This window comes from Pseudomonas sp. zfem001 (assembly GCF_032621725.1).
GTDB lineage: Bacteria > Pseudomonadota > Gammaproteobacteria > Pseudomonadales > Pseudomonadaceae > Aquipseudomonas > Aquipseudomonas sediminis.
In genome coordinates this window covers 572,067-626,938 of sequence record NZ_JAVYJI010000002.1, presented here as the reverse complement: position 1 = coordinate 626,938, position 54,872 = coordinate 572,067, and the positions used below count along the sequence as shown (strand labels likewise).

Below are 54,872 nucleotides of genomic sequence, written 5' to 3'. Positions count from 1 at the left end.
ATCTGACCGATCACCACCTTGTTGCGGCTGGGTACCTGGTCGACCTGCAGCACGGCACTTAGATAGCTGTCCGAACTGGCATGCAGCCAGTTATCGAGTGTGCCGTCGTGCTGGGTTTCGCGCAGTTCGCTACGCGGATAGCGCGCATCGGGCGTGGTCGAACCGGTAACCGGCACCCAGAAGGTCACGCTACCGTCTGCATTGCGCCGAAAGTAACGGCTCTCATAACCGTTATTCAGCCGTTCGGTGGTGATGGTGGTCGGTGCCGGTTCGGTGGGAATCGACAGATTCCAGGTGGTGAGATCGAGCACGGGATTCTCTGCTTGTCGGTTGAGGGCCCTTGTTCGTCCCTGCGATAGAGCAGAGGTTCAACCGCCCCGGCCCTTGCGCCAGAGCGGTTCATTGCGCTCAGGCGGCCGGGCGTTGCTGGCGCTGGTAGAGGAATTCCAGCACGGCGGTGCGGTAAGCGTGGTACTGCGGGTCATTGGCCAGCGCCAGACGGTCACGCGGGCGCGGCAGGTCGACGGCGAGAATTTCGCCGACGGTAGCGGCCGGGCCGTTGGTCATCATCACGATGCGATCGGACAGCAGCACGGCCTCGTCAACGTCATGCGTGACCATCACCACGGTGCTTTGGGTCTGCCCGACGATGCGCAGCAGTTCGTCCTGCAGGTGTGCGCGGGTCAGCGCATCGAGGGCACCGAACGGTTCGTCCATCAGCAGCACTTTGGGCTCCATGGCCAGGGCTCGGGCGATGCCGACGCGCTGCTTCATGCCACCGGATATCTCGTTGGGATGCTTGTGCATGGCATGGTTGAGGCCGACCATGTTCAGCGCCTGCTCGGTGCGGGCCTTGAGCTGGGCCTTGTTTTCACGTGCACCGAAGACCTTTTCCACGGCCAGGTGGACGTTACCGAAGCATGTCATCCAGGGCAGCAGGCTGTGGTTCTGGAACACCACGGCGCGCTCCGGGCCAGGGCCGTCGATCTCGCGGCCATTGCAGATCAGCCCGCCTGCGTTGGCGTCGAGCAGGCCGGCGATCAGGTTGAGTACGGTGGATTTGCCGCAGCCGGAATGGCCGATCAGTGCCACGAACTCGCCGCGAGCGATGCTCAGGTTGACGTCTGCCAGTGCCTGGAAGCGGCCTTTCTTGGTGTCGAAGTGCTTGCTGACAGAAGTCAGCTCCACGAATTTGTCCATCGGAGTTCTCCCGTTCTGGCGCTGTGCTCCGAATTCAATCAGATGCACTTTCATTTAAAACAAAGACTTGGCGTCTACTGTTGAACTGACTTGTAGGTTACGTAGCCCGATTGCATCCGGCTACGCGTTGGCCGAACGCGCCGCTTCAGCTTGCGTAGTCAAAGCGCTTGGCGATCAGCAGCAGTATCTGCTCCAGCGCCAGACCCACCAGGCCGACGATGATGATGGCGATGAGAATGTGCTCGACGTTGAGGTTGTTCCATTCGTCCCACACCCAGAAGCCCAGGCCGATACCGCCGGTGAGCATCTCCGCGGCGACGATCACCAGCCAGGCCACGCCGATGGCCAGGCGGATGCCGGTCATCAGATGCGGCAGCACGGCGGGGAAGAGGATGCGCGTCAGCACCTTGAATTCCGACAGCTTCAGCACGCGGGCCACGTTCAGGTAATCCTGCGGCACGCTGGCCACGCCGGCGGCGGTGTTGAGGATGATCGGCCAGATCGAGCTGATGAAGATCACCCAGATCGATGCCGGGCCAGCTGCCTCGAACACCAGCAGACCGATCGGCAGCCAGGCCAGCGGCGAAACCGGGCGCAGCAGACTGATGATCGGCGCGAGCATGCCGGCGAGAAAGGTGAAGCGGCCGATGGCAAAACCCAGGGGAATGCCCACCAGCGCGGCGAGGCCGAAGCCGACCCCGACGCGGCCGAGCGAGTTGAGGATGTTCCAGCCGATGCCCATGTCATTGGGGCCGTTGTCGTAGAAAGGATCAGCGAACAGCACCAGGGCGGCTTGCCAGGTGCTCAAGGGGCCTGGCAGGCCTTCACTGTACTGCGCCAGCAGCGACCAGAAGCAGATGAAGGCGATGATGCCCAACAGCGGGGCGATGCCTGCCTTGAACAGGCTGCCCAGTGCGGCGGCGCTGGGCAGCAAGGCTTGCGCAGAGAAGCGCGGTTTGGCGATCGGCGGCAACGGGGTTTTCAGGGGCGCATTCATGCTCACCTCCGGTCAGGCTTTGATGGCGAAGGAGTCGGCGTAGGCGGCCGGATTGCTGCCGTCCCAGACCACGCCGTCGATCAACGTGCTGCTGCGCAGCGGGCTGCTCGGCACAGGCAGATTCAGCGCGCCAGCGGCCTCGGCGTAGAGCGCGGTCTGGTTGACCTGCGCGGCCACGGCTGCGTAATCCGGCGCATCCTTGAGCAGGCCCCAGCGCTTGAACTGGGTGAGGAACCACATGCCATCGGAGTGATAGGGGAAGTTGACGCTGCCATCCTTGCAGAAGGCCATGGCGTGTTCGTCCTTCCAGCTGTTACCGAGGCCGTCCTCGTACTGGGCGAGAAAGCGCGGCTCGATCACCTGCACCGGCGCGTTGACGTACGCCTTGCCGGAAATCAGCTTGGCGGTGCTCTTGCGGTTCTCCTCGCTGGCCTCGATGAAGCGGCTGGCATCGAGAATCGCCATGATCAGTGCACGGGCGGCATTGGGATACTGCTCGATGAAAGCGCGGGTGGTTCCGAGCACCTTCTCCGGGTGGTCCGGCCAGATCTGCTGCGTGGTGGTGGCGGTGAAACCGATCTTGTCGAAGATCGCCCGCGCGCCCCAGGGCTCGCCGACGCAGAAACCGTCCATGTTGCCGACGCGCATGTTGGCGACCATCTGCGGCGGCGGCACGACGATGGTCTTCACGTCGCTCATCGGGTTGATGCCGACGCTGGCCAGCCAGTAGTACAGCCACATGGCGTGGGTGCCGGTGGGGAAGGTCTGGGCGAAGGTCAGCGGGTTACCGCCTTTCTTCACGTGTTCGGCCAATTGCGCGCCATTGGTCACGCCGGCTTCGCGCAGTTGCTTGGACAGAGTGATGGCCTGGCCATTCTGGTTCAGCCCCATCAGCACCGCCATGTCCCGCTGCGGCCCGGCCAGGCCGAGCTGGGCGCCGTACATCATGCCGTAGAGCACGTGGGCGGCATCCAGTTCGCCGGTATTGAGCTTGTCGCGCACGCCGGCCCAGGAGGCCTCCTTGCTCGGGTTGATGGTCAGACCGTACTTCTCGCCAAAGCCCTGGGTGGCGGCGACCACCACTGAAGCGCAATCGGTCAGGGGAATGAAGCCTACGTTAAGCGCGGCTTTCTCCGGCGCATCGGAGCCGGCCGCCCAGGCTGCGCTGCGCAGCGAAGCCGGCGCTGACAGGCCGAGTGCGGCGATGCCGCTCACGGCGCCGGCAAGAGTGATGGATTGCTTAAGGAAGTTACGGCGGGTGGTGGCCAGGGGCTTGTTCGAATCACGATCGGTCATGGATCTAATCCTTGTCAGGCGCATAAACAAAAAACGGCGTACGCCAGGCCACCTCGATGAGAGGAAGGTGACCTGACGGACGCCGTTGTCCGTGATCCTCGGCCCGCCACCGTTGGCGTGCTACACAGGATGATTGACAGGGACATAGCAAAGGGCTTGCCAGCTTTCGTGGACGACGGCCGAGCACGGGTGTTCGGTGCCTGACAGGCGCAATAAAGATGCTGGCTTGTCAATTCTTAACTAATAAAAATCAATAAGTTAAATATGATTTATGAAATGGTTTATCAAAAATGGGGGCCAACCCACGCTCGGCTCGCCCTGCATGTTTCTGAGCCATTGCCGTGCATGAGCGGGCACCGCTGAGCCTTTTTGGGTCGTCAGGAGGCTGGTTGAACGCGCGCCTCCTCGACGAAGTCGCGCAGCCAACGCAACACTTCTACGGCTTCCCAGCGAGCCGGATCGAACAGCGCATAGGCCAGCCCCTGGTAACCGACCACATCCAATTGCCGATGGTAGCCAGCGCGCTGCAGCAGCGCCTCGATCTCGGCGAAGCAGGTATTGAAGTGCTGACGATTGAAGGGGGTGCGGCTCTCGGTGACGATGCCCTCGAGCTGCAGTTCCTCGACCATCTCGCGTACCCGCTCCAGCGGCATTCGGTTCACTCGGTGTTTCAGCTGCAGTACGTCCAGCATGATGGCGCTCCTGTGCAATCGATCATTTACCTGTGATGCCAAGCCTAATTCAAAAGTACTGTACAAATAAACAGTATTGGTGAATAGTAAGACCACTGCAGACCTATCCGCCCACAAAACGGGCGCCTTGCGAGAGGAGAATTGGCAATGCAACAGATGCTGATGACGATTGTGCTATCGGTCTTCCTGTACGGCTGCGCTCAGCCCCAGGTCGAGCGACCCCAAGCCAACGGTGCCTATCTGGTGATCGAGGGCGAACAGGCCTGGGCCGTACTGGTCTCCGATGGCCAGCGAGTCGAGGAGGAGGGCACGGTGCTCGACGTGATTCGACTGCCCAGCCATCACTCCAACATAGCCGCCAGTTACGTGATCGAAACGCCCAACTGCGGCAAGCTGCAGTGGCTGACCGAACGCCATGGCGCTGCAGAAGGTGAAACCACACTGTTGCCGGCCGCTTTCAACGAGCAACTGAGCAAGCCCGGCTGCGTGCTCGCGCAAGGCCTGAGCCGAGCCTGGACGGCCCTGGACTACTCGGGCTAATCCGTAGGGTGCGCCGCGCGTACCGCCATACGCCGGCGGATTGACTGGCTAGACGCGCAAAGAAAAAAGCGCCGCGACCTTAACGGAAGCGGCGCTTTTCATTTATGGGCTAGCGAGTGCTTACAGCAGGTGCTGCTTGTCCATCTCGATGGCGGCATCGAGGGTTTCCAGCAGCGCCTTGCGCACCTTCAGCTTGGTGTTCTTGTGCGCGGTCATGTTGATCTTCTTCATCTGCTGCGCCACCGCCTGAGCGGTAGCCTGCAATTGCTCGGCCGGTACCACCTTGTCCAGGAAGCCGGCATCTACCGCGCCAGCCGGGTCGAACATCTCGCCATTGATCACCGAACGGTGGAACGCAGACTTGCGCAGACGATCACGAGCCAGCTCGATGCCGACGTGGTGCATGGTCATGCCGATCTGCACTTCGTTCAGGCCGATATTGAACGGGCCTTCCACGCCGATACGGTAATCGGCCGACAGCAGGATGAACGCACCTTTGGCCACGGCATGACCCGGGCAGGCGACGATGATCGGGTAGGGGTGGGCGAGCATGCGTCGCGCCAGGGTAGAGCCAGCAGCCACCAGGTTGATTGCATTCTGCGGGCCCGAGGTCATCACCTTCAGGTCATAGCCGCCGGAAAGAATGCCCGGCTGGCCGGTGATGATGACGATGGCGCGATCCTGTTCGGCGCGGTCGAGGGCGGCATTGAACGCTGCGATCACGTCAGGCGAGATGGCATTGACCTTGCCATTGCTCAGGGTGAGGGTGGCGATGCCGTCGTCGAGTTGGTAGCTGATCAGGTCGCTCATGGCGGTTTTCCTTGTTAGAGCCTTGGGGGGCGAATGTGGGCAGAAGGTACTCAGCCGCAGCGCTCTGGTAAAGCGCTGCGGCTGACTGGCTGGTCAGTGCTTTTGCCTATCGCGGCGATGCCGGATGGCAATTGGTCGAACGCAAAGCCAGGCCCTTAAGGTGAGCAGCGAACCGAAGGAGCTGCCCATGAACACCCTCTATTCCATCCTTTATATGCTTGCCGTGATCGGCCTGCTGCTGGCCTCGGTCGTGCTCAGCGAAAGCCTCTACCTGCGCAGCCCATCCGGCGTGCTGCTGCTATTCGGCTTGGGCTTGTTCATGTCCCTGGGTTTTCTGCTGTTCGGCCACATTCGCTTCGACGAGAAGCCCGGCAAGAAACACGAGGAAAACCCGCTGCGCTCTTAAGCGCATGAATCCTTTAAAAAAAATTTGCCATCGGGAAAACATTCGACTACATTAGCGCACCTCGACGGGCTGCACAGCCAATCGAGATCCGGTGAAGTGTCCGAGCGGTTGAAGGAGCACGCCTGGAAAGTGTGTATACGGGAAACCGTATCAAGAGTTCGAATCTCTTCTTCACCGCCACTTTCGCAATACCTAAAGCCCTGAGAACTGAGAAGTTTTCGGGGCTTTTTGCTTTTCAGCTTTCGGCAGGTGTCGAAGAAGTGTCGAAAAGCGGATTCAAGGTCAAAGCATCCTGCAGGTGGTCCGGCGACAGGTGCGCATAGCGCATGGTCATTGCCAGCGACGTATGCCCCAGGATTTTCTGCAGCGTCAGGATGTTCCCGCCCCGCATAACGAAGTGACTGGCGAAGGTGTGCCGCAGCACGTGCGTGGCCTGGCCGGCCGGGAGCTTGATCGATGTCTTATCCAGTACGCGGCTAAAGGTCAGCATGCAATTGGTGAACAGGCCGTGACGCTTGAAGTAGATCTGCAGGGCCTTTTCCAGCTCTCTATCGATAGGAATCGACCGCGTACGCTTCGACTTGGTGTTGGCAAAGGTCACCATGCCGTTACGCACCCGCTCAGGTGTCAGCGCCTGGGCTTCTCCCCACCTGGCACCCGTACTCAGACAGACGCGAGCGATCAGGCCGATTCCCGGGCTGGTCGTGCGATCATCCAGGGCCTCGAGCAGTTCGGCTATCTGGCAGGTCGAGAGGAAGGAAATAGGGCGTTCCTGCAGGCGTAGCGGGCGGACGTTGACCAGCGGGTTCGGGTAGTCGATATCGCCCAGGCGGTGCAGCTCGTTGAACAGGGCTTTCAGGTAGCCGAGCCGGTTGTTCATGGTCTTGCCTTGAATGCCTGCCTTGAGCAGCTCGCTGCGTGTTTCGCAGAAGGCATTGCCGGTGAGCTTGACCGCAACGGGGTCGCCCAGGTCTTTAGCCAGGTTCTGCAGGGTGCGGAGGATCGCGGCACCGTCAGCCAGAGCATGGCCGTGCAGTTCGTGATAGCGGGTGCAGAGTTCGGAGAGGCGGCGACGGTCTTTCGGCTTGGGCGTCCAGGCTGGCGAGTCGATGCAATTGGCCCTGCAGGTCGCTTCAAAGCGCTGGGCTTCACCCTTGGTCTTGAAGGTTTTGCGGAAGCGCCGGCCCTTGATGGGTTCAACGTCGACTTTCCAGCGACCATCACTCAGTTGCTCAATTGCCATGGTGTCGGCCCTGGCCAAGCGCGTGAGCGTCAGCGTGTTTGTCTTGTTTGTGTATTTGGCAAACAAACATCAGACAGCACGCCCCCAACGAACATGGCGTTCCTCAAGGATGCCCTTGATGTGCTTATACAGCCCGTCTTCGTCCATGCCTTTGGCGGCATAGTGGTCGCGGATCACCGGCCAGCACTCCCAATCCTTGAGCCGATAGAAAGCCTTTCTAGCGCCCACTCGCTCCCGTGCCAGCAGGCTGACGAAGTTTCCCAGGAACAGTTCCACGTTCTTGCCGGAGAAGCCCCGCGAGGTCTTGTATTGGCGCTTGTACTCGGTTTCGTCCACCAGGGAATCCACCGGCAGATCCACGCGCACATCGTCACGGATCAGCGTCCAGATGGGCTCAAAGTAGCCAGGGCGAGCCAGCAGCTTGAATTGACGCAGGCCATAGCGCCACAGGCCGTCTAGGTGCGGGGCAAAGGCGGCGTAGCTGTTGGTTTCTATGGTTTCGCCGCTGTGCAGGTCGAACGAGCCGGAGGCGAATTGCTGGATCACTGAGTGGTGGTAACGCAGCTCTACGCGCCACACGTCCTGTTCCGGGTTGTAGTTATCGGGGTCGCCTTCGTCGAAGCTGTCGCGACGCTTCCAGACGTTTTCCCAATAGTCGAGCTTGTCGATGGAGCGGGCCTGTTCGGTCTTGTTGTAGATACCGAGCTGGACGCCTCCAGCGGAGCCGAACAGGTAGGACTGGCCTTTGCCGTAGGTGGCAGACTCCAGCGTCCACTGAATTTCCTTGATGCCGGAGATATCACGGGCGGCGCGTGCGCGGCAGTGCATGCGGGCGACCAGATCGGCGGGCGGTTGCCAGCCCTGCAGGTCTAGCGCGAGGTGGACGGCGCATTGGTTGCGCTCGATGTTGGTCAGCACGTGGTCGGCGTAGTAGTCCAGGCGTTCCTGCAGGCGCTCGGGGCAGAACTGGTCGATGGCATGCGGAGATACCTCGATTTTCAGGTGGGGGCCGATGTTCTCGATTTTGGCGTTGAAGTTCTTCACCAGCAGGATGATCCCCAGGTCAGCATTCTGCAGCTTGTACTGGTAGCCAGAATCCTTGCTGACGCGACCGGAGTGCCAACGCTGGCCAGCGAAATCGACGATGGTACCGGGCTTCTCGAAGAGGCTCATGATTTCCGGGCGGATCAGCCCGCGATACAACTGGCGGACGGTATCGACGCTGCAGGCGAGGATTCGGACGTTGGAAAGGTCAGTTATCCGAGCGGTCATGCTGTCGAAAAACAGCCTACCGGTCGGGGTTTTATTGAACTCACGATCAACACGGAGTTGGTCTTTAACTGCCATTTTCTAATGCTCCAAATAGTGCCGAATCGACACGTTTAACCTTGGTTTATCTGACGTGCTACAGGGACGTCAGCGCCCGCGCGGCGGCGCACACGCGCGCTCGTGCCTCGCACGCAACTACACCGCCGCGCGTGGCGTGGCGTTGCCTTTGGCGAGCGCGGATCACCACAGATAGCGGCCTTTCTGGTGCGGTACGACGGTTACCCGCGTCCCGGTGGAGGGCTGTTGAGGCTGCGTTGGGTCGCCGTAAAGGACAGGCGGTTGCCCTGGGAGCATCTGGCCTTCGGGTGGGGCAGTCATGCGGTCAGGTTTGGCCGGATCAAAGGCACCTTCATTGACGTAGGCCATGCAGGATTCGAAGGACACCACGGCGCGGGTGCCTTGCTGGGTATTGCAGCGGCAGCCATGGACGCGCCCCTTGATGTAGCCCACGACAAGGCGGTCGCGGTTGCGGTCGACGAAGTAAGGATCGGCCGAGTACACGCAAGACAGCTTGGGGTAGGTGACTGGCCGGGTGATTTCGTCGTAGATCGGCGCCGAGCTGGGTACATCCGGCACCCGTGGCACACGCAGGGCGAGGTATTCCGCCTCGCTCATCGGCGCCGCTGCACCCTGGCCTTGGGGCACGCCGTTGTATTGCTGGGCTGGTGTGCTAGCCGTCTGTTGCGCAACCGGCTCGGGTTCTGCCTGAGCGGGTGCAATGCGTCGCTCATACAGCCCATAGCCGAAGTAGCCGATAGCAAGCACGCAGCCGATCAGCACGAACAGCGCTCGGGGCGGCTTGAATTTCATGTGATGTTCGGAGCCTTCAGCGACTGACTGGTATACGCCGAAGTACTTCTTATCGAGTAGAACGCGGGTGGCCTGGCCGTCGCTGAAGTCGTTTTTCTTCTCGACGTCCATGTTCACGCGCTCGAACTCCCAGCGCTTGATGACCTTGCCTTTGTGGCCTCGCACGTAGTGGATATGCGAGTTGCAGAGCTTGCGGAAGTGGGTGTCGAGCAGGCCGGGATTTTGGGTAATGCAGTGCAGCTCATGGCCCCGATGGCGCATGGTTTCCAGGGCGCTGGCGTAGGCGGGGACAGCCGAACCGGCAGGGCGGACGCGGAAGAAGGTCTGCGCTTCGTCGATGACGATCATGGCGTTCTGCGGTAGCTCGTGCCATTTCTGCGGATCGTCGAATTCCTGCCAGACGGCCTCGAGCACTTCGGCATTGGGATCGAAGCCGCGGATGTTGTGGTAGTAGACCGGGCGGCCTTCTTTCGCGGCTTTGGCGTCTACTTCCTTGATGGTGTTTAAGGTCTTGCCGTTGCCCTGCAGACCCGTGCGCAGAACGAACATCAGCTACTCGCCTTGTTCAGCAGAGCGAGGCCGGTGATGGTGCCGGTGACGCGATCCATACCGGCCAGCAGCAAGCGGGCGATGACGGCGGCGATGATGATGTTGATTGCCACATCGAACTTGGCCAGCCCGAGCACGGCGGCGACTTCATGCGGGACGGCATTGAATAGCCCACGCACGTAGTCTTTGACCGTGTCGACCAGTTGGCCGATGCCAACATAGGCGACGTAGGCGAAGCCGAGCGAGGCGAGTACACGAAACGCAAGTCCGGCGACGATGGAGCCTAGGAACGTGGCAAGCAGGGGGAAAAGTAAGGGCATATCAGCCTCCTTTGATTCCGCGACCAATGAATACGGCGAAGAAGATCGAGGCCAGCGCGACAATCAGCGGACCTATGGATTCGGCAAAGTGGCAGAGCGGCTGCCATTCGAAGCTGTAAGAGCGCCCCATGATGTTGATGCTGCGAGGAGCGGGGCAGTTGCTGGGCAGCCAACGGCCTTGGCTCAGCGCCTCAGTGAAGAGGGAGCTGACACCGACCTGCTTTTCGTCCAACTGGTAGCCTGGGCCGCTCACACTGGCTTCGACTTGGCTCTGTACTTCGCTGTCGAATTTCCATTGGCAGACCTGATCCTTTTGCTTGCGCAGGATCGCGCATTGGATGGCATCGCCTTCGCAGCGCAGCTCGGTCGCGCAGGATTCACCACCAACGGTCGAGGGCTTGGGTTCGCCTTCTTCACCATCCTTGCCACCACCACCGCCACCACCGCCGGTGTTGCCGTCACCGTCGCCAGTGCCCGGCTTGGGTTTGGGCTTGGTGCCGTCATCGGTACCGCCTGGACCAGCTCCGCCTGATACCGGTACGCAGGCAAAGCCATCGTTGCCGTTGTTAACGGGATAGGTGCCAGCCTTGCAGGTGGGTGGGCCATAACCGGCAGGCACACAGACCTTCTTCAGTTCGTCGCCCTTGCCAACATAGCCAGGCGTTTCACCTGGCTTGCAGTCGCTGTCCTCTGGCGGGGCATCCGGATCGGGCTGGCAGACCTTTTTCCCGTTCACCGTACCGGAGAAGCCGGTGGGGCAATCAGGGTCTTCCTGATTGAATTTAGGGACGCAGATCCTCTCGCCACCCATATTGCCTACGGAGCCGCCGGGGCATTCCGGGTCCTCTGGTGGTTGATTGGGTACGCAGACGTGCTCTAGATGATCACCCTTACCAACCGCACCGTAAGTGGTACCAGGTGGGCAGCGCGCCTCCCCCGAGCAGAAGGGGCGGTAACCGTTGTAGTAGCCCTTGAAGTCGGGGCTGTCCGGGGTGCACTCATCCGCAGCGGGCGGCATGCAGATACGGAAGCCTTGAGCATTGGACAGCACGCCGTCACCGTCGCAGACGCAGTCCTTGAGGGACGGCGACCAGTTGCTACCAGTGGGGCACTGGTCATCCTCAGGCCACTTGCAGGACTCGGTTTCGAAATCCCAATACTGACCCTCAGGGCACAGTGGCGGCGCTTCGCAGCGCATGGTGAGGTGATTGGGAACCTGGGGGGCTTCGCACTCCAAAGCACAGGAACCATCAGGCTGGCGAACTGAGTCGCCGGGACACTGCGGTTCGGGTGTTTCGCATCCGCCAGTTTGCGGATTGTAAACATTAGGCTCAGTGCAGGTAGAACCGCGCCTATTAATCGAGCCAAAGCCAGTATAGCCCCCATCGCTTTTGCGATAAGTGCGATAAGACCAAGTAGTTTCAGTTTTGGTATGAACATCAAAACGAGCAGAAGGACTACGGGCCTCAAGAAAGGACAGCGCAGCGGCGGCACTTGGATACTGCGGAGTTGTAGCGCTGCCAATAACCCAGTAGTAGTCCTCAGCATGGACAAGCCCGGAATATAAAATGACCAGTAGCGGTAAAAGCAAATAGGTATAAAAACGCGCCTGGCACATCTCAAATCCGCCCAAAGAACAGAGCCCAGAACGCCATAACGATGATGATGGTGGTCAGCATGTTGGCGTCCATGAAAAGCCCTTATGTGAAAAAGCCCGATAACGAGTTACCGGGCTGGTTGGTTGCAGCCGGCCTTACAGCGCGCGGCGGATGTATTTGAAGGCCGCGATGGCGATGATCACCGCGAGGACGAGGCCGGCCAGGGTGGTGCCGTCGACCTGGGCGGTATCCAGAGCATCGGTCACGCCAGTCGGCAGGGCTGCATGGGCTTGCTGTACGGCCAGCAGGCCAACAGCGGCGGAAGCACCGAGCGAGCGGCGCAGGACTTTCAGGTTTTGCATGGGTGTGTCTCCTACAGGTTGAGTGCCTTTTTCAGCACGAGAGCGCCGAAGACGATGGCGAACAGCACCAGGGCGTGTTCGCGGATCTGTGCATGGTCTTCAGCGGTTAGCCCGGTCGGGCTTATCTCACTGAGCGCGACGGTGGAGAGGGTGCCGACACAAACCGGGGTCTGGCCTGCGCTCTCCCATACGCCGTCGCACACAATGAAATTCATGGCGCCCCCTTACTCCGCCAGGCTGGGATCACGAATGACCTCAGCCATGGCGATGCAGTCGGGGCAGATGACGAGGTCGGGCGCCTTATTCAGATCGGGCAGCAGGTCGGGCTGGGGGGCGGACTGGTTGTAGAGCTGGCCCATGGGCTGCCCGCAGCAGTCACACAGCACGCGATCAACGATCAGCACGGCGGCGCCCTCCCGTTAGGCCTTGGCCGCGTCCGGCTGGGTGCCGGTCGGTTTGCCTTGTTGTTGGGCGGCGAGCTTGCGGGCCTCGCTGGAGGGATCTGCAGCACCGCGAGTGGCCTGGCCTTTCGGGTTCACGGCTTCGATGTGCAGGGCTAGGTTCTTGCCCTTGTTCTGGCCGCCGCGTGCCACGTCGAAGGTGATACGCACCAGTTCCAGCGGGGCGAACTGGGCGCCGGCTGCGAATACTTCGTCGGCGGCGTCTTCAGCGATGGCCATGCCGATGATGGACAGGCCGTGTTCGGTCTTGCCGTCCGGTTCGTCGCCGTAGAAGACCTTGGCGTATTTGGTGTCATCCACCTGGGTCATCTGAGTGCCGAGAAATGCAACTTCCATAGTCGAACGTGCCATTTGTGTTACCTCGCTTAGTTGCGCGTTATTGCGCGGTTTTGCCTTTCAGCAGGCCGAGCGATCCCGCACGGGCAAACTTTCGTTTTTGCCCGAGGGTGGCTCTCGACTTGCCGGGGTTTCAGTTGCCGCTTGTGCAGCCTGTTAGTTCGTTAACACCAAGGGCTTTGCCCTTGTAATCCCACTCTTGCCGCCGAGGGCTCGGGAGCGCGGGGCGGTGGAGCTGCCCCACACTCACGAGCGGAGGCTATTTAGGGTGGTGGGTGTTCAAGGGTTCGCTCTGCCCGTGCTTCCGTTCGCCGGATCGGTGAAGCGTGATCCGACGATCCGGGAGCGCGGCCCTTGACCTGTTCAGCATCGGCGGCGTTGGCCGGATCGCCAGGGGGGCGCTGTTTGGCTAAAGCATCCAGGCGATCCAGATACTTGCAATAAAGGATGATCAGGGGCAGGAAAAGCACAGCCACCATGCCCACGGCGCAAGCGGCCAGAACGAAGAGATACATGACCTGCAGTAGCAGGATTACCAAGCCCTCTAGGACGGCCTCTAGCGCGTTGATCCATTCAGTGATCATGCAGTCACCCCACCAGTTCGAACGGTTCGCGCAGGGGCACGAAGGGCGTGGGTTTGCCGGTGTCGCTCACAACGTGCCAGTACTGCGGCGGACGGTTGCCGGGCTTGTGTCTCTCGCAGGTATAGGCCTGCGTAACGTGGTTGCGACCATTGACCAAGGACCATCGCGCGGGGCGGCAGTCGGTGCATTGTGTGTATGGGTAGGTAGGCGCCTTGGGCGGTATCCAGTTGCGGTTTAGCCAGCACACAGAGCAGTCGCAGTTCTCGGCGTGGGGTTGGCGCAGGTACTGGCTCAGGCTTTTCATTGGCGGCCTCCAGCGCTTGGCGCTTTTCGAAGTCGGCGCCCTGGCCGTGGGCGAAATCGTTGCAGCTATTGCAGCCGCAGAAGTCGCCACCACATTCGCAGCGCCATTCGCCACCATGAGCAGACTCGCAGTACGGGCGAACCTGCAGACAGTCCTGGCAGAGCATCAGCGGTGCCGATTGCGCTAGGTGAATAGTCATGCCGTCCACTCCTGTTCCAGCAGCCAGGTACGGAGCAGGGCGCTGTTGACCATGCGGCGCTTGCCTAGCTTTACGGTGGGGAGAACGCCTTTCATTGCCCAGGCACGCGCGGTGCCGTAGGTCAGGCCGTTACGGTCGGCCCAGGACTCGACGGTTTCCACGTCCTGTTGCGGGCCTATCAGCTTCGAAGGTTCCAGCTCTTCCAGTTCCATGCTCGTTCCGTCACTATTCGTTTCAATGCCAGTTATTCAGCATTGCGTTATCCAAAATGGATCGTGTCGAAACGGATAATGCCATTGTTGATCCATATTGGATATATCAACTATAGATCAAGTTGCTATGATTAAAGAGCGCGTTATAACTATTTTGAAAAGCTCAGGGATTCGGCTCCCCGAGCTGGAGGAGCGCACTGGTATCAGTCGCTACACTTGGAACAACCTCAAGAACACCGCCAGAAAGCGCGAAATCAAGGCGGAGGAGATCGAAGCTATCGTTAAGCTCTTTCCTCAATATGCCTTGTGGGTCGTTAGCGGTGGGATAGCGCCAGAGGCAGGACAAACAAGCCCCGAATACGATCAGGCTAATTCAAACTTGCCCAATCAAAACGCGGGATAGCGATTACAACGGAAGTAGCTAGGCGCTGGTATGCCCATTAATATGAAAGGGAATAAGTGTGTCGTACGTTAAATCTATCGCCCGTTTTCTTCAGAAGTGGATTGTTGAAATTGCTGTTGCGATTGTAGCAGTGGCCGCAGTAGTGGTTTTGCATCAATATTTTTCACAATTTGATGGTGCCAAAAGTTCCAGTCAGGAAGTCTGGGGTCAGTTTGGGGACTTTGTTGGTGGCACGCTAAATCCAATATTGGGATTTGTCTCTGTTCTGGTGTTGGTCGCTACACTTAATCTTCAAAGGGTAGAGTTAAAGGAATCTAGGGAGGTTTTCAAAGAGGGGAATTATCTTCTTGAAATGCAGTTAAGGGCGATTCATCTGCAGTCGCTAGAAAACACTTTTTTTAAGATGCTAGACGAGTTTGAAAGAAATGAGGTTACGCTAGCGTGTAAGGAACGTGAGTGTGAGTTGGGGCTGTTTAGTGCTGTATATTGTTACGTCACAAAAGGAGATAAAGGGATAACTGAAAGAGGTTATGACACTAAGAATGAATATTTTAGAGTTATGACTGATGGGGTTGTTAGTTTTGGTGCGTTCAAGTATATGGTGGTGAGCAAGGTGATTAACTTGCTGGAGATTGCCGGTGAGCTTGATAATAATCAAATCCATTATGCCCTAATTCAATCTGCTGTTGGGCCGCGCTTGCTTTCTGCCGTATTTCACTTTATTCAACATGAGTTTGCGGAAGTATATCCAAAAATTCGCGGTGCGAAGAGAGCATTTTTAGGGATTAGCCCTGATTTGGTCTTTAGTGATGAAGTTGCTAAAGACTTTTTAAGAGATAAAGCGTATGAAAAATATGTTGCGGGGCGTGAGGGTATTTTGTCTACAAGGGAAAAAGCTCTCTTGGCCCGAGAGAAGTTAAAGAGAAAGCAGAGGAAATAGACAGCCACGGCAAGGAGGCGGTATGAGGTCAGACTGGGACGACGCACCAGACTATTTACGCAGTAAAAAGAAGCCCCGCCCATGGCGAATGGTGGCCATTCTGGGCGTGGGTTCCGCGATTACCTGGGGCGTGATCGCGCTGTTTGCCAAGCCAATCGTGATCAATGTGGATCAGCTCAAGCAGGCGATCCACGTAGACGGCAAACCGCTGTTCAGCCAGCAACCGGCGCCACAGCCCTACAGCGAGCCGGAAGAGCATATAAGCCTGCCATCCATTCCTATCGATGCACCCGCGCAACGGGTTGCATACGAGCCGGTAAGCCAGCCTCAGCAACATGCGTCGATCCAGTGGACAGAGGAAGAGAAGGCGAGGGCGATCGCCAGTTCGCAGAACGTTTTCAGTGATAAGAACTACACGCCCAAGCAGCCGGCCAGCACCTACACACCGCCCGCAACCCATCGCATAGCTGCAGCGACGCCACGAACAGAGCAACGCAAAACCAAGCAGACGAGCCGCCAGCATGTAGCCAAGTGGATAAAGAGCTGGAACGGCGGCAGCAACTACCTGGCGGAATGGGTAGTAGTGAACAACGACATTGACGGCACCAGCGTCTGCGGCAATCACCGGCGCGGATCAATCGACTATCGAGAATGCCGCAAGGCCGCGAAACAGTACTTTCATGAACAGTGCAGAACCTGGCGTGCCCGCTATGACAGTGACCGCAAGACAAGCAGTGATCGCATGAAGACGCGCTATTGCACTGCGGCGAGCAGCTTTAATCCGATGGGCTAAATAAAAAATAACAATTCTATAAAGTCACGCTTGTTAACGAGCAAGGAGAATGCGTTGGACTCTATTTTCAGATTTGTAAAAATGGCCTATGCAGGGCTTCTAATTGGATTTTTTGTTTTTATTTCTGTGAATATCATCATATGGATTGCCACTTCTCTCCTGAGTAGCGGAGATTTATATGTTGGAAAGTCGTATATAAAGTCAAAACTATTTTCCGCCATAAATAATGACGGCGATTTAAGGGCGGTGAAGAATATTTATGAAAACAGACGGTATGTAGAGAGAGGTTTTTTTAGGGTTTTTGACTCTAGCGAGGATTATTATGACTACAATACGCCTATGTCGAAAATTCTAGAGGATATTCGGTCGGATTATTTTTTGAAGGAAAAAGAGCAAGAGTCAGGGCAGAGAGGTGTTGTATCATATAGTTCGTATACCGATGATGGATATATGCATAAGAGTGACGCCAAAAGTCTTGAGAAAGTTGACTTGATTGTGCTGGAAAATGAACAGCTCAATCCTTTTGAAGGTCTTGAGTTAGCTCAAAAGGATAATTTTGAGAATATAAGGATTAAGCTTGGTGATAAATATGCTTTAATTTCAGGTGATATGGAGAAATTAAGCTCGGATCTTAGAGGCAAGAATGAGCTTGTAGGGCAGTATCTTAAGGACTCAACAATAAGTTTTTGGGTTTCTATAATGGCATTGGTTTTTTCGTTGGTAATAAGTGCTTATCAAATATTTCTAGGTAGAGATGGCAGGGTTAAAGTGCTTTTGGCTCAGGCAGCAAAAGAAGGTAAGCTGTAGATTGCTGGGGGCGTAGTTTGCGGATTATGTGTGGTGGGCGATAATAAGACTTAGTTGATATGAAGTATGGGCAGTGGATGCTAGCTTCTAGTAAAGGTGTGTCTGTTATAGAGGTTCTTTAGGAATTGTGTCGAAAAAGTGTCGAAATCATAGAGCCGAATAGCGACGAATCGAGCGGGCGAGGGGAGCAAAAAGCCCGTATTGAGCGGGTTTGGCACGGACTGACACGCTACTGAAACGGGTTCGAATCTCTTCTTCACCGCCACTTTCGCAAAGCCCCTGTAGGGAAACCTACAGGGGCTTTTTGCTTTCTGTCTCATGACTTTTAAACGTCATGAGTACACAGGGTGCGTACACGCAGCTTCCTGACAAGGTACGAGTGAGCCTGGCCTCACACTGGCGTTTGAGGCACGGCTGCCTGAGCGTATCCTGAGACGGGGCGTACTCAGTTCAAGCAGCCAGGTGCGGAGTAGGGCGTTGCTGATCAGGCGGCGTTTGCCTAGCTTTACGGTGGGAAGAACGCCTGTCATTGCCTATGCACGCGCGGTGTCGTAAGCCAGGCCGTTGCGGTCGACCCAGGACCCGACGGTTTCCACGTCCTGTTGTGTGGCCTATCGGTTTCGAAGGTTCCAGCTCTTCCAGTTCCATGCTCTGTTCCGCCAAGACCCGTTTCAGTAGCTGAGAGCCTACTGTGTGAATTAAGTCTGGGCTTGACAAGCAGGTAAGGCAATCTGATATCACTTGGCGCAGATGGAAGAACCTGCATCACCGGAAGGCTCGCGTCAGCCCCGAGGATGGGTGGTTAAGCTTCTCCCTAGCTTTGTGCTATGGATCGGCAGCGGCCAGCTTGCGCCAGATGCAGGGTAGACAAGCTCTGAGTACGACCAAGCCAATTCAAGCTTGTCCAATCAGAATATGAAATAACGTTTACATCGTAAGCAGTAAGACCCTGGTATTGCCAGAAAGGTGGTAAAGCCGACTGAGCTTATGGGGCATGATACATATAAAAAACGAAAAGCTGCCACGCTTAACAAGGGATATTGTTATGAGCAAAAAGGTCTTCATCAGTTATTCGCACAAAGACGAAGTATATAGGGAGGAGCTGGAAGAGCATCTCTCTATGCTTCGGCGTGAAGGGGAGGTTTCTGTCTGGCATGATAGAAAAATAACTGCTGGTGATGAGTGGAAGAATGAAATTGATAGCAATCTTGAGTCTGCCCAGATTGTTATTTTATTAATAAGCTCAAGCTTTCTTGCATCTGATTATTGCCATGATGTTGAGCTTGGAAAAGCTATGGCGATGCATGAAGAAGGACTGGCCACTATTGTGGCGATAATAATTCGCGCTTGTGATTGGAAACGAGCAGGTTTTTCAAAATATCAAGCAGTGCCTAAAGACGCCAATCCTGTAGCGTTGTGGGCTGATAAGGACTCTGCGTGGCTGGACGTCGTTACCCGACTAAGGGAATTGATTTCAAAATTCAAGGCTAAAGAAGAGCTTTCTCAGCAAATTACGCTTATTGAAGAGTCTACAGAAATATCTATATCCAAGTTCCAAGAGCAATGGATAGAAGATACGGAAATTGTTTTGACTCACAGAAAGGTTGACAAGGTACGTCTTAGCGATATTTATGTTTATCCAGATGTGGAACTTGATTATCAGCCTAAAAATAAAATAGAAATTGAGATAGTTGAATCTGGCAAGCATCTGAAAGAGCGCGGATTGCATTTGGTTCTCGGCGAGGAGCAGCAAGGTAAAACATCTCTACTAAAGATGTTGTTTAAAGAATTTGCGCTTGAAGGGAAGCTTCCCTTGTATTTGGATGCAGAGTCTGTAAGCAAAACTGATCCCGCAAAAAGTCTAGAGAAAGAAGTTGAATTGCAATATGAGGGCCTGACTCTGGAGGGATTTAAGGCGCATCCTGAAAGGATTTTACTGCTGGATAATCTTGATAGGATAGGCCTAAATAATAAGCATAGAAATTTGTTTGTTGAGCAGGTGGCCGAGCAATTCGATTGGGTGATTGCTACGTGTCACAGCGCGTTTAATTATATTTCGGCTGAGGTTCCAGCTCTTTCAGGCTTTATATCGTCAGATTTGCTTGGGTTTGGGAATCTTAAAAGGGAAGAGGTTATTCGTAAGTGGATATCCCTCGGTGTTGAGGAGTCAATTCAAGAATCAACACTTTATTCCAGATGTGATGAGCTTAAAAATCAGCTGAACAGTGTGATAAAAAAGAATATAGTTCCGCCTAAGCCAATCTATGTTCTTATGATTATGCAAATGTTTGAGGCATATGCTCAGCAAAATATAGATCTAACTTCATATGGGCATTGCTATCAGCAGCTGATTTATCAGTCCTTTGAGAAGGCAAAAATAAATGGCAAGGACTATGAGAGATATCTCAACGTTCTTACTGAAATATCGTGGCGGATGTTTTTGACAGGTGGTGGGCTTAATTCTGCACAGGTTGATGGTTTTTTTGAGGAGTATGGGGAGTTATACCTATCTGTTGACAAGGAAGAGACACTAGATAAATTGCTTGCGCATTCAATCCTAACGATCAAGCAAGGCAGAATAAGCTTCAAGTACCCGTATATTTATTATTTTTTTGTTGGTAAGAAATTCGCGGAAGGGTTCTCTGATAGCCAGCTTGTACAGGATAAGGTAGATGTCTTGCTGAGTGAGCTTCATCGAGAGGATTACGCAAATATTCTGATTTTTATTACGCATCATACGAAAGATTCGTGGGTGCTTAATAAGATTAAACATGTTCTCTCGGAGTTGTTTGGTGGAAATGAAAAAGCCACTCTAACCAAAGATCAGCTTTCATTTATGGATGAGTTCATGAAGAAGATTCCTGAGCTCATTTTGGAGCAGCGAGAAATACAGCAGGAAAGAGACGCTGAGAATCGGGCTTTGGATGAAATTGAGCGAACAGATGCTGAGTTGGAAGCGGATTCTAGTGAGACTAATTTAAATCCTCCCGATACACTGGCTAACATTAATAAGTCATTTAAAGGCATGGAAATTGCTGGGCAGATAATTAGAAATAGACATGCGACCATGACGAGAACCGCGCTCTATGATTTGGCATCAAGTGGGACTGCGACAGGTCTGCGTTTTTTAGATTATTTTATAAAAATATCAGACTCTTCAAAAAAAGAGCTGATTAAGTATATCGCCAAAGTCCTATATGAGAATCCTTCTCTGAGTGATAGAGAGGTTCAAGAACATGCAGAAAGCACCTATCTCCATATAACTTATGGCGTGATTAATGGCGTTGTGAGAAAGATTGCATATTCAATCGGATCGAAGGAAGCCTATGAGGTCTATGAGGCCTTGGAGAATGATGAGAATACGCCGGCATATACCCTTATAAATCAAGCTGTTGAACTGAAGTTTAAAAGGGTTCTGAATATTGGATCGATTCAAAAAACAACTGAAAAGCTAAAGAATAGTCCGGTGTGTTTGCGTATCTTGAAAGAGCTGATAGTTCAGCATATCTATATGTTTCCTGTTGAGTATAAGGAAAAGCAACAGCTTTCCGAGTTATTAGGTATATCCGTGCAAGGTCAAAGGTATATGGATCAAAAAAAACGCGGCAAAGGGTAGTGGTGGCAAAATCATAGTGACGAATCGAGCAGGCGGTCAGGGCAGGCCCCCGTATTGAGCGGGTTTGGCATGGACTGAAACGCTACCGAAACGGGCTCGAGCCTCTTCTTCACCGCCACTTTCGCAATACCTACAGTCCTGAAAGCTAACAAGCTTTCGGGGCTTGTTGCTTTCTGGCTTGTCGCTCTTCTCTCGGCGCAAGACGCTAATCAGCCAAGCCAGCCGCTCGTTTCAATTCGATGGAGCAGGTGATTGCCTGGACCGCCGTACACGTTCACGCAGGCTAGCGAAATATCGCTGGTTAGCGGGCTCTGCCGGCTTGGATTCGGCACCAGCCAGCAACTCATTGCGTAGTTGCTGGCGTTTGTCGTTTGGTATCGACGCTCCCTTGAAGAAATTAACCTAAAAGGTTATTTTGTGCTGCATGGAAAAGCGCAAACCCCATTTCAAGCTTGAGCTGGTGAAACAGGCTGTAACCGAGCAGCGTTATCGCTTCACCCGCGTAGCTCTGGAAGGAGGCGCCGAGCTGGGTATGGAGATGGCCGACATGTTGGCCGTCATCAGTGCCCTGAGCAGCCGCGACTTTTTCAAGAGCATGACAACCTATGCGGATCATACTATCTGGCAGGACGTTTACCGACCCGACACCGAATTCGGGCTGGTCTATCTGAAGTTCACGCTGGTGGCCGATCTGCTAATCGTTTCCTTCAAGGAGAAGTGACCATGAAATGTCCAGTATGCGGCGGGGCGGAACTGGTTCACGACACCCGCGATATGCCCTTCACCTACAAGGGCCAGACCACCCAAATTACTGCAGTAACGGCTGACTGGTGCGATGCCTGTGGCGAGTCCCTGACTGGGCCGGCTGAGAGTGAGCGCGTTATGCGTGGCATGAACGAGTTTCGCCAGCAAGTGAACGCCCAGAACGGTACTCAGGTGCTGATTCGTACTGTGCGTAAGCAGCTGAGGTTGAGTCAGCGCGAAGCGGCCGAACTGTTCGGCGGCGGGCCGAATGCGTTTTCTCGCTACGAGCGAGGCAGCACGGAAGCACCGCAACCGCTGGTGCAGTTGTTCAAGATATTGGGTCGGCACCCGGAGTTGATCAACGAGCTGCGTGCAGGCTGAGTGTTGAAGTCATAGTTCTGGATAGCTACGAATCGGGCGGGACGCCCGTATTCAGCAGGTATGGCACGACCTAAAACTCTACCGAAACGGGTTCTAACCCCTTCACCTACACAAAGCCCCTGCAGGGAAACCTACAGGGGCTTTGGCTTTTCTAGTCTGCCCATCTTTACGCAGCATCCTGGCAGGGTGCGAATGAACCTCGCCTCATATCAGCGTTTCCAGCCGCTGCCTGTCATCATTCCGTCGCCTTTCCTTCATATCGCTGCCACCGCGATTGGTTGCAATCGCAGCATAGGTCAGGAGGATGCTGCGATGCAGATATGCGTGATTGGAGCAGGGTACGTAGGTTTGGTGACGGCCACCTGTTTTGCCGAGATGGGCAATCAGGTGGTATGCGTCGAGCGAGATCCGCAGCGCGTCGCGATGCTTTCGCGAGGTGAGGTGCCGATCTATGAGCCTGGCCTGGAGGCGATGCTCAAGGCGCAGTTGGCCGCTGGGCAGCTCAACTTCACTTCGCAGCTGAAGGCCGGCATCCGCCGCGCCGAGGTGATTTTCATTGCGGTGGGTACGCCCAGTGGCGAGGACGGTTCGGCCAATCTGAGCCATGTGCTGGCGGTTGCCGACGATCTGGGAGAACGGCTCGATCATGCGTGTCTGGTGGTGGACAAATCCACGGTGCCGGTGGGCACCGCTGAGCGTGTGGCGCAGCGCATCAACGCTGGTCTGGCGCGTCGGGAGCAGCGGGCGTGGGTGACCGTGGCGAGCAATCCGGAGTTCCTCAAGGAAGGTTCAGCGGTCGAGGATTTCATGCGCCCCGATCGGGTGATCGTCGGTTGTGACGACGAACGTGGGCGCGAGTTGCTACGCCGGCTGTATGCGCCATTCCTGCGCAATCACGACCGCCTGTTGTGCATGGGCGTGCGCGCTGCGGAGTTCAGCAAGTACGCGGCCAATGCCTTTCTGGCGACCAAGATTTCCTTTATCAACGAGATGGCGGGTATCTGCGCGCGGCTGGGTGTGGATATCGAGGAGGTACGTCGTGGCATCGGTAGCGACCGGCGCATCGGCACGCACTTCATCTATGCCGGCTGTGGCTACGGCGGATCTTGCTTTCCCAAGGATGTGAAGGCGTTGATCCGTACGGCTGAGCACGAGGGCATCGAGCCGGGCATCCTGCGTGCGGTCGAGGCGCGCAATGCACTGCAGAAGACGCTGCTGTTCCAGGCTTTGCGCGAGCATTTCAATGGCCACTTGCAGGGGCGGGTCGTCGCGCTCTGGGGGTTGGCATTCAAGCCCGGTACTGACGATCTGCGCGAGGCGCCCAGCCTGGTGCTGCTCGATGCACTGCTGACTGCAGGCGCAAAGGTGCAGGCTTGCGACCCTGCGGCCACGGCAGCCGTGGCTGCGCGCTATGCGTCGGCCGTGGAGGTGGGGCAGTTGATGCTCAGCGAATCCCCATATGCCGTCACCCAGGGGGCGGATGCGTTGGTGCTGGTGACGGAATGGAAGCAGTTTCGCCAGCCGGATTTCCCGCGCGTTCGCGGGGCGATGCGCATGCCGGTGCTGTTCGATGGGCGCAATATCTATGACGCCGATCAGTTGGCGGAGCTGGGTTTTCTTTATCGTGGCATCGGTCGACCTGCAAGCGGCAGTTGTAAGGCTAGCGCGGCTTGATAGACTGAGCGCGCATTCCAACCGTCCCCATTAGGGAGTCCCATGATCAAAAAATGCCTGTTCCCCGCTGCCGGTTACGGCACGCGCTTCCTGCCTGCTACCAAGGCAATGCCCAAGGAAATGCTTCCGGTGGTGAACAAGCCACTGATTCAGTACGGCGTCGAAGAAGCGCTGGAGGCTGGTCTGAGCCAGATCTCCATCGTCACCGGTCGCGGCAAGCGCGCGCTGGAAGACCATTTTGACGTGAGCTACGAGCTTGAACACCAGATTCAGGGCACCGACAAAGAGAAGTATCTGGTTGGCATCCGTCGTCTGATCGACGAGTGCAGCTTCTCCTACACCCGCCAGGTAGAAATGAAAGGCCTGGGCCATGCCATCCTCTGCGGCCAGCCGCTGATCGGTGACGAGCCGTTCGCCGTGGTGCTGGCCGACGACCTGTGCCTGAACCTGGAAGGCGACAGCGTACTGGCGCAGATGGTCAAACTGTACAACCAGTTCCGCTGCTCCATCGTCGCGATTCAGGAAGTGCCAAAGGACGAAACCTACAAATACGGCGTGATCGCCGGTGAGATGATTCGCGAGGACATCTACCGCGTCAGCAACATGGTGGAGAAGCCCAAGCCCGAGGACGCGCCGTCGAACCTGGCGATCATCGGTCGCTACATCCTGACCCCGGACATCTTCGACCTGATCCGCAGCACGCCGCCGGGCAAGGGTGGTGAGATCCAGATCACCGACGCCCTGATGCGTCAGGCCCAGCAGGGCTGTGTGATGGCGTACAAGTTCAAGGGCCAGCGTTTCGATTGCGGCAGCGCCGAGGGTTACATCGACGCGACCAACTTCTGCTTCGAGAACCTGTACAAGACCGGCAAGGCGTTCTGATACGCCTTCAGGTAAACGAAACGCCACCTTCGGGTGGCGTTTTGCATTTCAGGGGATGGGCATTTCCTCGGAGCCAGGCCCTAATGGCTGGCCGTAGCTGAACTCGACGTAATTGCCGGCCGGGTCGCGTAGGCCGCAGTAATAGCCAACCGGATAGGGTTCGTCGCGTGGTGCCCAGATCAGGCAGCCGTCGTCTTCGGCCATGGCGGCGATGCGATCGACCTCTGCGCGGCTGCCCAGGGCAAAACCGAAGTGGCTGTAGTCATTGGCAGTCAGGTTGCGGTCCTGCCCACCCGGCATGATCACAAAGATGAACTGGTGTTCCTTGCCCGGCTCGGCCATCCAGACGATGCGTGTGCCCTTGCCGGGGCGCTCGTGGATCACCTGCATGGCGCAGAAACGTTGATAGAAGGCGATGCAGGCGTCGAGATCGGGGACGTGCAGAGCCAGGTGAGTCAGGGTAGGGCGCATGTTCTTCACCTCCGGCGTTCAGCTTAGCGCGGGCCTTTACGGTATGCTCCTCGTCTGCCAAGGAGATACCCCATGAGTTACGACTTCGACCTGTTCGTGATCGGCGCCGGTTCCGGCGGCGTACGTGCGGCGCGCTTCGCCGCTGGTTATGGTGCCCGCGTTGCGGTCGCCGAGAGCCGCTATCTGGGCGGCACCTGCGTCAATGTCGGTTGCGTACCGAAAAAACTGCTGGTGTACGGCGCGCATTTCGCCGATGACTTCGAGCAGGCCTCGGGTTTCGGCTGGTCGCTGGGCGATGCGAATTTCGACTGGCCGACATTGATCGCCAACAAGAACCGCGAGATCGAACGCCTCAATGGCATCTACCGCAATCTGTTGACCAACAGTGGTGTCAGTCTGTTCGAAGGTCATGCGCGTATCGTCGACGCGCATACCGTCGAAGTGAACGGCCAGCGGCATAGCGCTGAACGTATTCTGATCGCCACTGGCGGCTGGCCGCAGATTCCCGATATTCCCGGTCGCGAGCACGCCATCAGCTCCAACGAGGCCTTCTTCCTCAAACAACTGCCCAAGCGCGTGCTGGTGGTCGGCGGCGGTTATATCGCCGTGGAGTTCGCCTCGATTTTCCATGGCCTGGGCGCGCAGACTTCGTTGCTGTATCGCGGCGAGCTGTTCCTGCGTGGCTTCGATGGTGCGGTACGTGAGCACCTGCGCGATGAACTGAGCAAGAAGGGCCTGGACCTGCAGTTCAACGCTGACATCGCCAGCATCGAACGCAAGGCCGATGGCAGCCTGGCCGCGACGCTCAAGGATGGTCGCGTACTGGAGGCCGACTGCGTGTTCTACGCCACCGGTCGCCGGCCGATGCTCGATAACCTCGGTCTGGAGAACGTCGAGGTCAAGCTGGACAAGCGCGGCTACGTCGAGGTCGATGACCTGTTCCAGACCTCCACACCGTCGATTCTTGCTTTGGGCGACGTGATCGGCCGCGTACAGCTGACCCCGGTTGCGCTGGCCGAAGGCATGGCCGTGGCTCGCCGGCTGTTCAAACCCGATGAGTACCGGCCGGTGGATTACAGCATGATCCCCACCGCCGTGTTCAGCCTGCCGAACATCGGCACCGTCGGCCTCAGCGAAGAGCAGGCTATCAAGGACGGGCACAAGGTGAAGATCTTCGAGAGCCGCTTCCGCCCGATGAAGCTGACGCTGACCGAGAACCCCGAGCGCACGCTGATGAAGCTGGTGGTCGATGCCGATAGCGACCGCGTACTGGGTTGCCATATGGTCGGCCCGGAGGCCGGTGAGATCGTTCAGGGCCTGGCTGTCGCGCTGAAGGCCGGTGCGACCAAGCAGATCTTCGACGAGACCATCGGCGTGCACCCGAGCGCCGCCGAGGAGTTCGTCACCCTGCGTACGCCGGTCAGCCGCTGAGGACAGCATGGAAAAGCTTTTCTATGTCGCCGACCTGTTCGGCGTAGCGGTGTTCGCCATCACCGGTGCGCTGATGGCGGGGCGCAAATCCATGGATCTGTTCGGTGTGCTGGTGATGGCCATCGTCACCGCGCTGGGCGGCGGCACGCTGCGCGACCTGATTCTGGACAATCATCCGGTCAGCTGGATTCGCGATGACACCTACATCCTGGTCGCTTCCCTGGCGGCGCTGGGCACCGTGGCCTGGGTACGCATGACCCGCCCGATTCACGAGAAGGGCCTGCTGATCGCCGACGCCTTCGGCCTGGCTGTGTTTACCGTGTACGGCACTGAACTGGCGCTGCAACACGGTACGCCGATCAGCACCGCGGTGATCATGGGGGTGATGACTGGTGTGGTTGGCGGGGTGATTCGCGATGTGCTGTGCAACGAGATTCCGCTGATCTTCCAGAAGGAAATCTATGCCACGGCCTGCATCGCCGGCGCACTGACCTTTATCGGTCTGCGCGCTCTGGGCACGCCGCACTGGCTGGATACCGCAGCGGCAATGTTCGTGGTACTGGCAGCGCGCCTGGCGGCGATTCACTGGCACCTCGGGTTGCCACGTTTTCATCTTCTGGACAGGCATTGAACATGATCGAGAGACTGGACCATCTGGTACTGACGGTGGCGGACATCGACGTTACCGTCGACTTTTATCAGCGTGTGCTGGGCATGCGCCACGAGCGTTTCGGTGCCGGGCGTAGCGCTCTGGTATTCGGCCAGCAGAAATTCAATCTGCATCAGGCCGGGCGAGAGTTCGAGCCCAAGGCGATCAAGCCAACACCGGGCGCCATCGATCTGTGCCTGATCACCCTGTGGCCGCTGGAGCGCGTAATGGCTCACCTGGCCGAGCAGGGCGTGACGGTAGAGGAGGGGCCGGTGGCACGTACAGGCGCCGTCGGACCTATCGAGTCGGTGTATTTTCGTGACCCGGACGGCAATCTGATCGAAGTGAGCCGTTATCTCGCCTAGAGGGCGGCTTGTCGTTGGCTGCGGCACCTCCGTATCCACCTGCTGAGGTCGGGGTGTCGCACTTCGCAAAATTGCAGCAGCGAGACGGCGCCTGCTGAAATATCTTGAACCGTAAAGGTTCTAAACGGGTCAGGTTCTATTACCGAGTCACTCAATTGGAATAGAACCCATGATCAAGAAATGTTTGTTTCCCGCGGCCGGTTACGGCACCCGTTTTCTTCCCGCTACCAAGTCGATGCCCAAGGAAATGCTGCCGGTGGTCGACACCCCGTTGATCCAGTACGGCGTCGAAGAAGCACTGCAGGCCGGGCTCAATGAAATTGCTATCGTCACCGGTCGCGGCAAGCGCTCGCTGGAGGATCACTTCGATATCAGCTACGAGCTGGAGCACGAAATCTCCAACACCGGTAAGGAAAAATCCCTCAGTGGTGTGCGTCACCTGATCGATCAATGCACCTTCTCCTACACCCGTCAGGTGGAGATGAAAGGTCTTGGCCACGCCATTCTGACCGGTCGCCCGTTGATCGGTGACGAGGCTTTTGCCGTGGTGCTGGCCGATGACCTGTGCCTGAACCTTGACGGCGACGGCGTGCTGACCCAGATGGTCAAGCTCTACGAACAATTCCGCTGCTCCATCGTCGCGATTCAGGAAGTGCCGATGGACGAAGTCTCGCGCTATGGCGTGATTGCCGGTGAGGCGCTGCGCGACGATATCTTCCGCATCGACAGCATGGTGGAAAAGCCCAACCCGGAGGACGCGCCGTCGAATCTGGCAATCATCGGCCGCTACATCCTCACGCCCGACATCTTCTCGTTGATCGAGCAGACCGAGCCGGGCAAGAGCGGCGAAATCCAGATCACTGACGCGCTGATGAAGCAGGCCCAGCAAGGCTGTGTGCTGGCCTACAAGTTCAAGGGCCGCCGCTTCGATTGTGGTTCGGCCGAAGGCTACGTGCAGGCCACCAACTTCTGCTTCGAGAACCGCCACAAGACTCATCCGGTGATGACTGCGAGCCCGCAACTGAAGGCCGTCTGAACACGTGCGAAAGGAGGAGTGAAGGATGAACGACAAGACCCTGCCGCCTCAGCATCAGCAGCGGCAACCTGGTGTCGAACACGCCATGCACCCTGAGCCGATCTACCTTGCCGATGATTACCGCGCCGCCGGCAAACTGGCCGGCAAGGTGGCGATCATCACCGGCGGCGACAGCGGTATTGGCCGCGCTGTCGCCGTGCACTACGCCTTGGAAGGCGCCAAGGTTGCATTGGTTTACCTGAACGAGGATGAAGATGCGCAGAAAACCCTCGACGAGGTGAAACATCACGGCGGCGAAGCTATCGCCCTGGCTGGTGACGTGGGCGACGGCGGCTTCTGCCAGTGTGTGGTCGACGCGGTGATCGCCAAGTGGGGGCGTATCGACATCCTCATCAACAACGCCGGCGAACAGCATCCCGAACACAACCTCGAGGCCCTCGACCAGGCGCAGTGGGAGCAGACCTTCCGCACCAATATCTTCGCCATGTTCCACCTGACCAAGGTCGCCCTGGAGCATCTGCAGCCGGGCTCGAGCATCATCAATACCAGTTCGGTGACGGCCTACAAGGGCAACCCGATGCTGCTCGACTATTCCTCGACCAAGGGCGCGATCACCTCATTCACCCGCTCGCTGTCGATCAACCTGGCGCCACGTGGCATTCGCGTCAATGGCGTTGCACCCGGGCCGATCTGGACGCCGCTGATCCCGTCCACCTTCAGCGCCGAGAAGGTCTCCGAGTTCGGCGCCGACACGCCGCTGGGGCGCCCTGGACAACCTGCAGAGGTTGCCCCGGCATTCGTTTATCTGGCCAGCAACGATGCCTCTTACGTCACCGGGCAGATGCTGCATGTCAACGGCGGCAGCGTGGTCAACGGCTGATGAAAAAAGCCTGAACGACTCGTGGCAGAGCCTGCCTCATTTTATGTAGAGGCAATAACGCCTCGCGAGTCACTATCAGGAGGTACCAGCAATGGCGACCAGTAAAAATCCGGGTAACTTCGCAAACGATCGTCAGAAAGCATCCGAAGCCGGCCGTAAGGGCGGTCACAACAGCGGCGGCAACTTTGCCAATGACCGTCAGAGAGCCGCCGAGGCCGGACGCAAAGGTGGTCAGAAAACCAAAAGCAGCCGCGAGTCGTGACTGTCATACCAGGGCCCGCTTTGCAGCGGGCCCTGGCATTTTTGTCGATGTGATTGGTAGACCTGAGGAGAGCAACACGATGAATGCCATCGAACTGCTGAAGAAGGACCACGAAACCGTCAAAGACCTGCTGAGCAAACTGGAAGGAACCACTGAGCGAGCGGTGCAGACGCGTAAGAAGCTGCTGCTCAAGATCGAGCAGGAATTGAAGGTCCATACCGAACTCGAAGAGCAGATTTTCTATCCCGCCTTCAGGCGCGCTGGCAGCAAGGATGACGCCGTGCTGGCCATCGAAGCGAAGGAGGAGCACCGTGCCGTCGAGGCGCTGGTACTGCCCGACATCAAGGAAACGTCGCCATCCACGCTCGAATTCGCAGGCAGGGTCAAGGTGCTCAAGGAACTGCTGGAGCACCACATCGAGGAAGAGGAGCGCGACATGTTCCCGCAGGCCCGCAAGCTGCTGAGCAAGCAGCAACTGGAGCAACTGGGCGAATCGATGGAAGTGCTGCGCAAATCCCTGAAGAGCGGCGCGCAAGCCAAAGCGGCTTGAGTACAAGTGGTGGCCTGCGCCTACGGATGTTCGGCGCAGGTACTACAACCCTTTTCTTACAGCGCCTAGCGCTGGCGCAGACCAGGCTGATAGGTCAGGCGCAACGCCACGCAGGCAATACGCTCAGCCTGGGCATACTCGGCTTTCTGCAACTCTTCACCGAACACGTCCGGATCGATCTCTTCGTAGTCCCAATCCCAGCAGGTGTCACGCAGCGATAAGCGTATGGCATTGAGCAAAGGATCCTCGCCATCGACGATCGCTACCCCGGTGTAGAGCAACAGCGTGCCGCCGGGCGCCAGTCTTTCCATCGCCGTATCGAAAATCGCCAGGGACAGCCCGGCGCCGTGCTTGCCGCCGCCGTGGCGATAGGTGCGCTGCTGTGGATCGAGCATATAGGGCGGGTTGGCGATGATCAGATCGAACTGTCCATCCACATCGCGCAGCAGATCGCTGCTCTGTATGCGCAGGTTGTAGATGCCGGCCAGTCGGGCATTCACCGCGGTCAGGTTCAGCGCTTTGGGGTTTATATCCAGTGCCATCACTTCAGCACCCGGCCGCAGCAAGGCCGCCGTGATCGCGCCTGGGCCGGCGCCGCAGCCTATATCGGCAATACGTCGTAGCGGCTGATTGCTGTGCGTCAGGTAATCGCGCAGCAGGCGGGTGAAACGGTAAGTATCGGGGCCGAAGAACACCGCGTCGCTTTCCTCCGTTGGAAAACGCGAGTGCACATAGAGCCCGTCGCCCAGGCTGGACCAGCGCACCTGGCTGATCCAGCCTTGCGCGTGAGGTTGCAGCACTTCGGCCTCGCCCATGCATTCGACGATTTCCTCATCCAGCACGCCGTCAGCGAACGGCCGGCTCCAGCCGAAAACATCGCGCAAGTCCTTGGCCAACGCGTTACCCGGACGCTGGTTGACGCGCTGATGAGTGAGCGGCGTCGGGGTGACGAAGCGATAACCGCGGGCACGCAAGAGCGTACCCAGGCGTAGCAGGGCGAGACTCTGCGGGGCGTTGAAGGCGGGTTCGAGCATGCGCGGGTTCCAGGGGCAGGGCGGCTACTGGATCAGCGCCGCGAAGGTACGAGTGGCTGCCAGGCCAGCACTGGACCAATGCTGTGCGGGCGCCTGCAGGCCGATCAGACGAGCTTCACGGCGATAGACGTCCATACCTTGCAGCTCCTGAATCAGCTCGCGGCGTTCGCGGTCCAACTCGCCATGCTGCGTACCGCCTGCCAGCGAGAGTGCGGGTTGTGGCCGGCGCCGTGGACGGAAGGGCTTCGCAGGCGCGTCCGGTTGCCAACTGCCGGCAATCCAGTCGTGCAGCAGCTGGCGCTCGTAGTTGCTGAAAACACCGAACATGGCGGCGCCAGGGCCTTGCATCAGGCGCCAGAAACGGCTGCAGGCCGGGTCCGTGTCGCGGCGTATCCAGTTATTGCTTTGCAGCGCTTCGAGAAAGCTCGCCACACTGCTGGAGCTGCCCAGCCATTCATTGACCGTGCGACCGGCGATGCGGCAGTAGTCGGAATGCACCTGACTGGCAACTGCACGCTTTTGCTCGAACATCTGCAGCAACTGTTGCTCCAGGTCGAAGCTTTCGATCACGTCCGTCGAGCCCACACCCAGCTCATTGAGCATGTAGCCACGCAGCACACGCTGGTAGAACACCTGGGCGTCGCCCACGCGCGGCAGGTTGGTCAGCACGCTCTGTACGGCTTTGGCGGCGTGGCCGCTGGAGCCGTTGTCGATGGTGACGTGCAGCTTGAAATAGTAGGCGTCGATGTCCAGCTCATTGAGCTCGAAGGCACTGATCAGCAGGTGCAGCGGCAATTGTTCGTAGCCGAGGTTGTAGCCGATCACTTCAGGCAGAAACTCGTCGGCCAGCAGGCCCAGCGCCAGCTGGATCGCACCCTGGCGATACAAATCATCATCCAGTTCCAGAGTGTCGTCACAGCCCTGGCCAGCCAGCAGGCGCTGGTAGATCAGTACGTGATTCTGCGCCGCGAGCCCATCGCCAAGTTCTTCCAGGTAGGTGCGCACCAGCGGATACACGCGATAGTCGCGCCAATGCGGCAGAACGCCGTACAGCCAGGCACCGTCGACCAGTTTTGTCGGTGCCACGGCCCGTAGAAAATGCAGGGCATCAGCTTTGCGCGGGAAGTAACGGCGGCCTTCACCGGCATGTCGCTTGGCGAGATAGTAAGCGTAGTCCGCTGCTACCTGCTTGTGATGACGTTGCGACCAGGCCGCCAGTTCAAAGGGGCTTTGTGGCAGCTCGCAGGGTAGCTCCGCCACCTCCTGCAAGCACTCCAGCAGAAACTCGCGCGCCTGCGGATGGCCCGGTTCGGGCTCAGCCAACAGTTGCTGATAAAGGCTCTGAAACGGGCCTGAAACGGGAGCGAGCGAAACGGGCTGGGCTCCGGGGCTGTCGATGAAACTGGCTATCGACATGAGGCAGATCTCCTGAATAAGTCCATCTATAAGAGGGCGATGTGTTGCATAGGAGCTGTTCACCCGAACAAAGATTCCCCATGAATTTTCGCTGCCCGACAACTGATCAAAGAGGTTGAACTCAGGCCTCCCGACGATTCTCAACTGCAGGAACAACGGGAGCAGGCGAGTCATGGCAGTGAGCACATTCGGCATCGAGGAAGAGTATTTTCTGACAGACCTGTCCAGCCGCTGCGTGGCGCAGCACGGGGTCGAGGCATTCGCCATATCCAGTCGTCGCGCACTCGGCCAGCGAGTGACGCGAGAGATGTTCGCCGCGCAGTTCGAAGTGGTCACTCCAGTGCTGCACAGCCTCGATGAGGCGCGCGACTGTCTGGGCCAGGCGCGCACGACCATGGCCGCGCTGGCCAGCGAGTTCGGCTGCGGCATTCTCGCTGCCGGCACCCATCCGTTGGGGCAATGGCGCAGCGTGCAGGCGACCGATATGGCGCGCTACCGGGCGATCTTCGACGACTATCGGATCGTCGCCAGCCGCAGCGTGCTGGCCGGTCTGCATGTGCATGTCGGTGTGCCCGAAGGCGTCGATCGCATCCGCCTGATGAACCGGCTGACGCCTTGGCTGCCGCTATTGCTGGGGCTGAGTGCGTCCTCGCCGTTCTGGGATGGCCGCCCGTGCGGTTTGATGAGCTATCGCCAGGCAGTGTGCGATGAATGGCCGCGCATGGGTATTCCCGATCACTTTCGCGATGACGCCGAGTACCGGCGCTACTTGAAGGTGATGACTGATACCGACTGCATCGGCTCGGCCCTCAATCTGTGGTGGAACATTCGCCCGTCATTGCGTTTCCCCACCCTGGAGTTGCGTATCGCCGATGCTTGCCCGCGTCTGGACGATGCCCTGTGCATCGCCGGGCTGTTTCGCGCCATGCTCGGCCATGCCCTGGAAGCGCCGCACGATGATTGGTTCGATGACCCGCTGACCCGCATCCTTACCCTGGAAAACCGCTGGCGCGCGAAGCGCCGGGGCCTACGCGGGCTATTCATCGAACCGCGTAGCCAGAGCACCTTGCCATTCTCGGCCTGGCTGGACGAGGTGCTGGCCTGCATCGGTGAGCAGGTTGCGCCCGAGGACAGCTGGATCATTGCCCACGCGCGCAAGCTGGCGCGTGTCGGAGGCAGCGCCGAGTCCCAACTCATTACCTACCGCCGCGCTCGCAGCGGTGGCGCCGAGCATCGCGCCGCGCTGTTCGACGTGGTCGACAGGCTGATGCAGCAGACCGCCCTGCAGGACGTTCGGCAAATAGCCTGAACCTTTGCCGTGCACCTGACTTTCTAAATCTCACGGGGGCCGCAATGGGCTCCGCCATCCAACGCTAAGGAGAAACGCCATGTCACTGACGCATAACGTTCATCGTCTGGAACGCGCCATCTCACTTGCCTCCGGCGCCACCGCCATCGTCGCCGGGGTTTGCCAGGGCGGTTCTTCAGGTGTGCTCAAGGCCCTTGGCGGCGCCGCGCTGCTGCAGCGCGGGATCAGCGGCCATTGCGTGGTCAAGGGCTTGATCAGCGACCCCAGGAGCGAACTCCAATGCCTGCGTGAGTGCGTGGCCGATCTGCGCGCGGCGCTACCGAAACTGCAGAGGGAAATGGAGCGGGTGAAAGGGCGCCAGGAAAGTCGGCTGAATCATGCGCTGGAGGAAACCTTTCCTGCCAGCGATCCGATTTCGCCTTGAGTCGAGCGCACGGGCGATGGTGCATCTGCGCTGTCGCCATGCGCGGCCCATATCGTTCGAAGGAGGTACCCCATGAAAGACACAACTCCAGGTTCCACTGCGGAACGAATCGATGAACAGACGCTGGACTTCAGCGATGACGAAGACAGCCTCGGTACCGGCGAGCCCACCTTGCAGCCGACCGCGCGCCCATCGTCCAACCCAGAGGATGAAATCGGCCTGACCGGCGCAGCGACCCTTGGCGAAAGCGAGCACGAGGACAACGTCAGCCTCGACGATCTCAGCCCGGATACGCTGATCGATGACAGCGGTGCGCGCTCGCCGTTAGAACGCGGTGGCGATGGTGCTCTCGATGAAGAGCTGAGCGTGGTCGAGGAGAGCGAGGTCGGTGGCGGCTTTGGCCTCGACGAAGCGGAACTGGCGCGCTCGGCTCCGCTCGATGGTAAACCCTGGACTGACGAGGTGGTATCCACCGACGAGGAGGGCGAGCCATGAGCGCACATACCTGTGCATGCCCGCATTGCGATTGCGCGGTCGAGTCCCGCGAGTGGGTGCACGAAGTGGCGGGCGAAGATCTGCTGTATTGCTGCGAAGCCTGTATGCAGCGTCATCCCAAGGGCAGGGTTCCGTGCCAGAGCGCTGGCTGCGATTGCGGTGAGCGTGTGGAGCGTGAGCGAGAACTGGCGTCTTGATGGACGTCACTCCCGCGTAGGCGGGAGTCCGGCTCGCAGGGCGTTCTGGGTTCCCGCCTGCGCGGGAATCCTGCGCGAGAATGACGAGGCCTTCAGGCCGGTCTAGTCATTGCCCGCGGAGGTAATGCGCCTCAGGCGCTGGACTTGCGTAGCGCCTGCAGCAGCTCGTCCTTGCTCATGCTGGAGCGCCCACTGATATCCCGCTTGCGTGCCAGGTCCATTAGCTCGGTCTTGGTCATCGTTTCCAGGCGCTGGCCGGGCCGGGGCACGCCTTCGCGGGTCGCCACCGCACGCCGTGCCGAGGACTGGCGAGCAGCCTCCTTGCTGGTCGCGCTGGTCTTCTGCCCGGAACCGCCGGCTTTCTCACCACCGCCGGACTGTTTGTTGACCGTGGCCCAGGCGCGCGCCTCGGCCTCGTCTTCGGGTACGCCTCGTTCCTTGTAGCTGTCCTCGATGTGTTCGGCCTTGCGCTTCTGCTTGGCGGTGTATTTGTCTTTGCTGCCACGTGGCATGAGCGTTCTCCCGACTGGTTTGGGTCTCTAAGGGAACTGAATGCCTGATTGAGCACAGGTTCCCGGTTTCGGATAACCGGCGGCAACGATGACTCGAACCTCTGCGCACCGGATTCGCTCTGATGCAAAGCATCCATGGAGATTGAACGACGATGGACGTACTCGAACGAATTCTCACGACCCTGGCGCAGGAGTTTTCTGACCTCGGCCAGGTAGAGCACATCACCCGCGCCACGTTGCGCCTGATTCTGGCCATGTTCCTCGGCGGCCTGCTCGGCTACGAACGCGAGGTGATGGGCAAGGCCGCCGGCATGCGCACGCACATGCTGGTCTGCCTCGGCGCAGCGATATTCGTCATGGCGCTGGAGCAGGACGGCGCCGAAGCCGATGCCATGAGCCGGGTTATCCAGGGCATCGCCGCGGGCGTCGGTTTTCTCGGCGCCGGCACCATCCTCAAGGGGCAGAGCATTTCCGACGTAAAGGGACTGACCACTGCCGCTGGCTTGTGGGCGTCGGCCGCCATCGGCGTAGCGGTCGGGCTCGGACGCGAGGCCACCGCGGTATTGTCCACGGCGATTGTGCTGGTGGTGCTGCACCTCATGCCACTGGTGGTCTACCCGGGCGCCAGGACCCAGCCGGACGAGCAGACCGATGAAAAACCGGGCGACAGGTAATAGCCCGTTAGCCCTGTGAGCGGGCAAAAACTGCCTGAACTTTTCCCGCTGCCTCCACCTCGGTATTTCTGACAGGTGCAGCGCGTCGCGCGCTGTCGCAAACCTGCCTGCCCATCCCTTCGAACACGTCTGCCAGGCGTAGAGGAGCCAGGAACGATGCCGTCCCCGCAATATGCCGACCCGACCGTCAGACACGCCATCGCTCAGCCTCGGATCGCCATCGAAGCGCTACAGCCGATCATTGAAGGCGGCCGCTTCGCCAGCAAATGCCTGAGCGGCCGGCCGTTGCCGGTCAGTGCGGTGATATTCAGCGATGGCCATGAGCAACTGGCCGCTGATCTGCTGTGGCGCGCGGGCGGCGAAGCTACCTGGCAGCGCACGCCGATGCAGGCGCTGGGCAATGATCACTGGAGCGCAGAGCTGCGCATCGACCAGCAGGGCCGTGGTGAATTTGCCATCGAGGCCTGGCTGGACGTTTACGCCAGCTTCCGCCAGGAACTGGTGAAGAAACTCGGCGCCAGCGTGCCGGTGGAGCTCGAACTGCAGGAGGGCGCGCAACTGGTTCGGCGTATCGCCGCACAGGCGCCGGAGCAACTGCGTGGCGAGCTGGCGGCACTGATCGAACGCATGGAGGCCTCGCAGTCACAGACCGAACGCGAAGCGGTGCTGATCGATCCCTCGGTCAACGAGCTGATGCGCCGCGCCGAATATCGGCCGCACCTGCTGCGCACGCCGAACTACCCGTTGGATGTCGAGCGCAGCCTGGCCGAATTCGCCAGCTGGTATGAGCTGTTTCCCCGCTCGCTGGGCGACGAGCAGCGCCACGGCAGCTTCGCCGACGTGCACGCACGCATCCCCGAGATCGCCCGGATGGGCTTCGATGTGCTGTATTTCCCGCCGATTCATCCCATCGGCCGGGCGCACCGCAAGGGGCCGAACAACAGCCTCAAGGCCGGCCCGAACGACCCTGGCAGCCCCTACGCGATCGGCAGCGAGGAGGGCGGTCACGAGGCCGTGCACCCGCAGCTCGGCAGCCTCGAAAATTTCCGGCAGCTGGTGCGCGTGGCGCGAGATCACGGCCTGGAGGTGGCGCTGGATTTTGCCGTGCAGTGCTCGCCCGATCACCCCTGGCTCGAGCAGCACCCCGGCTGGTTCAGTTGGCGCCCGGACGGCAGCATTCGCCATGCCGAGAACCCGCCGAAGAAGTACGAGGACATCGTCAACGTCGAGTTCTACGCCGAAGCGGCCATGCCCGACCTGTGGCTGGCATTGCGCGACGTGGTACTGGGCTGGGTGGAGCAGGGCGTGACGCTGTTTCGCATCGACAACCCGCACACCAAGCCGATGCCGTTCTGGGAGTGGCTGATCGCCGATGTACGTGAACGCCACCCCGAGGTGATCTTCCTCTCCGAGGCCTTCACCCGCCCTGCGATGATGGCGCGCCTGGGCAAGCTCGGCTTCAGCCAGAGCTACACCTATTTCACCTGGCGCAACACCAAGGCCGAGCTGCAGAGCTACCTGACTGAGCTGAACCAGGCGCCCTGGCGCGATTGCTACCGACCGAACTTCTTCGTCAACACGCCGGACATCAACCCTTATTTCCTGCAGCGCAGCGGCAGGCCCGGCTTTCTCATCCGCGCTGCGCTGGCGACCATGGGCTCCGGGCTGTGGGGCATGTATTCGGGCTTCGAGCTGTGCGAGGCCGAGCCGGTGCCGGGCAAGGAGGAGTACTTCGATTCGGAGAAATACCAGCTGCGCCCGCGCGACTACCAGGCACCCGGCAACATCAACGCCGAGATCGCCCGGCTCAACCAGATTCGCCGCGAGAACCCGGCGCTGCAGACCCATCTGGGCTTCCAGGCCTACACCGCGTGGAACGACAACATCCTCTACTTCGGCAAGCGCACGGCTGATCTGAGCAATTTCATCCTGGTCGCCGTCAGCCTCGATCCACATCACGCCCAAGAGGCGCATTTCGAATTGCCGCTGTGGGAGCTGGGTCTGCCAGACGATGCCTCGCTGGCCGGCGAAGATCTGATGAACGGCCACCGCTGGACCTGGCACGGCAAGGTGCAGTGGATGCGCATCGAACCCTGGCACCTGCCTTTCGGCATCTGGCGAATCCAGACCGCCCGCTGAACAACGGAGTGACACCATGGCCAAGCGCAGCGCCGGCAAGACCTTCCTCAACGACCCGCAGTGGTACAAGGACGCGGTGATCTATCAGGTCCACGTGAAGTCCTTCTTCGATGCCAACAACGATGGCATTGGCGACTTCCAGGGCCTGATCGACAAGCTCGACTATATCGCCGAACTGGGGGTGAACACCCTCTGGCTGCTGCCGTTCTACCCCTCGCCACGGCGCGACGACGGCTATGACATCGCCAAGTACAACGATGTCCATCCGGACTATGGCAGCCTGGCCGACGCCCGCCGTTTCATCGCCGAGGCGCACCGGCGCGGCCTGCGCGTGATCACCGAGTTGGTGATCAACCACACCTCCGATCAGCACCCCTGGTTCCAGCGCGCACGCCGGGCGAAGAAGGGCTCCAAGGCGCGCGACTATTACGTCTGGTCCGACAGCGACGAGAAATACGCCGGCACGCGGATCATCTTCATCGACAGCGAGAAGTCCAACTGGACCTGGGACGCCGTGGCCGGCCAGTACTTCTGGCACCGCTTCTACTCGCACCAGCCGGACCTCAATTTCGACAATCCCAAGGTGCTCGAAGCCGTGCTCGGGGTCATGCGCTTCTGGCTCGACATGGGCGTCGATGGCCTACGCCTGGACGCCATTCCGTACCTGATCGAGCGTGACGGCACCAGCAGCGAGAACCTGCCCGAAACCCACGCCGTGCTCAAGCGCATCCGCGCCGAACTGGATGCGCGCTACCCGGACCGTCTGTTGCTGGCGGAGGCCAACCAGTGGCCGGAGGACACCCGCCCGTACTTCGGTGAGGACGACGAATGCCACATGGCCTTCCACTTTCCGCTGATGCCGCGCATGTACATGGCCATCGCCCAGGAAGACCGCTTCCCGATCACCGACATCCTGCGCCAGACGCCGGAGATTCCGCCCAATTGCCAGTGGGCGATCTTCCTGCGCAACCACGATGAGCTGACCCTGGAAATGGTCACCGACGACGAGCGCGACTACCTGTGGAACTACTACGCCGCCGACAGTCGCGCACGGATCAACCTCGGCATTCGCCGGCGCCTGGCGCCCCTGGTAGGGCGTGACCGGCGGCGCATCGAGCTGCTCAACAGCCTGCTGCTGTCGATGCCCGGCACGCCGACCCTGTACTACGGCGACGAGATCGGCATGGGCGACAACATCTACCTTGGCGACCGCGACGGCGTGCGTACGCCCATGCAGTGGTCGGTGGACCGCAACGGCGGATTTTCCCGTGCCGACCCGGCCAGCCTGGTGCTGCCGCCGATCATGGATCCGCTGTACGGCTATCAGACCATCAACGTCGAGGCGCAGGCGCGTGACCCGCATTCGCTGCTCAACTGGACGCGGCGCATGCTCGCCATCCGTAACCAGCACAAGGCTTTCGGCCGCGGCTCGCTGACGATGCTGGCGCCGAGCAACCGGCGCATCCTGGCCTACCTGCGCATGCATCGCGGCGAGGACGGCAGCGAACAGCAGATCCTCTGCGTGGCCAACCTGTCCAGCGCGGCCCAGGCCGTCGAGCTGGAACTGGCCGACTACCGCGACCGGGTACCGGTGGAGATGATTGGCGGCGCCTCGTTCCCGCCCATTGGCCAGCTCACCTACCTGCTGACGTTGCCGCCGTACGGTTTCTACTGGTTCTACCTGGCCGACGCCTCGCAGATGCCCAGCTGGCACCAGAAACCGGTGGAACGTATGCCAGAGCTGCAGACCCTGGTGCTGGGGCGCGCCCTGAGTGAAGTGATGGACGGGCGCGCGCGGCAGACGCTGGAGCGCGAGTCGCTGCCGCTGTATCTGCCCAAGCGCCGCTGGTTCGCGGGTGAACAGCGCCCGGCCGTCAGCGTGTTGTACGTGATGCCGCTTGGCGACGATGCCAACGCGCCGCTGCTGGCCGAGGTGCAGGTGACGGGGGCGGCCGGCGTCGAGCATTACCGCTTGCCGCTGGCGGCCGTACCGGAACGCGCCGAGGGTAACGACCTGCCGCAGCAACTGGCGCTGGCCCGGCTGCGCCGGGGTCGCCATGTGGAGCTGCTGACCGATGCCTTCAGCCTGCCGCAGTTCAGCCAGCAGGTCCTGCGCCTGCTGCGTGAGCAGGCAGTGCTGCGCAGCGCTGGCGGCGAATTGCAGTTCCGCGCCGAGGCGGCGCTGCTGGCGCTCGAGGGTATCGACGAGAGCGACTTCAAGCTGCTTTCGGCCGAGCAGTCCAACAGTTCGGTGCTGATTGGCGAGCAGCTGTTGCTCAAGCTGTTGCGCCGCGGCTTCCCCGGTATCCACCCGGAGGTGGAGATGGGGCGCTTCCTGACCGATCGCGGCTACGCCAATGTCGCGCCGTTTCTTGGCGAGGTGGTGCGGGTCGACGAGCAAGGCCAGCCCCATACACTGATGGTGATGCAACGCTATCTGGACAATCAGGGCGACGCCTGGCAATGGACGCTTAACACCCTCGACCGCGCCATCCGCGATCAGTTGGCCGGCGGTACCGCCGACCCGGATGTCGATGCGTTGGGCGAACTGCAGCAGTTCGCCGGCGTGCTCGGCAAACGTGTCGGCGAGATGCACGCGGTACTGGCGCGGCCGGTTGAGAATCCGGACTTCGGTTATCAGCTCAGCGGCGAGCGCGATAGCGCCCACTGGGCCAAATCCATCACCGCGCAGTTGCAGGAAGCCTTGCAGGCTCTGGCTCGTCAGCGTGACGCCCTGAGCCCGGCGACAGCCGAACAGGCCGACTGGCTGCTGGCCAGGGAAAAATCCTTGCTGGAAGCAGTCACCCGCCTGGCAACGCAGGCGGCAGGTGGCCTGCGCATACGGGTGCACGGCGACCTTCACTTGGGCCAGGTCCTGGTGGTGCAGGGCGATGCCTACATCATCGACTTCGAGGGCGAGCCCAACCGCTCGCTGGAGGAGCGCCGCCAGCGCCACAGCCCGTTCAAGGATGTTGCCGGCATGCTGCGCTCCTTCGACTACGCGGCAGCGGTAGCACAGCGTAACGCCGGCGGCGTGGAAGGCGCGGCGGACGCCCAGCAGGTCGTTCGCGACGTGGTGTCGCGCTACCGCGAGCAAGCCTGCAGTGCTTTTCTCGATGCCTATCGTCTGGCCGCCAACGGCCTGCCCCACGAATGGCACCAACGCGACGGCGAGGGCGCCGCCCTCGACCTGTTCTGCCTGGAAAAGGCTGTCTATGAAATCGGTTACGAAAGCGGCCACCGCCCCGACTGGATCGATGTCCCGTTGCAGGGGCTGGTGGATCTCGCTAACCAATTGCCAGGAGTGCGACCTTGAATCAGAACAGAGTGCAGCGCCTGCAACGCGCCGAAGATGGCGATCCGTTCAGCTTCCTCGGCCCACACCCGCAAGGCGACGAGAGCCTGGTGCGAGTCTGGCTGCCCGGCGCCGACGCGGTGGACCTGCTGGCCCGCGACGGCTCGCTGCTGGGACGCATGCACTGCAGCGACCCGCAGGGCCTGTTCGAATTGCAACTGCCCCAGGCGCAGCGCTACCGCTTGCGCATCCACTGGCCAGGCAACGTGCAGGAAACCGAAGATCCCTATGCCTTCGGTCCGCTGCTGGGTGACACCGACCTCTACCTGTTCGCCGAAGGCAACCATCGCCAGTTATGGCGCTGTCTGGGCTCGGCACCGATGGAGCATGAAGGCGTGCCTGGCGTGCGTTTCGCCGTCTGGGCGCCCAATGCGCGGCGGGTTTCGGTGGTCGGCGACTTCAACAACTGGGACGGCCGCCGCCACCCCATGCGTCTGCGCTACCCGGCCGGCGTGTGGGAGCTGTTCATCCCGCGGCTGCAGCCCGGCGAGTGCTACAAATACGAAATTCTCGGTGAGCACGGTGTGCTGCCGCTGCGCGCAGACCCCATGGCGCAGGCCACCGAGGTGCCGCCGGCCACCGCTTCACGGGTGCCGCAAGCTGAAGCCTTCGTCTGGCAGGATCAGCAATGGATGAGCGAGCGCGAACAGCGCCACGCTTCGCAGGCGCCGCTGGCGATCTACGAGCTGCATGCCGGCTCCTGGCAGTGGCATAACGATCACGCACCAGACTGGGACGAATTGGCGGAACGGCTGATTCCCTACGTGCAGGACCTGGGCTTCACCCATATCGAGCTGATGCCGATCATGGAGCATCCGTTCGGCGGTTCCTGGGGCTATCAGCCGCTGTCGATGTTCGCGCCCACCTCACGCTTCGGCAGCCCGCAGCGCTTCGCCGCCTTCGTCGATCGCTGCCACCGCGCCGGCATCGGCGTGATTCTCGACTGGGTGCCGGGGCATTTCCCCAACGATGCCCACGGCCTGGCCGAGTTCGACGGCACCGCGCTGTACGAATACGCGCACCCGTTCGAGGGCTTTCACCCGGACTGGAACACCTGCATCTACAACCTCGGCCGCACCGAGGTGCACGGTTTCATGCTGGCCAGCGCGCTGTACTGGCTGCGCGAGTACCACGTCGACGGCCTGCGCGTGGATGCGGTGGCATCGATGCTCTACCGCGACTATTCGCGTGAAGCGGGGCAGTGGATTCCCAACCGCCACGGCGGGCGCGAGAACCTGGAGGCCATCGAATTTCTCCAGCACCTCAACGAGGTGGTGCGCAGCGAAGTGCCCGACGCGTTGATGATCGCCGAGGAATCCACCGCCTGGCCTGGCGTCAGTCGCCCGGTGCAGCAGGGCGGCCTGGGCTTCAGCCACAAATGGAACATGGGCTGGATGAACGACAGCCTGAGCTACATCCAGCAGGACCCGATGTACCGCCTGCACCATCACCACCAGATCACCTTCGGCCTGCATTACGCCTTCTCCGAGCGCTTTATCCTGCCGATCTCCCATGACGAGGTGGTGCACGGCAAACGCTCGCTGCTCGGGCGTATGCCCGGTGATCGCTGGCAGCAATTCGCCAACCTGCGCCTGTTCCTCGCCCTGATGTGGAGCCACCCAGGCAAGAAACTGCTGTTCATGGGCTGCGAGTTCGGTCAGTGGGGCGAGTGGAACCACGACCAGCAACTGGACTGGTACCTGCTGCAGTACCCAGAGCATGCTGCTGCCCAGGCGCTGGTACGCGAGCTGAATCGCTTGTACCGCGAAGAGCCGGCGTTGCACCGCCTCGATGACCAGGACAGCGGTTTTCAATGGCTGGTCGGCGATGACGCGCGCAACAGCGTATTCGCCTGGCTGCGCAAGGGCGGTGAGGGTAGTGCGCCGCTGCTGGTGGTGCACAACTTTACTCCGCAGGTATTCGACGGCTACCGCATCGGCGTGCCGCACGCTGGCCGCTGGCAGGTGCTGCTCAATACCGATGACAGCTGCTGGAGCGGTTCAGGCGCTGGCACGCAGGGTGAGCTGCACAGCGAGCAACTGGCCGCTCATGGCCAGTCCGATTCGTTGAATCTGCAATTGCCGCCGTTGGCGACGCTGATTCTGCGGCCTGCCCAATAAGCGTCGCCGCTGAAGCGCCTCGCACGAAGGGCGAGGTGCGCTTTGGAGTGATGATTCTGGTCCAGCCAAATCCATAGTGGGAGAGGTTTAGCCTATCGCGGCTAAAGCCCCTCCCACAGAGGGTTAGTGAGCGGAGGTCACGCCGCGCAGCACGGTGTCGTTGGCCATCCGGCTGTGACCGGAGGCGATATTGCCCAGCGAAACGATGCCAACCAGACGTTTCTCACGGTTGAGCACCGGCAAGCGGCGCAGCTTGATATCGGCCATATTGGCGGCCACATGCTCGATGTCCTCGTCGTCGAAGCAATAGCGCACATCGCTGCTCATCACCTGGCGCACCGGTGTGCTGCCGTCCAGGCCAGCGGCCACGGCGCGCACAGCGATATCGCGGTCGGTAATCATGCCGATCAGACGGTCGCCTTCGTTGATCAGCAGTGCGCCGCTGTCGATATCGGCCATCAGCGTGGCGGCCTCGCGAATGCTGCGCTCAGGTTCGAGGGTGCGGACGTTGCGGGTCATGATTTTGCTGATTTTCATCGGTGTCTCCTTTTGCAGGCTGAGTGGGCGAATGCCCAGAACGAACCGCGGCATCGAAGGCTCAACGATTCAGGAATAGCGCACCAGGTGATGCGGGTAATCGCCTACCCGCGCGCCCACCACCATTTCGCTGACCCAATCGATCAGGATGCGCGTATAGGCTTGCTGATGACGGTCCTCACTGAGCCCATGGTCGGCACCAGCCATGGTGCGATGGGTCAGCGAGTGCGCCTTGTCAAAAGCATTGCGGTAGCTCATCAGCGTGGTGTGCGGGACGAAGTCGTCATGCTCGGACTCCACCAGCAGCACGTCGCCGCGAAATTCGCAGCAGGCAGCGAGCGCCAGATTGTCCTGCGCGCGCTGCGGCGTGCGCCGGTACTCGGCGAGCCGTGCAACGTCCAGTAGGCGTTTGGGCAACTGCCATTGCGCGTCCCAGTACAGCGCCGGCACGCGCAGGGCCAGCCAGCGCACCGGGCGCCGCACGCTGAGCAAGGTAGCGAGGTAGCCGCCGTAGCTGGTACCGATCACTGCGATGCATTCGGGGTCGACCGCTTCGTGCGCGGCCAGCAGGTCGTAGGCAGCGAGAATGTCGGCCAGGTTGTCTTCGCGCGATACGCGCTCCTGGGCTTCGACGTTGCGTTCGTGCCCGCGCAGGTCGAAGGTCAGGCACACGCAGCCCAGCCCGGCGATACCACGGGCACGGGCCAGGTCGCGTTGCTGGCTGCCGCCCCAGCCGTGGACGAAAAGCACGCCGGGAACTTTGCTCGGTGGGGTCAGCAGGGTTCCGGCGATGTGCTGGTCACCCACCAGAATATCAAGGCTCTGGCTGCAAGCACTCATGACGGACCCACCTTGACGTATTTGGCCAGCGGGCCGTCCTCGCTGGCCTGGCCCTGATACAGGCAGATCGAGCCTGACGGCGGTGGTGCATCCCGATAGTATTCATGGGTCGAGGCCTGCAGCGTGTGCAACTGCGGGTTCTTGATGAACGCTTCCAGGGCGAAGATTTCCGCCGCGCTGGCCCCGCCGACGCGCCAGGATTGCTCCAGCACGCCACTGCGTGTCTGCCCTCGTGCGTTCAGCCCCTGAGCCACGTCGTAGTTGCGCCGCGATGCCTGAATCGACGGGTAGGCTTCCAACGCTGCCAGCTCGAAGATGCGCGCCTGCTGCACGGCCAGGCGTACGGCGCGCGGCAAGTCGAGGGTCATCAGAGCTGCGTAGTCACCGCGCACCAGCGTCAGGCGCGAGCCGCCGTAGACCTGGTTACCCTGGCCATCCTCGGTCAATTGCTGGGTGCCGTGGTAGCTCAAGGTGACGCCCGCCACTCGGATCTGGCCAACGCTGTAGGTAGTGGGATGCTGCAGGTCCTCTTCCAGCACCAGGCCCTGTTCCCTCACATGCTGCTCATCCAGTGCGGCCAGGGCATTGTCCAGCTCATCAGGTGAGCGCACGACTTGCTGGCCTCGGCCGCCAGTGCCGTCTACCGGTTTCAGGCGAATCGGCCCGGCGCGCAAGAGGTATTGCCCGGCCTCGACGGCATCCTCCAGAGCAAAGACGCTGAAGCCCTGCAAAGTGACGCCTTCGATCTGCCGGGCGAATCGCTCGGACCAGCCCACAGGTAAGTGACGAGGAGCGTCGAGGGCAGGGTGACTGATGGCCTTGGTGGCCAGAAAGGCATGTTCGACCAGGCCGCCGAAGAAATCGTCCGGCCCGCCGATGTCCAGTGCGCCGACATCGCCGATCAGGGTGTCTTCAGGCAGGAAATAGTGGCGCCCGCGAATCTGCGTGCCCGGCTGACAAGGGCCGAGGAAGGGGCAACCGAGCAGGGCGGCGAGTTTCTCGCCGAGCTGACGCTGCACCATGCGTTCATGGGCCATGTGCTGAGCGGTGTCCGGCAGCAAAAGCAGGCCTTTGTATGCGCCCGTCATTTGTCCCGCCAGGTGCCGCCAGAATTCTCACAGTCGATGCGCACCTGCTTGAGGTCGCCGGCTCGGTAGTAGTGGGTGAGCACCTTGGCCTCGTTGGGCACGGCGGGGCGCGCCTCGCCGCGATCGTCGTCGCCGGAGCGGTAGTTGGTCAGGGTTTCCTGGGTCAGCGCCGCTTCGCAACTGCCCAGTTTGGCTTCGGCACAACTGGCGACCTTGCGTTGCTCGCTGTTGATCATGTCGCCGGTTGCGTTATTGCACGACCAGTCGATGGCACCCTTGTCCATGCCGGTGAACTCGTAGCAGAACTCCTGTTCGACCTCCGCAATGGCATCGCTGGATGCGCTGGCACTGACGTAGCAGGCCTCGGCCAGCGCGTCGCCGGCCGCCAGCGCGCCGACCAGTAGGCCGGGAATGATGGCTCGCATAGTGTTCTCCTCAACATTGGCGTTCATCAGTTGTGAGGCAGGCCGCCGAGGCGAAGTTCAGGCTTTTTGATCAGTGGGGCAAAGGGCAGAAAAACCCTGAACTCATCAGCGCTGCGAAGGCCACAAAGAAAAGCCGAACCCATCGTTTCGGCTGTAATCGACGCGCGCGTGAGGGGATCGATATGAGCGAATCGCACAGCGAGGCCGAGAGTGCCGTAGCAGCGTTCAAGGCGGCCATCCTGGCCAAGCTGCGCTACGCCGTGGGCAAGGACCCGAGCACAGCTTTCGACCATGACTGGTTCGAGGCGCTGGCGCTGGCCACGCGGGACCATATGATCGACCGCTGGGAAGAGTCGTCCGCCCAGGTCGAACGCCAGGGCGCCAAACGCGTTTATTACCTGTCCCTGGAGTTTCTGATCGGCCGCTTGCTGGTGGACAACCTGAGTAACCTTGGCTTGCTCGACGTGGCTCGCCAGGCCATGGCCGAACTCGGTGTGGAGATGGAGCGCATTCGTGAGGTCGAGCCCGACGCGGCGCTTGGTAATGGCGGGCTAGGGCGTCTGGCCGCCTGTTTCATGGAGAGCATGGCAACCCTGTGTTTGGCCGCTCACGGCTACGGCATTCGTTATGAACACGGGCTGTTTCGTCAGGCGATCGTCGATGGCTGGCAGGCCGAGCAGACCGAAACCTGGCTGGATTTTGGCAATCCCTGGGAGTTCGAACGCCCGGAGGTGGCGTACCGCATCGGCTTTGGCGGGGGCGTGGAGACCCTGGACGACGGTGCAGGCGGCACACGCCAGCATTGGCATCCGCAGGAGAGGGTGCGTGCCATCGCCTACGACACACCGGTGGTGGGCTGGCGCGGCGCCTCGGTCAACACCCTGCGGCTGTGGCGTGCGCGCGCCGAGGAAAACCTGCAGCTGGATCGTTTCAATGCCGGCGATCACTTCGGCGCGGTGGCCGGCGAGGTCCGCGCGGAGAGCATCTCGCGCGTACTCTATCCAGCCGACGATACCGAGGCAGGCCAGGAGCTGCGCCTGCGTCAGGAATACTTTCTGGTTTCCGCCTCGCTGCAGGACCTGATCGAGCGCCATCTGCGCCTGCACCAGGACCTGCAAAGCCTGCCGCAGCAGGTGGCGATCCAACTCAACGACACCCACCCGGCCATCGCCGTGGTCGAGCTGATGCGCCTGCTGGTGGACGAGCATCGTATGCCTTGGGCACAGGCCTGGCAGCTGACGGTGGCCACCACCGCCTACACCAACCATACGCTGCTGCCGGAGGCGCTGGAATCATGGCCGGTTTCATTGATGGAGCGCCTGCTGCCGCGGCATCTGCAGATCATCTACCTGATCAACGCCGAACATATCGATGCGCTGCGCGCCAAGGACATCCATGACTTCCGCCTGCTGCGCGCGGTGTCGCTGATCGAGGAAGACCACGGCCGCCGCGTGCGTATGGGCAACCTGGCGTTCCTAGGTGCGCACAGCATCAACGGCGTTTCAGCGTTGCACACGCGGCTGATGCGCGACACGGTGTTTCGCGATCTGCACCAGCTCTACCCCGATCGAGTCAACAACAAGACCAATGGCGTGACCTTTCGCCGCTGGTTGTTCCAGGTCAATCCGGGGCTGACGCATCTGCTGGTCGATGCGCTGGGCGAGCAGGTTCTGCATCGCCCCGAGGATCATCTGCAGGCGCTGGAACCTTTCGCCGAACGCCAGGATTTTCGCAACGAATATGCGCTCTGCCGCCAGCGAAACAAGGAGGCGCTGGCCGCACGGGTCCGGCAACTGCTGGGGATCAGTCTCGACACCACGGCCATCTTCGATGTGCACGTCAAACGCATCCACGAGTACAAGCGTCAGTTGCTTAACCTGCTGCACACCGTGGCGCTGTACCAGGCCATCCGCAACGATCCGACCACCGATTGGGTGCCGCGGGTGAAGATTTTCGCCGGCAAGGCGGCGGCCAGTTATCGCCAGGCCAAGCTGATCATCAAGCTGGCCAACGACATCAGCCGCACCATCAATGGTGACCCGACCGTACGTGGGCTGCTCAAGGTGGTGTTCATTCCCAACTATAACGTCAGCCTGGCCGAGACCATCATTCCTGCAGCCGACCTTTCCGAGCAGATATCCACCGCGGGGCTGGAAGCTTCCGGCACCAGCAACATGAAGTTCGCCCTCAATGGCGCGCTGACCATCGGCACGCTGGACGGCGCCAATGTGGAAATGTGCGAGCGGGTCGGTGAAGAGAACCTGTTCATCTTCGGCATGACCGCCCAGCAGGTTGCCGCCCGGCAGCGCCAGGGCCTGGAGATGAGCGATGTGGTGGCAGATTCGGAACGACTGGAAGCCGCCCTTGGCGCCATTCGCGGCGGGGTATTTTCGCCGGACGATCCAGCGCGCTACGTGGGGTTGGTGGATGCGTTGCTCTACGAGGACCGTTTCATGGTCTGCGCCGACTTCGATGCCTACTGGAAGGCACAGCGCCAGGTCGATCAGCGTTGGCAGCGGCCCGAGCAGTGGTGGCGTTCAGCGGTGCTGAATACCGCGCGCATGGGCTGGTTCTCATCCGATCGCACCATCGCCGAATATGCCAAAGATATCTGGCAGGTGCCGCTGCCGCAGCGTGAGGGAGACTAGGGTTTGTAAAAAAGTCGTTGAGCGAAGGTCAGGCGATACCGATGGCGGCCCCGCCAAAACGGGTGAGGAACGGACTGGGCTCGCACTCGAGTTTACGAGCTGTAAATGAGCACTCGACCGGGCTGGCGTTCCAGCCCGCTTTTAACGAAGCATCACCGAGGACAGGCACTTTTCGTACAGAGCCTAGACGCGTCCTGTTCAACCTCTTGCAGCGACCCACTGCAAGAGGTTGAACAGGCTTTCAGCGCTGTACGCGGTGCGCAGGCGTGCTGCCACCTTTCTTCGGATGCAGGATGCGTGTGACCTGAACGTCGGTGAACTCGTTGGGCCATTCGAAGGTGTGCAGGGCGCTGAGGTAGAAGCGCGCCTGGTCTGGCGAGAGTTGCTCGCGCTCCGACTCCACTTCGACGCTGTGGGGCTGGTTGTGCAGGATGTAGCTGATCAGATGCAGTGGCTTGGCCATGCGAGGCCTCCGTTTTTGCTGAGTGATGTGAGATAGACCAGCCCACCTCGCTTGCAAGTTCCCGCCATCCGCCGGATGGCACCTACGGGGTACTGCAGCCTCTGCATCCGTTGCGCCTGGTGCAATTGCACCAGGCGTCGCTTGCTTTCGCTATTCGTTAGCCGGGCTGGGTCTCGATGTGCTGCTCACCCTGCTTGCGCAGGGTTTTCGCACGCTTCTCCAGCACCAGGTAGGTGACGCTGGCCAGCAGCAGAGGCAGCAGGTAATAGAGCACACGATAGGCGAGCAGGGCGGCAATCAGGCTCGCCTGGCTGTACTGATGCTGCAGCAGGGCGAGAAATACCGCTTCGAGCACGCCCAGGCCGGCGGGGATATGCGCCACCACTGCGGCCATGCAGCTGATCAGCAGCACACCGAGTACCGAGGTATAGGCCGCACCCTCCGGCAACAGCCAGAAGATCAGCGCCGCCATCAGCGCCCAGTTGCTTGCGCCCAGGCACAGTTGCAGCAGTGCCATCTTCAGTGAGGGCAGGGTGATCGACCGCTCGCGCAAGTGCCACACGCGTTGCCGCGAGAAAGCGCAGATGCCGATGTAGGCACTGACCACGCCCAGCAGTGCGAACCCCACCAACTGCAGGCCGGTGACGCCCAGGCCCCAATTGTCAGGTAGCTGTACCAGACGCATGGCGAAGATAACCCCGGCCAGCGCCATGTAGCCGGTCCAGTTGGTCAACAGGCTGAGGCTGAGGATGCGTGTCACCGTCGAGGCACTCAGGCCAAGGCGCATGTACAGCCGGTAGCGCATCGCCACGCCGCCAATCCAGGTGGTGAAGTTCAGGTTGAAGGCGTAACAGACCATCGCCACCGGCATGACCTGGCGCGCAGGCAGATGATGGCGACTGTACTGGCGGCCAAGCAGGTCATAGCAGCTGAACACCAGATAGCTGGCGCAGGCGATCAGTGCACCTACTGCCAGTGTTTGCACGCTGTAATCGCTGAGCGACTGGCGCACTTCGCCCCAGTCCAGATTGCGCGCGAGTATGTACAGCAATGCCGGTATGGCCAGCAGAAAGAACAGGGTCAGTGCGCGTTTTCCCCAGCGCATCCAGGGGTTGTTCTGGGCACCATTCATCCAGTCTTTTCCTCTTCATAGCCGCTGGCCTTGTCGGCTGGCTCCAGCGGTTTCAGTCTCTTGCGGTGCGCCGGCAGCCAGCCGGCGATGGCCGGAAACCGGCGCAGAAAGTGAAAGCACAGGAACACCAGTGGCGCGCGCCACCAGTGCCCGCGTATCACGCGTTCGAGTTCGATGCGCTTGCAGTGCTCGGCGGACAGCTCGAGCAAATGGTCATGCAGGTAGTGATTGAAGGCCTGATCCTGAATCACCAGGTTGGCTTCCAGGTTCAGCGCCAGGCTCAGCGGGTCGAGGTTGCTCGAGCCGACCGTGGACCAGTCGTCATCCACCAGTGCCACCTTGCCGTGCAGCGGGCGCTGGCAGTATTCGTAGACCACCACGCCGTGGCGCAGCAGGTAGTTGTAGAGCAGGCGGGAAAAGGCCTGGACCCAGCGCATGTCCGGCTGCCCCTGGAGGATCAGGGTGACCTGTACGCCACGCTGTGCCGCGTTGCGCAGGGCGCGTAGCACGCGGTAGCCGGGGAAGAAATAGGCGTTGGCGATCACCACGCGCTTGCGCGCCGATTCGAAGGCGCGCAGGTGCTCGTCTTCGATATCAGTGGTGTGGCGCTCGTTGTCGCGCTCCAGCAGCATCACCCGCGCATCGCCCACCGGCTCTCTGGAAGGCTGCGCCGGGCTCGGCTCGCTGAACGCCGGACGCAGCAAGCGCAGCATGGCCACATGCAGATCGCTGACGATAGGGCCTACCACTTCGACGGCGTAGTCCTGCTTGGCCATTTCGCCGTAGTCGCCGAGATGGTCGGCCGAATAGTTGATGCCGCCGACGAAGGCGCGCTGGCCATCGATCACCACCAGCTTGCGGTGCAGGCGGCGGAACAGGTTGGTACGCATGCCAAAACGCCGTGGGCTGGGATCGAAAACGTGGATCTTCACGCCCTCACGGGTCAGCGCCGCGACATACTCGTGCTGCAGATCGGCAGTGCCGTAGCCGTCCACGGCGACGACGATGCGCACGCCGCGCCGCGCGGCCTCGATCAGCACTTCCTGCAGCTCGAGGCCGACCTTGTCCTCACGGATGATGAAGGTCTCCAGCAGCACCTCGATGCGTGCCGCGCGAATGCATTCGAAAACCCGCGGGTAGTAGCCCTCGCCATTGATCAGCAGGCGCAGCTGGTTACCGTCTCGCCATATGCCACTCACAGGTGAATCTCCGCTGCCAGTGGCGCGTGATCGGAGAGGTGCGACCAGGGCCGAGTGGACAATACCTGCGGCTCGTGCGCCGCGGCATTGCGGGTATAGATGCGATCCAGGCGCAGCAGCGGCATGCGCGCCGGAAAGCTGCGCGCAGGTTTGCCGTGGCGATGCTCGAACGCTTCGCGCAGGCCATGGGGTGCCAGCAGGTCGTCCGCGCGCAGACGCCAGTCGTTGAAGTCACCGGCGACGATTACCGGTGCACTGGGCTCGAAGGTCGCCAGCAAATCCAGCAACAAGCCCATCTGCTGACGGCGGTGCGCCTCACGCAGGCCAAGATGCACGCATACGGCATGCACCGCATCGTGACCCGGCACGTCGAGACGGCAATGCAGCAGGCCGCGCTGCTCGGTGCCGCTGACCGTCACGTCGAGGTTGTGATGTTCGAGAATGGAAAAACGCGAGAGCAGGGCGTTGCCGTGGTGGCCGTCCGGGTAGACGGCATTGCGTCCGTAGGCGAATTGCGGCCACATGCTATCGGCGAGAAATTCGTACTGCGGCACGCTCGGCCAGTCATGGAAGCGTTTGGCGTGCAGGGCATGGTCGCCAAGCACCTCCTGCAGAAATACCAGGTCCGACCCGGTGGCCTGCACAGCGCTGCGCAGTTCCGGCAGGATGAAACGACGGTTGAGAGCGGTGAAGCCCTTGTGCGTGTTGATCGTCAGCACGCGCAGGCGCTTGACCGGCGTCACGCGATCGATGATCACCTCCGGTTTGGCGATGGTGTTGTTCATGGGCAGCCACGCTCGCTCACAGGCTGCCGGGCTTTTTCGAGCGCGACTCGCCGAGCGGATCGGCCTCGGCGATGGCGCGGTCGAGAATGGCACCGCCGCGCACTTGCTCCTCGCTACCGTGGCTGGCGTCGTTCTTCGCCGGCTGCAGTTGCACCTTGATCCAGCCGTTGTCACGTCGGTCGAAGGCCTTGAAGGCTTCGATGGCGTCGCTCATGGGCTTGACCTGGGTAAGGATCTTCGCCGGGTCGATGCGTCCAGCCTGGACCATCTCGATCAACTGCGGGATGTAGCGGCGGTGGTTGCAGTTGCCCATGTTGATGCTGAGGTTCTTGTTCATCGCCTTGCCGATGGGAAACTCACGTGCCTGGTGCGGATAAACGCCGATGATGCCCAGCGTGCCGGCCTTGGCCAGGGCATCGACGGCCCACTGCAAGGCCTGCTCGGGCGCATCGCCCGGTTGCCATTCGTGGCCTTCTGGTTGGCGCGGCGAGTGGCCGTGGGCAGGGCACTGCGCATCGACGCCCACGGCATCGATGGCACGGTCCACGCCAATGCCATTGGTCAGGCGACGCAGGGTGTCGACCGGATCTTCACGGTCGAAGTTGATCACTTCGGCGCCCTGGCGGCGGGCCATGTCCAGGCGATCATCGAGGTGATCGATGGCGAATACGCGTGCGGCCCCCAGCAGTTTGGCGCTGGCGATGGCGAACTGGCCGACCGGCCCGGCGCCGAAGACGGCGACGGTATCGCCGCTACCGACTTCGGCCAGCTTCGCGCCGAAATAACCGGTGGGGAAAATATCGGAGAGCAGGATGGCCTGGTCATCGCTGATCTCGCTGGGCAGTTTCACCAGGCCGATATTGGCGAAGGGAATGCGCGCCATCTCGGCTTGCAGGCCATGGAAGGCGCCGGTGATTTCCGGCCCGCCATAGAAGGAGGTGCCGGCCTGCTTGCCGTTGGGATTGGCCTCGTCGCACTGGGCGTAGTAGCCGGCGCGGCAATAGCTGCAATTGCCACAGGCGATGGTGGAGGGCACCACGACGCGATCGCCGATATTGAGATTGCGCACATCGCTGCCCAGCGCCTCGACGATGCCGACGGCCTCATGACCAAGGATGGTGCCCTTGCGCATGCCGCCCACGGTGCCGCGGACGAAATGCAGGTCGGTACCGCAGATGGCCGAGGCGGTAATGCGAATGACCGCGTCGGTACTGGCCTGTACCTCGGGTTCCGGCACGTCATCCAGGCGGATGTCGCCAATGTCATGGAAAACCACTGCTTTCATGAATCTCTCTCGAGGCCGGCCAGCTGGCCGGCATAGGTAATTGTTTGCTGGGGACTGACGCGAAGCGCCACGCGCGCCGAAGCCGGCGTTACGCTCGAGCAGCGTCATGGGTTGTCCCAGCATCTGTATTTTTCGAGTTGGCAGACGGAAGCAGGGTTCAGGCTTTTTTTCGCGGCGGCCTTTAGCGCAGTAACTCCAACAACTGCAGCGAGCGCCCGTGCAGCTCCACCGCGTCCTGTTGCACGGGCCTTGGCACCGTTTGCGCGGTATGCGTATCGACCAGGCACAGCCACTGGCGCCCGCCGTGCACTTCGGGCAGCTGGAATTCGCAGGGCTGGTGGTCGGCATTGAGCAGCAACAGCAGGGTGGCGTCGGCGCCGCTGCGTTTTACGCCTGAGGGTTGCGCACGGCCGTCCATGAGCATGCCCATGCAGCGCGCTTCCTCGTCGTGCCAGTGCTCCTCGGTCATTTCGCTGCCGTCCGGGGCCAGCCAGGTGACGTCCTTGACGTCCAATTCCTCGTTGTAGTGCCCGACCAGAAAACGCTGGCGGCGCAGGATCGGGTAGCTCCGGCGCAGGGCGATCAGGTGTTGAGAGAAGGCGAGCAGCTCGCGGCCTTCGTCGTCGAGTGTCCAGTCCACCCAGCTCAGCTCGTTGTCCTGGC

The 54,872-nt window shown here is 60.1% G+C and carries 58 protein-coding genes, 1 tRNA gene and 2 pseudogenes (2 of these 61 cut by a window edge); 28 read left to right on the top strand and 33 right to left on the bottom strand.

Annotated elements, in window-relative coordinates:
- From RTH74_RS10860 to RTH74_RS10840, 5 genes are all read right to left on the bottom strand, one after another.
- A protein-coding gene (locus RTH74_RS10860; protein WP_099524246.1) for a polysaccharide lyase family 7 protein crosses the window boundary here: on the bottom strand, positions 1–311 show its beginning. Its footprint begins 379 nt before the window's first position; 311 of the gene's 690 nt are visible here — the first part of the coding sequence; its start codon is at positions 309–311; its stop codon lies off the left edge, out of view.
- Between the two features lie 97 nt (positions 312–408).
- Positions 409–1,200, bottom strand: coding sequence for an ABC transporter ATP-binding protein (locus tag RTH74_RS10855; protein ID WP_316914647.1), 792 nt, complete (start codon positions 1,198–1,200; stop codon positions 409–411).
- A 145-nt stretch (positions 1,201–1,345) separates the two neighbouring features.
- Complete coding sequence (gene ntrB / locus RTH74_RS10850; RefSeq protein ID WP_316914646.1) at positions 1,346–2,197, bottom strand: nitrate ABC transporter permease; 852 nt, start codon at positions 2,195–2,197, stop codon at positions 1,346–1,348.
- Positions 2,198–2,209: 12 nt separating this feature from the next.
- Positions 2,210–3,493, bottom strand: a complete 1,284-nt coding sequence (locus RTH74_RS10845; protein ID WP_316914645.1) for a CmpA/NrtA family ABC transporter substrate-binding protein — start codon at positions 3,491–3,493, stop codon at positions 2,210–2,212.
- Between the two features lie 377 nt (positions 3,494–3,870).
- Entirely contained in the window at positions 3,871–4,185 is a 315-nt protein-coding gene (locus tag RTH74_RS10840; protein WP_012018520.1) for a hypothetical protein, read from the bottom strand.
- 147 nt (positions 4,186–4,332) lie between these two features.
- Here RTH74_RS10840 and RTH74_RS10835 point away from each other — a divergent pair, with 147 nt between their 5' ends.
- The gene (locus RTH74_RS10835; protein WP_316914644.1) at positions 4,333–4,725 is read left to right on the top strand and encodes a hypothetical protein; all 393 of its coding nucleotides are present in this window, start codon (positions 4,333–4,335) and stop codon (positions 4,723–4,725) included.
- A 120-nt stretch (positions 4,726–4,845) separates the two neighbouring features.
- On the opposite strand, the gene RTH74_RS10830 is transcribed toward RTH74_RS10835, so the two are convergent.
- Positions 4,846–5,535, bottom strand: a complete 690-nt coding sequence (locus RTH74_RS10830) for a crotonase/enoyl-CoA hydratase family protein (RefSeq protein ID WP_316914643.1) — start codon at positions 5,533–5,535, stop codon at positions 4,846–4,848.
- A 187-nt stretch (positions 5,536–5,722) separates the two neighbouring features.
- Here RTH74_RS10830 and RTH74_RS10825 point away from each other — a divergent pair, with 187 nt between their 5' ends.
- Entirely contained in the window at positions 5,723–5,941 is a 219-nt protein-coding gene (locus tag RTH74_RS10825; RefSeq protein WP_316914642.1) for a hypothetical protein, read from the top strand.
- A gap of 90 nt (positions 5,942–6,031) precedes the next feature.
- Positions 6,032–6,121 (top strand) — tRNA-Ser (locus tag RTH74_RS10820).
- A 55-nt stretch (positions 6,122–6,176) separates the two neighbouring features.
- Here RTH74_RS10820 and RTH74_RS10815 read toward each other — a convergent pair.
- The 12 genes from RTH74_RS10815 to RTH74_RS10760 form a co-directional block, all read right to left on the bottom strand.
- The gene (locus tag RTH74_RS10815) at positions 6,177–7,184 is read right to left on the bottom strand and encodes a tyrosine-type recombinase/integrase (RefSeq protein WP_316914641.1); all 1,008 of its coding nucleotides are present in this window, start codon (positions 7,182–7,184) and stop codon (positions 6,177–6,179) included.
- 69 nt (positions 7,185–7,253) lie between these two features.
- Positions 7,254–8,531 (bottom strand): hypothetical protein, encoded by a 1,278-nt coding sequence (locus RTH74_RS10810; RefSeq protein ID WP_316914640.1) that lies wholly within the window; start codon positions 8,529–8,531, stop codon positions 7,254–7,256.
- A 162-nt stretch (positions 8,532–8,693) separates the two neighbouring features.
- Positions 8,694–9,872, bottom strand: a complete 1,179-nt coding sequence (locus RTH74_RS10805; RefSeq protein ID WP_316914639.1) for a zonular occludens toxin domain-containing protein — start codon at positions 9,870–9,872, stop codon at positions 8,694–8,696.
- Positions 9,872–10,192: a DUF2523 domain-containing protein gene (locus tag RTH74_RS10800; protein WP_316914638.1), complete on the bottom strand. Its 321-nt coding sequence runs from the start codon at positions 10,190–10,192 to the stop codon at positions 9,872–9,874. The genes RTH74_RS10805 and RTH74_RS10800 overlap by 1 nt, the downstream gene beginning before the upstream one ends.
- A gap of 1 nt (position 10,193) precedes the next feature.
- On the bottom strand, positions 10,194–11,390 hold the full coding sequence (locus tag RTH74_RS10795; protein ID WP_316914637.1) for a virulence factor TspB C-terminal domain-related protein: 1,197 nt from the start codon (positions 11,388–11,390) through the stop codon (positions 10,194–10,196).
- A gap of 555 nt (positions 11,391–11,945) precedes the next feature.
- Positions 11,946–12,152, bottom strand: coding sequence for a major capsid protein (locus RTH74_RS10790; RefSeq protein ID WP_316914636.1), 207 nt, complete (start codon positions 12,150–12,152; stop codon positions 11,946–11,948).
- A gap of 11 nt (positions 12,153–12,163) precedes the next feature.
- Positions 12,164–12,367: a hypothetical protein gene (locus tag RTH74_RS10785; RefSeq protein WP_012018527.1), complete on the bottom strand. Its 204-nt coding sequence runs from the start codon at positions 12,365–12,367 to the stop codon at positions 12,164–12,166.
- 9 nt (positions 12,368–12,376) lie between these two features.
- Positions 12,377–12,556: a hypothetical protein gene (locus tag RTH74_RS10780; protein WP_074678296.1), complete on the bottom strand. Its 180-nt coding sequence runs from the start codon at positions 12,554–12,556 to the stop codon at positions 12,377–12,379.
- A gap of 15 nt (positions 12,557–12,571) precedes the next feature.
- Positions 12,572–12,964, bottom strand: coding sequence for a hypothetical protein (locus RTH74_RS10775; protein WP_288255827.1), 393 nt, complete (start codon positions 12,962–12,964; stop codon positions 12,572–12,574).
- Positions 12,965–13,212: 248 nt separating this feature from the next.
- On the bottom strand, positions 13,213–13,533 hold the full coding sequence (locus RTH74_RS10770) for a hypothetical protein (RefSeq protein ID WP_316914635.1): 321 nt from the start codon (positions 13,531–13,533) through the stop codon (positions 13,213–13,215).
- Positions 13,534–13,537: 4 nt separating this feature from the next.
- Positions 13,538–13,837 (bottom strand): lysogeny maintenance protein PflM, encoded by a 300-nt coding sequence (gene pflM / locus RTH74_RS10765; RefSeq protein WP_316914634.1) that lies wholly within the window; start codon positions 13,835–13,837, stop codon positions 13,538–13,540.
- A 195-nt stretch (positions 13,838–14,032) separates the two neighbouring features.
- On the bottom strand, positions 14,033–14,248 hold the full coding sequence (locus RTH74_RS10760) for a hypothetical protein (RefSeq protein WP_013715705.1): 216 nt from the start codon (positions 14,246–14,248) through the stop codon (positions 14,033–14,035).
- Between the two features lie 127 nt (positions 14,249–14,375).
- Between RTH74_RS10760 and RTH74_RS10755 the strand changes: the two genes are divergently transcribed.
- The 4 genes from RTH74_RS10755 to RTH74_RS10740 are packed head-to-tail and all read left to right on the top strand — an operon-like array spanning position 14,376 to position 17,191.
- Complete coding sequence (locus RTH74_RS10755) at positions 14,376–14,651, top strand: helix-turn-helix domain-containing protein (protein ID WP_316914633.1); 276 nt, start codon at positions 14,376–14,378, stop codon at positions 14,649–14,651.
- A 58-nt stretch (positions 14,652–14,709) separates the two neighbouring features.
- The gene (locus RTH74_RS10750; RefSeq protein WP_316914632.1) at positions 14,710–15,591 is read left to right on the top strand and encodes a hypothetical protein; all 882 of its coding nucleotides are present in this window, start codon (positions 14,710–14,712) and stop codon (positions 15,589–15,591) included.
- Positions 15,592–15,613: 22 nt separating this feature from the next.
- Entirely contained in the window at positions 15,614–16,384 is a 771-nt protein-coding gene (locus RTH74_RS10745) for a hypothetical protein (protein ID WP_316914631.1), read from the top strand.
- Between the two features lie 54 nt (positions 16,385–16,438).
- Positions 16,439–17,191 (top strand): hypothetical protein, encoded by a 753-nt coding sequence (locus tag RTH74_RS10740; RefSeq protein ID WP_316914630.1) that lies wholly within the window; start codon positions 16,439–16,441, stop codon positions 17,189–17,191.
- A 449-nt stretch (positions 17,192–17,640) separates the two neighbouring features.
- Here RTH74_RS10740 and RTH74_RS10735 read toward each other — a convergent pair.
- A pseudogene (locus RTH74_RS10735) lies at positions 17,641–17,839 on the bottom strand (DNA-binding protein); the annotation flags it as partial.
- Between the two features lie 397 nt (positions 17,840–18,236).
- Here RTH74_RS10735 and RTH74_RS10730 point away from each other — a divergent pair.
- From RTH74_RS10730 to galU (RTH74_RS10710), 5 genes are all read left to right on the top strand, one after another.
- The gene (locus RTH74_RS10730) at positions 18,237–20,807 is read left to right on the top strand and encodes a toll/interleukin-1 receptor domain-containing protein (protein ID WP_316914629.1); all 2,571 of its coding nucleotides are present in this window, start codon (positions 18,237–18,239) and stop codon (positions 20,805–20,807) included.
- A 424-nt stretch (positions 20,808–21,231) separates the two neighbouring features.
- Entirely contained in the window at positions 21,232–21,528 is a 297-nt protein-coding gene (locus RTH74_RS10725) for a type II toxin-antitoxin system MqsR family toxin (protein ID WP_316914628.1), read from the top strand.
- A 2-nt stretch (positions 21,529–21,530) separates the two neighbouring features.
- Positions 21,531–21,932: a type II TA system antitoxin MqsA family protein gene (locus RTH74_RS10720; RefSeq protein WP_316914627.1), complete on the top strand. Its 402-nt coding sequence runs from the start codon at positions 21,531–21,533 to the stop codon at positions 21,930–21,932.
- A 312-nt stretch (positions 21,933–22,244) separates the two neighbouring features.
- Entirely contained in the window at positions 22,245–23,606 is a 1,362-nt protein-coding gene (locus tag RTH74_RS10715; protein ID WP_316914626.1) for a UDP-glucose/GDP-mannose dehydrogenase family protein, read from the top strand.
- A 42-nt stretch (positions 23,607–23,648) separates the two neighbouring features.
- A complete protein-coding gene (gene galU / locus RTH74_RS10710) occupies positions 23,649–24,488 on the top strand; it encodes a UTP--glucose-1-phosphate uridylyltransferase GalU (RefSeq protein WP_179576505.1) in 840 nt (279 codons plus the stop codon).
- A gap of 48 nt (positions 24,489–24,536) precedes the next feature.
- Here galU (RTH74_RS10710) and RTH74_RS10705 read toward each other — a convergent pair whose 3' ends face one another.
- Positions 24,537–24,959: a VOC family protein gene (locus RTH74_RS10705; RefSeq protein ID WP_316914625.1), complete on the bottom strand. Its 423-nt coding sequence runs from the start codon at positions 24,957–24,959 to the stop codon at positions 24,537–24,539.
- Between the two features lie 72 nt (positions 24,960–25,031).
- On the opposite strand from RTH74_RS10705, the gene gorA reads away from it, so the two are divergent.
- The 7 genes and pseudogenes from gorA to RTH74_RS10670 all read left to right on the top strand — a co-directional run bounded on the left by gorA (position 25,032) and on the right by RTH74_RS10670 (position 30,132).
- The gene (gorA, locus tag RTH74_RS10700; RefSeq protein ID WP_316914624.1) at positions 25,032–26,390 is read left to right on the top strand and encodes a glutathione-disulfide reductase; all 1,359 of its coding nucleotides are present in this window, start codon (positions 25,032–25,034) and stop codon (positions 26,388–26,390) included.
- A gap of 7 nt (positions 26,391–26,397) precedes the next feature.
- Positions 26,398–27,021 (top strand): trimeric intracellular cation channel family protein, encoded by a 624-nt coding sequence (locus RTH74_RS10695; RefSeq protein WP_003460159.1) that lies wholly within the window; start codon positions 26,398–26,400, stop codon positions 27,019–27,021.
- A gap of 2 nt (positions 27,022–27,023) precedes the next feature.
- Positions 27,024–27,404, top strand: a complete 381-nt coding sequence (locus RTH74_RS10690; protein WP_099524221.1) for a VOC family protein — start codon at positions 27,024–27,026, stop codon at positions 27,402–27,404.
- 169 nt (positions 27,405–27,573) lie between these two features.
- Positions 27,574–28,440, top strand: coding sequence for a UTP--glucose-1-phosphate uridylyltransferase GalU (galU, locus tag RTH74_RS10685; RefSeq protein WP_099524218.1), 867 nt, complete (start codon positions 27,574–27,576; stop codon positions 28,438–28,440).
- 25 nt (positions 28,441–28,465) lie between these two features.
- On the top strand, positions 28,466–29,320 hold the full coding sequence (locus tag RTH74_RS10680; protein WP_179544837.1) for an SDR family oxidoreductase: 855 nt from the start codon (positions 28,466–28,468) through the stop codon (positions 29,318–29,320).
- Between the two features lie 109 nt (positions 29,321–29,429).
- Positions 29,430–29,561 (top strand): annotated as a pseudogene (locus tag RTH74_RS10675) (general stress protein); the annotation flags it as partial.
- Between the two features lie 100 nt (positions 29,562–29,661).
- On the top strand, positions 29,662–30,132 hold the full coding sequence (locus tag RTH74_RS10670; RefSeq protein WP_099524210.1) for a hemerythrin domain-containing protein: 471 nt from the start codon (positions 29,662–29,664) through the stop codon (positions 30,130–30,132).
- Between the two features lie 65 nt (positions 30,133–30,197).
- Here RTH74_RS10670 and RTH74_RS10665 read toward each other — a convergent pair whose 3' ends face one another.
- Complete coding sequence (locus tag RTH74_RS10665) at positions 30,198–31,166, bottom strand: class I SAM-dependent methyltransferase (RefSeq protein ID WP_316914623.1); 969 nt, start codon at positions 31,164–31,166, stop codon at positions 30,198–30,200.
- Positions 31,167–31,190: 24 nt separating this feature from the next.
- The gene (locus tag RTH74_RS10660) at positions 31,191–32,582 is read right to left on the bottom strand and encodes an iron-containing redox enzyme family protein (RefSeq protein WP_316914622.1); all 1,392 of its coding nucleotides are present in this window, start codon (positions 32,580–32,582) and stop codon (positions 31,191–31,193) included.
- A gap of 172 nt (positions 32,583–32,754) precedes the next feature.
- Here RTH74_RS10660 and RTH74_RS10655 point away from each other — a divergent pair, with 172 nt between their 5' ends.
- The 4 genes from RTH74_RS10655 to RTH74_RS10640 all read left to right on the top strand — a co-directional run bounded on the left by RTH74_RS10655 (position 32,755) and on the right by RTH74_RS10640 (position 35,007).
- Positions 32,755–33,891, top strand: a complete 1,137-nt coding sequence (locus RTH74_RS10655; protein WP_316914621.1) for a carboxylate-amine ligase — start codon at positions 32,755–32,757, stop codon at positions 33,889–33,891.
- 79 nt (positions 33,892–33,970) lie between these two features.
- Positions 33,971–34,315, top strand: a complete 345-nt coding sequence (locus RTH74_RS10650) for a YgaP family membrane protein (protein ID WP_106732336.1) — start codon at positions 33,971–33,973, stop codon at positions 34,313–34,315.
- 72 nt (positions 34,316–34,387) lie between these two features.
- The gene (locus RTH74_RS10645; protein WP_316914620.1) at positions 34,388–34,810 is read left to right on the top strand and encodes a hypothetical protein; all 423 of its coding nucleotides are present in this window, start codon (positions 34,388–34,390) and stop codon (positions 34,808–34,810) included.
- The gene (locus RTH74_RS10640; protein WP_316914619.1) at positions 34,807–35,007 is read left to right on the top strand and encodes a metallothionein; all 201 of its coding nucleotides are present in this window, start codon (positions 34,807–34,809) and stop codon (positions 35,005–35,007) included. The genes RTH74_RS10645 and RTH74_RS10640 overlap by 4 nt, the downstream gene beginning before the upstream one ends.
- 131 nt (positions 35,008–35,138) lie before the next feature.
- Here RTH74_RS10640 and RTH74_RS10635 read toward each other — a convergent pair whose 3' ends face one another.
- Entirely contained in the window at positions 35,139–35,519 is a 381-nt protein-coding gene (locus RTH74_RS10635; RefSeq protein ID WP_316914618.1) for a Rho termination factor N-terminal domain-containing protein, read from the bottom strand.
- Between the two features lie 152 nt (positions 35,520–35,671).
- On the opposite strand from RTH74_RS10635, the gene RTH74_RS10630 reads away from it, so the two are divergent.
- The 4 genes from RTH74_RS10630 to glgB all read left to right on the top strand — a co-directional run bounded on the left by RTH74_RS10630 (position 35,672) and on the right by glgB (position 43,807).
- Positions 35,672–36,193: an MgtC/SapB family protein gene (locus RTH74_RS10630; RefSeq protein ID WP_316914617.1), complete on the top strand. Its 522-nt coding sequence runs from the start codon at positions 35,672–35,674 to the stop codon at positions 36,191–36,193.
- Between the two features lie 156 nt (positions 36,194–36,349).
- The gene (locus RTH74_RS10625; RefSeq protein ID WP_316914616.1) at positions 36,350–38,332 is read left to right on the top strand and encodes an alpha-1,4-glucan--maltose-1-phosphate maltosyltransferase; all 1,983 of its coding nucleotides are present in this window, start codon (positions 36,350–36,352) and stop codon (positions 38,330–38,332) included.
- Between the two features lie 16 nt (positions 38,333–38,348).
- Positions 38,349–41,648 carry a maltose alpha-D-glucosyltransferase gene (treS, locus tag RTH74_RS10620; protein ID WP_316914615.1) on the top strand — a complete coding sequence of 1,100 codons (3,300 nt, stop codon included), beginning with the start codon at positions 38,349–38,351 and terminating at the stop codon, positions 41,646–41,648.
- On the top strand, positions 41,645–43,807 hold the full coding sequence (gene glgB, locus RTH74_RS10615; RefSeq protein WP_316914614.1) for a 1,4-alpha-glucan branching protein GlgB: 2,163 nt from the start codon (positions 41,645–41,647) through the stop codon (positions 43,805–43,807). Before treS ends, glgB begins: the two co-directional genes overlap by 4 nt.
- A gap of 123 nt (positions 43,808–43,930) precedes the next feature.
- Here the strand turns inward: glgB and RTH74_RS10610 are convergent, their stop codons facing one another.
- The 4 genes from RTH74_RS10610 to RTH74_RS10595 form a co-directional block, all read right to left on the bottom strand.
- Positions 43,931–44,344: a CBS domain-containing protein gene (locus tag RTH74_RS10610; RefSeq protein ID WP_125834403.1), complete on the bottom strand. Its 414-nt coding sequence runs from the start codon at positions 44,342–44,344 to the stop codon at positions 43,931–43,933.
- A 69-nt stretch (positions 44,345–44,413) separates the two neighbouring features.
- Positions 44,414–45,184 (bottom strand): alpha/beta hydrolase family protein, encoded by a 771-nt coding sequence (locus RTH74_RS10605; RefSeq protein ID WP_125834404.1) that lies wholly within the window; start codon positions 45,182–45,184, stop codon positions 44,414–44,416.
- Positions 45,181–46,272 (bottom strand): DUF3182 family protein, encoded by a 1,092-nt coding sequence (locus RTH74_RS10600; protein ID WP_316914613.1) that lies wholly within the window; start codon positions 46,270–46,272, stop codon positions 45,181–45,183. Before RTH74_RS10600 ends, RTH74_RS10605 begins: the two co-directional genes overlap by 4 nt.
- Positions 46,269–46,697: a hypothetical protein gene (locus RTH74_RS10595; protein WP_279922608.1), complete on the bottom strand. Its 429-nt coding sequence runs from the start codon at positions 46,695–46,697 to the stop codon at positions 46,269–46,271. The genes RTH74_RS10600 and RTH74_RS10595 overlap by 4 nt, the downstream gene beginning before the upstream one ends.
- A 182-nt stretch (positions 46,698–46,879) precedes the next feature.
- Here RTH74_RS10595 and RTH74_RS10590 point away from each other — a divergent pair, with 182 nt between their 5' ends.
- On the top strand, positions 46,880–49,345 hold the full coding sequence (locus RTH74_RS10590; protein WP_316914612.1) for a glycogen/starch/alpha-glucan phosphorylase: 2,466 nt from the start codon (positions 46,880–46,882) through the stop codon (positions 49,343–49,345).
- A gap of 241 nt (positions 49,346–49,586) precedes the next feature.
- Here the strand turns inward: RTH74_RS10590 and RTH74_RS10585 are convergent, their stop codons facing one another.
- From RTH74_RS10585 to glgX, 6 genes are all read right to left on the bottom strand, one after another.
- Entirely contained in the window at positions 49,587–49,808 is a 222-nt protein-coding gene (locus tag RTH74_RS10585; protein ID WP_106732324.1) for a hypothetical protein, read from the bottom strand.
- A 157-nt stretch (positions 49,809–49,965) separates the two neighbouring features.
- Complete coding sequence (locus RTH74_RS10580; RefSeq protein WP_316914611.1) at positions 49,966–50,940, bottom strand: lysylphosphatidylglycerol synthase domain-containing protein; 975 nt, start codon at positions 50,938–50,940, stop codon at positions 49,966–49,968.
- Positions 50,937–52,139 (bottom strand): cardiolipin synthase ClsB, encoded by a 1,203-nt coding sequence (gene clsB / locus RTH74_RS10575; protein WP_316914610.1) that lies wholly within the window; start codon positions 52,137–52,139, stop codon positions 50,937–50,939. The genes RTH74_RS10580 and clsB overlap by 4 nt, the downstream gene beginning before the upstream one ends.
- A complete protein-coding gene (locus tag RTH74_RS10570; protein WP_316914609.1) occupies positions 52,136–52,924 on the bottom strand; it encodes an endonuclease/exonuclease/phosphatase family protein in 789 nt (262 codons plus the stop codon). Before RTH74_RS10570 ends, clsB begins: the two co-directional genes overlap by 4 nt.
- A gap of 16 nt (positions 52,925–52,940) precedes the next feature.
- Positions 52,941–54,209, bottom strand: coding sequence for a zinc-dependent alcohol dehydrogenase (locus tag RTH74_RS10565; protein ID WP_316914608.1), 1,269 nt, complete (start codon positions 54,207–54,209; stop codon positions 52,941–52,943).
- A 181-nt stretch (positions 54,210–54,390) separates the two neighbouring features.
- A protein-coding gene (glgX, locus tag RTH74_RS10560) for a glycogen debranching protein GlgX (RefSeq protein ID WP_316914607.1) crosses the window boundary here: on the bottom strand, positions 54,391–54,872 show its final stretch. The gene runs 1,633 nt beyond the window's last position; only the last 482 of its 2,115 coding nucleotides appear in the window; its start codon lies beyond the right edge, outside the window; its stop codon occupies positions 54,391–54,393.

Excerpts from the sequence above, each read along its gene's own strand:
- RTH74_RS10605 (WP_125834404.1), bottom strand. The coding sequence starts at position 45,184 with ATGAGTGCTTGCAGCCAGAGCCTTGATATTCTGGTGGGTGACCAGCAC.
- galU (WP_099524218.1), top strand. The coding sequence starts at position 27,574 with ATGATCAAGAAATGTTTGTTTCCCGCGGCCGGTTACGGCACCCGTTTT.
- RTH74_RS10845 (WP_316914645.1), bottom strand. The coding sequence starts at position 3,493 with ATGACCGATCGTGATTCGAACAAGCCCCTGGCCACCACCCGCCGTAAC.
- RTH74_RS10680 (WP_179544837.1), top strand. The coding sequence starts at position 28,466 with ATGAACGACAAGACCCTGCCGCCTCAGCATCAGCAGCGGCAACCTGGT.
- RTH74_RS10705 (WP_316914625.1), bottom strand. The coding sequence starts at position 24,959 with ATGCGCCCTACCCTGACTCACCTGGCTCTGCACGTCCCCGATCTCGAC.
- RTH74_RS10760 (WP_013715705.1), bottom strand. The coding sequence starts at position 14,248 with ATGGAACTGGAAGAGCTGGAACCTTCGAAGCTGATAGGCCCGCAACAG.
- RTH74_RS10835 (WP_316914644.1), top strand. The coding sequence starts at position 4,333 with ATGCAACAGATGCTGATGACGATTGTGCTATCGGTCTTCCTGTACGGC.
- RTH74_RS10565 (WP_316914608.1), bottom strand. The coding sequence starts at position 54,209 with ATGAAAGCAGTGGTTTTCCATGACATTGGCGACATCCGCCTGGATGAC.
- RTH74_RS10815 (WP_316914641.1), bottom strand. The coding sequence starts at position 7,184 with ATGGCAATTGAGCAACTGAGTGATGGTCGCTGGAAAGTCGACGTTGAA.
- RTH74_RS10790 (WP_316914636.1), bottom strand. The coding sequence starts at position 12,152 with ATGCAAAACCTGAAAGTCCTGCGCCGCTCGCTCGGTGCTTCCGCCGCT.
- RTH74_RS10715 (WP_316914626.1), top strand. The coding sequence starts at position 22,245 with ATGCAGATATGCGTGATTGGAGCAGGGTACGTAGGTTTGGTGACGGCC.
- RTH74_RS10745 (WP_316914631.1), top strand. The coding sequence starts at position 15,614 with ATGAGGTCAGACTGGGACGACGCACCAGACTATTTACGCAGTAAAAAG.
- RTH74_RS10825 (WP_316914642.1), top strand. The coding sequence starts at position 5,723 with ATGAACACCCTCTATTCCATCCTTTATATGCTTGCCGTGATCGGCCTG.
- RTH74_RS10625 (WP_316914616.1), top strand. The coding sequence starts at position 36,350 with ATGCCGTCCCCGCAATATGCCGACCCGACCGTCAGACACGCCATCGCT.
- RTH74_RS10610 (WP_125834403.1), bottom strand. The coding sequence starts at position 44,344 with ATGAAAATCAGCAAAATCATGACCCGCAACGTCCGCACCCTCGAACCT.
- RTH74_RS10645 (WP_316914620.1), top strand. The coding sequence starts at position 34,388 with ATGAAAGACACAACTCCAGGTTCCACTGCGGAACGAATCGATGAACAG.
- RTH74_RS10695 (WP_003460159.1), top strand. The coding sequence starts at position 26,398 with ATGGAAAAGCTTTTCTATGTCGCCGACCTGTTCGGCGTAGCGGTGTTC.
- RTH74_RS10785 (WP_012018527.1), bottom strand. The coding sequence starts at position 12,367 with ATGAATTTCATTGTGTGCGACGGCGTATGGGAGAGCGCAGGCCAGACC.
- gorA (WP_316914624.1), top strand. The coding sequence starts at position 25,032 with ATGAGTTACGACTTCGACCTGTTCGTGATCGGCGCCGGTTCCGGCGGC.
- RTH74_RS10730 (WP_316914629.1), top strand. The coding sequence starts at position 18,237 with ATGAGCAAAAAGGTCTTCATCAGTTATTCGCACAAAGACGAAGTATAT.
- RTH74_RS10640 (WP_316914619.1), top strand. The coding sequence starts at position 34,807 with ATGAGCGCACATACCTGTGCATGCCCGCATTGCGATTGCGCGGTCGAG.
- RTH74_RS10585 (WP_106732324.1), bottom strand. The coding sequence starts at position 49,808 with ATGGCCAAGCCACTGCATCTGATCAGCTACATCCTGCACAACCAGCCC.
- RTH74_RS10670 (WP_099524210.1), top strand. The coding sequence starts at position 29,662 with ATGAATGCCATCGAACTGCTGAAGAAGGACCACGAAACCGTCAAAGAC.
- RTH74_RS10725 (WP_316914628.1), top strand. The coding sequence starts at position 21,232 with ATGGAAAAGCGCAAACCCCATTTCAAGCTTGAGCTGGTGAAACAGGCT.
- RTH74_RS10775 (WP_288255827.1), bottom strand. The coding sequence starts at position 12,964 with ATGGCACGTTCGACTATGGAAGTTGCATTTCTCGGCACTCAGATGACC.
- pflM (WP_316914634.1), bottom strand. The coding sequence starts at position 13,837 with ATGAAAAGCCTGAGCCAGTACCTGCGCCAACCCCACGCCGAGAACTGC.
- RTH74_RS10830 (WP_316914643.1), bottom strand. The coding sequence starts at position 5,535 with ATGAGCGACCTGATCAGCTACCAACTCGACGACGGCATCGCCACCCTC.
- RTH74_RS10855 (WP_316914647.1), bottom strand. The coding sequence starts at position 1,200 with ATGGACAAATTCGTGGAGCTGACTTCTGTCAGCAAGCACTTCGACACC.
- RTH74_RS10665 (WP_316914623.1), bottom strand. The coding sequence starts at position 31,166 with ATGCTCGAACCCGCCTTCAACGCCCCGCAGAGTCTCGCCCTGCTACGC.
- RTH74_RS10660 (WP_316914622.1), bottom strand. The coding sequence starts at position 32,582 with ATGTCGATAGCCAGTTTCATCGACAGCCCCGGAGCCCAGCCCGTTTCG.
- RTH74_RS10720 (WP_316914627.1), top strand. The coding sequence starts at position 21,531 with ATGAAATGTCCAGTATGCGGCGGGGCGGAACTGGTTCACGACACCCGC.
- RTH74_RS10590 (WP_316914612.1), top strand. The coding sequence starts at position 46,880 with ATGAGCGAATCGCACAGCGAGGCCGAGAGTGCCGTAGCAGCGTTCAAG.
- RTH74_RS10810 (WP_316914640.1), bottom strand. The coding sequence starts at position 8,531 with ATGGCAGTTAAAGACCAACTCCGTGTTGATCGTGAGTTCAATAAAACC.
- treS (WP_316914615.1), top strand. The coding sequence starts at position 38,349 with ATGGCCAAGCGCAGCGCCGGCAAGACCTTCCTCAACGACCCGCAGTGG.
- RTH74_RS10570 (WP_316914609.1), bottom strand. The coding sequence starts at position 52,924 with ATGAACAACACCATCGCCAAACCGGAGGTGATCATCGATCGCGTGACG.
- galU (WP_179576505.1), top strand. The coding sequence starts at position 23,649 with ATGATCAAAAAATGCCTGTTCCCCGCTGCCGGTTACGGCACGCGCTTC.
- RTH74_RS10600 (WP_316914613.1), bottom strand. The coding sequence starts at position 46,272 with ATGACGGGCGCATACAAAGGCCTGCTTTTGCTGCCGGACACCGCTCAG.
- RTH74_RS10690 (WP_099524221.1), top strand. The coding sequence starts at position 27,024 with ATGATCGAGAGACTGGACCATCTGGTACTGACGGTGGCGGACATCGAC.
- RTH74_RS10595 (WP_279922608.1), bottom strand. The coding sequence starts at position 46,697 with ATGCGAGCCATCATTCCCGGCCTACTGGTCGGCGCGCTGGCGGCCGGC.
- RTH74_RS10770 (WP_316914635.1), bottom strand. The coding sequence starts at position 13,533 with ATGATCACTGAATGGATCAACGCGCTAGAGGCCGTCCTAGAGGGCTTG.
- RTH74_RS10755 (WP_316914633.1), top strand. The coding sequence starts at position 14,376 with ATGATTAAAGAGCGCGTTATAACTATTTTGAAAAGCTCAGGGATTCGG.
- RTH74_RS10805 (WP_316914639.1), bottom strand. The coding sequence starts at position 9,872 with ATGTTCGTTCTGCGCACGGGTCTGCAGGGCAACGGCAAGACCTTAAAC.
- RTH74_RS10630 (WP_316914617.1), top strand. The coding sequence starts at position 35,672 with ATGGACGTACTCGAACGAATTCTCACGACCCTGGCGCAGGAGTTTTCT.
- RTH74_RS10655 (WP_316914621.1), top strand. The coding sequence starts at position 32,755 with ATGGCAGTGAGCACATTCGGCATCGAGGAAGAGTATTTTCTGACAGAC.
- RTH74_RS10580 (WP_316914611.1), bottom strand. The coding sequence starts at position 50,940 with ATGAATGGTGCCCAGAACAACCCCTGGATGCGCTGGGGAAAACGCGCA.
- RTH74_RS10795 (WP_316914637.1), bottom strand. The coding sequence starts at position 11,390 with ATGCGCTGCGAAGCGCCGCCACTGTGCCCTGAGGGTCAGTATTGGGAT.
- RTH74_RS10800 (WP_316914638.1), bottom strand. The coding sequence starts at position 10,192 with ATGCCCTTACTTTTCCCCCTGCTTGCCACGTTCCTAGGCTCCATCGTC.
- RTH74_RS10840 (WP_012018520.1), bottom strand. The coding sequence starts at position 4,185 with ATGCTGGACGTACTGCAGCTGAAACACCGAGTGAACCGAATGCCGCTG.
- ntrB (WP_316914646.1), bottom strand. The coding sequence starts at position 2,197 with ATGAATGCGCCCCTGAAAACCCCGTTGCCGCCGATCGCCAAACCGCGC.
- RTH74_RS10635 (WP_316914618.1), bottom strand. The coding sequence starts at position 35,519 with ATGCCACGTGGCAGCAAAGACAAATACACCGCCAAGCAGAAGCGCAAG.
- RTH74_RS10650 (WP_106732336.1), top strand. The coding sequence starts at position 33,971 with ATGTCACTGACGCATAACGTTCATCGTCTGGAACGCGCCATCTCACTT.